Raw genomic sequence first — 54,437 nt, forward strand, 5'->3', positions numbered from 1 at the left:
TTGGCGGCCTATGCCTCGTCAAGGGGTCGGACCGGCTAGGGCGCGTATGGAGTCGTGATCATTGGGTGCCTCGGGTGGGGCATTTGATCCAGATCGACGCGTGCAGGCAGAAGGCAGAGGCCGGCGAGGTAGCTGTCCGTGCCGGTTCCGAGATCGATGCATTTGGGCAGGTCACCGTGATTGTGCCAGGATCGCTTCAGTGTCGATGTTGATATCGAAGCTGTTCCTCGCACCCGCGCTCGTAGTCGCCTCGTCCCTGGCCGGCAGACGCTGGGGGCCGGCCCTCGCCGGGACGCTCGTTGCGCTGCCGATCGTGGCCGGGCCGATCCTGTTCATCACCACCCTGGAGCACGGTGAGGTATTCGCCGCGCGGGCGGCGTCCGCCTCCCTCCTCCGGCTCGTCTCGCTCGCTCTGTTCGCGGTCGTCTTCGCGCAACTGTCGCGGAGGTCGGGGACCGGCCAATGGGCCGTCACGCTACTGCTGTCGTGGCTCCTGTGCCTGCTCGCGGATCTCGCGCTGGCGCGACTCGTGGTGCCGGCCGTCCTGGCGCTCGGCGTCTTCTTCGCCGCGACCGCGAGCGGAGCGCGGGTGCTGGGACGGACGGAGACGGAAGTCGGCCCGAGCCGGGCCGTCACGCCGCCGCCGTGGGGGGACCTGCCTGCGCGGGCCGCGGCGACCGCGCTGCTGGTCACCGCGCTCACCATGGCCGCCGCACACCTCGGCCCGGGCCTCACGGGCGTGCTCGCCCCCTTCCCCATCGGCACCAGCGTCGTTGCCGGCTTCGCCCTCGCCCAGGGCGGCGCGCCGCTCGCCGGGGCGACACTGCGCGGTGTGCTGCGCGGCCTGTGGGGCTTCGCCGCCTTCTGCTTCCTCGTCTCCGTCCTCGTCGAACCGCTCGGTGCCGTCCCCGCCTTCACGATCGCGGTCATCGGGACACTGGCCCTGCAACTGGCCCTCAGCCGTCTCGGCGCCGCGACCGCAGCCCGGGCCCTGGCCGCCGAGGCGGCGCTCGGGGCCCGTACCGGGTCGTAATCATGGACAACGCACCTCGCGATCAGCGCCGCGTTGGTCAGCTTCGAGAATTCCTCGCGCAGCGTCGGATCAACTCCGAGCAGCACAGCCTTGAGCTGGTTCTTCGCCTGCGTGCGGGCCTTGACGGCCGATTCCTTCGCCAGCCGCAGCACTCGCATGTCGGCCGCCGGGCCCTCACTGGTCTTGGGTGTGACGTCAGCGCGTCCGGACAGCACCGCACGGGCGGCGGCCTCCGCGTCCACGGCGTCGGTCTTGCCGCGCTTGCGGCGGATGGCGCGGTCCGGCTGACTGACCTCGACGACCTGCACGTCCTCCCGGCTCAGGAAGCGTGCCAGGGCCGATCCGTAGGATCCCGTGCCCTCCACGCCGGCTCGGTGCAGAGCACTGAATGAGCATGCCCAGGCCAGGAGTTGGCGGTATCCGGAGGCAGTGGCTGGAAACTCCTGGTGGGCCAGGAGCGCGCCGAGCACGGTGATCACGGCGGCGACATGCACGTCCTTGCGGGTGTCCGCCCCCAGAACCACGTCCTCTGCCGGCGGTTCTTCCGGCTGTGCGGGTGAGTCGGCTGGGGCAAGCTGATGACGGTCACACGGCTCCTCGATCGGCACGGGGCTGGGGCCGCCGTCGGGCCGGTGGGCGGTCAGAACGGGCAGGCTTGGCCGTGCCAGGACGGCGCGGGTCGTCAGCCCGCTGATCACGGCCGGCCTGGGGACCGAGGTCTGCCGCACCCGCCCCGCACTTTCGGCGACCGAGGCGGGCGTCTTCGCGGTCGTCGACGCCTCCGCCGGATTGAGCACCGCGACCCATGAGGCGGCGATCACCCGTATGAGCCGGAAGGGCGTCCAGGCAACTGAAGGAAGGATCAGTGCGCGGCCTTCGTGCGTGCGCTGGTGCGGCAACGCGATGGCCGGTGCCCGCGGCGCGGGGCGCCGGCCATTGGGACAGTCACTGGGCGGCTGCCGGGTGCAGGGACTTCCAGAGTTTGCTGGCGCCCGGCATCACGATGAAGACCAGGGGGACAATAGTCGGATTCCGACAGGTCGCGGGCTTGGAAGACGGCGTGCTCATCGCTCCGTTGCTTGGTCAGCCGGGTCACGGTGGCCGGCGAGAGCCCGGCCGAGCTGCCGAGGAACTGCTCCATGGCGGGCACGAAGTCGCCGGAGGACAGTCCGGCAGCCACCCCGCCCACAGCCCCCCGGAAGGCCTTTGACGCGCATCCCGAAGTGGAAGGTCGCCGGGGTCACCGGCGGCTTCACCGAGTGTGGCTGTCGCGGCCGCCGCGGACTCGAGCGCACATTCGCGCCCATGCCGCTGGGCGCCGGCGGGAGCGAGGACGGCGCCTCCGAAGAGAGGCCGCGTACTGCAGCATGTCCTGCGCCGCCGCCGCGCTCGGCTGGATGCACGGCAAGGTGACCGACATCGCGCGCGGCGCGCCGCGTCAATCGAACGCGTCCACGCTTCGCGCATAAGGTGACTCCCGGAGGTTGAGCATGCGAGTGGGGTTGCACGCGCTCGGTATCGGTGACGGTGCCCGTCCCGAGGTGATCCGTGCCGTGGCGACAGCCGCGGAGAGGCACGGCTTCGCGAGACTCTGGTGCGGCGAGCACGTGGTACTCGTCGACGTTCCGGCCTCCCGCTACCCCTACTCCCCGGACGGTCGGATCGCCGTGCCCGCAGACGCGGACTGGCTGGACCCGCTGCTCGCCCTGACCTTCGCGGCGGCGGTCACGACCCGGATCGAGCTCGCCACCGGCGTACTCCTGCTGCCCGAGCACAACCCGGTCCTGGTCGCCAAGCAGGCCGCCACACTCGACGTGCTCTGCACCGGGCGGTTCAGCCTCGGGGTCGGGGTCGGCTGGTCGGCCGAGGAATTCGCAGCGCTCGGAGTCCCCTTCGCCCGGCGCGGGCGGCGCACCGAAGAGTACCTCGCCGCGATGCGCACCCTCTGGGCCGAGGACCCGGCCTCCTTCACAGGGAATTTCACCCGCTTCCACTCGATCCGGGTCAACCCGAAGCCGCTGCGCGGCGGCCGGCTCCCCATCGTGGTCGGCGGCAACAGCGACGCCGCCTTGCGCCGCGCGGTCACGCACGCCGACGGCTGGTACGGCTTCAACGTCCCAGCAGCCGACGTCCCGGCACACATCGCCGTTCTCGCCGACGAGTGCGCCCGCCACGGCCGCGCTATCAACGAGCTCACGATCGCTGCCGCACTGAGCGACGGCACCCCGGAGCACCTCCCCGCACTCGGCGCAGCGGGCGTCACCGAACTCGTCGTCGTGGGCGCACCTCCACCCGCTCCCGACGCGGCGGCCACCTGGGTCGCCGAACTCGCCCACACCTGGATCCGCCCGAAGACATAACCAGGGTGCGGCCGGGGCACCAGCCGCATGTCTTCACGCCCTTGATGAGCATGATCGGGAGAGCACGGACACCGTGCTTGCGTCACAGTTGCTGTCGGCGCCGGTCACCGCGCTCTGCTCACACCGGGCCGATCAGGTCCGCCGTGCACGGATAGACGGAGGCCGTGGCGTCGGATCTCCTGCTGCCACTCGGTGGACGCCTGCGCCACCTCCTTGCCGAGCACCCGGTCACGATCGATGGGGTCGTGCCCCGCGCACGTGGCGAAGCGGGCCTTCAAGTCCTCGAACACGATGCGGAACTCCGGGGTGTCAGGGTCCGGCGCGGTGGGGGGAAGCCGCCTGAGGACAGGAAGATGCGGGCGTCGTCGGCGAACACCCTGGGGACGAACAACTGGTCGGGTTCGATCTTCCCGGAGTTCTTCTTCCACAGCACCTACGCCTGCTGCTCCTGCGGTGTCCCCCGGAGGTGTACAGCTGGTCACCGATCGCGACCGCGGCGGCCTTCACAGCGTCGTCAGCGGTGGGCGACGGTTCGCGGAACGGGGAGAACAAGTCGATCCCCGTGGCCCACGCCTGGTGCATCCACGGAAGCAGCCCGGTCTGATCGAAGGTCTTGCTCGCTCCCTGCGATTGGCCAGGGTACGAATCCAGGCCGCTGACGGCGTTTGACCACGCCCGTCCTTCGTCTTCGACGTCCTTCTGCCATTGGCCGCTGTTGTCCTCGTCGGCAGAAAAGGCCTGGTGCAGGAGGGCCTTGGTGTCGTCGCGGTCCCGGTTGAGCTTCTGATGGAGCGTTCACCAGGTGAGCGCGCCCGCCCGTTCCCGCTGCCCCCGTCATCGACAGTGTGGAGCCGCAATAGCCGCGCCCTTCGCGGACAGCGGCGGGTGCGTCGAGGGGGCGTCGGCTCTTCCAGCCTCAGCACCACCGGCGACCTGGAAACCGCCATCCGCAGGGTCGAAGTCCTCCCTGCGCGCTCGCTCCTGACACTGCCTCAGTGACAGGGATGGGCCGATGGACTCAGTGGAGGCAGAGGCAGAACGGGTGGCCGGCCGGGTCCGCGTAGACCCGCCAATTGGCCCCCGGGCGGAGCTGGTCCGTCCTCTCCAGCACGCTCGCGCCGAGGGTGAGCGCCCGCTTCTCCTCCCCGTCGAGATCGTCCACGTCGAAGTCCAGGTGGAGCTGCTGCGGGCGCTGCTGGCCGGGCCACTCGGGCGATCGGTAGCCGTCCACCCGCTGGCAGGCCAGCGGCGTCCCCTCGAACCCGTACACCTCGACCCAGTCAGGATCCTCCGGGTCCGCGACGACCCGGCCGCCGAGCAGCTCCGCGTAGAACTCCGCGAGCCGTACCGGATCGGCGCAGTCCAGCGCCACCGCCTGCAGTTTTCGAATCACTTCCGACACCCCTCGCTCTTCGGCCGCTTCCGCGACACCCCCGTATGAGAGGAGTCGTACCCGCCGTCCCGTCGGGCATGCGCGGCCGTACGCGGGACCGCCGCCCGGTCTCACCCAGGAGGGAAGCGGCATACGCTACGCCAACGCCGCCCCCTCAGTCATCCCTACGTTGTTGATCGGGATGAGCGAGCCATTCGTAGGGTTGGCTCACCAGGGGTGCCGGGTATGGCTTTCAGTCCTCTGCCGTCCGTGGCTCAGTTCGATTCGCCGCCCGGCCCCCACGACGACTCGGCTGCTGATGAGGAATTCGGCACTGATCGCTCAGTAGGGACTCGACAGCGAGGTCGTCTGTGGTGCACCACAGCAAGCGACCCGTGGAGAAACGAGTGAGCGCGATCTGGGCCGGTATCGACGCCGGGAAGACCCATCGCCACTGCATGGTGATTACGGCGAGTGGGGATGCCGGCCAATCATGGCCCGCATCACCCCGTCTACGGCCCGCGCCGCAGACGTGCACCACGTGACGGCGGGGAACGCGGCGTCGTTGGACGGTGCGACCCTCGAGCTGGGTCCTCGGGACGTCATGGCTGATCCCCCGGGACCCGCGGTGCATGGTCGGTCCGACTACCGGCTGGTGCGCGGGCCGTGTCCGATCACCGGGACGGCAGCGGTGCGTACGCCGCTCGGCTGGCCGTCGACGATGGCGGGTGACCATCTTTCACCGGTCGCCTCCACCGGGGAACCGACGAAATGCGGCTCCTGAGATGACGGAATGCGCGTTGCACGGGTTAGCGAGCCGTTGGCGGTGTCCGCAGGGTGAGGAGGGCGACGTCGTCGTGGCCGGGTGGGTGGACGCGGCGAAGGAGTTGGTCGGTGAAGGACGGCAGGGGGCGGTGGGCGAGGGCGGCGGCGTGCTGCCGAAGTCGGTTCAGGCCTTCGTCGAGGGTGTGGCCCGGTGCTTCGATGAGGCCGTCGGTGTACAGCAGGAGGGTTGATCCGGGCGGCAGGGGGGTGGTGGCGTCGGGGCGGGGAGCGTGTACTCCGGTGCCCAGGAGGAGGCCGTGGCCGTCGGTGAGGTAGTGGGCCAGTCCGTCGTGGGTGATCAGCAGGGGTGGTGGGTGTCCGGCGTTGGTCCAGGTCAGCTCCCACTGACCATCGTCCGTCTGTTCGACGCGGGCGAGGATGAGGGTGGCCATGGTGACGTCGGTGATGGGCCTGATCGCCTCGTCGAGCCGTTGGACGATACGGCTGGGGGGCTCTTGCTGGGACCAGGCGTAGGCGCGGAGCACGTTGCGCAGCTGGGCCATGCCGGCTGCGGCTTCCAGGTCGTGGCCGACGACGTCTCCGATGGCCAGGGCGGTGGCGCCGTCCGAGAGGGTGAAGGCGTCGTACCAGTCGCCGCCGACCTGTGAGGCGTCGGGGGCGGGCAGGTAGCGGACGGTCATCTGCAGTCCGGGCACGCGCGGCATCTGGGGCAGCAGGTGGTTCTGCATGGTCTCGGCGACCGCGCGCTGACGCTGGTAGAGGCGGGCGTTGTCCAGGGCGACGGCGGCGCGGCGCGCCATGTCCTCGACCAGGGGAAGGTCGGCGACGGTGAAGATCCCCGACTTCTCGGTGCGGCCCAGGGTGAGGGCTCCCAGGACTTGGCGGCTGCTGCGCAGGGGCGCGATGGCGGCGGAGTGGATGCCGGTGGCCTCGAACAAGCGGCGCTGTTCGGCAGTGATGCCGGAATCCGGGGCGGCGCGTCGGTAGGTGTCCGGGTCGGCCAGCGTGGAGGCCAGACCACGCAAAGCGCGGGACAGCGGCATCTGGGATTCCTCGGGGACCGGTGGCATCGGCCCCTCAAGGTCTTCGTGGCGCACCAAGATGTCGCCGTCGGCTTGCACCACGGCGGTGCGCCACACCTCGTCGCGTTCAGTGATCAGGTCGATGACGGCCCAGTCCGCTAGCCGGGGCAGGACCAGCGCCACCAGTCGGCGCATCGCTTCATCCACGTCCAGGGTGGAGGTCAGCTGTGTGGTGGTCTCGGCCAGCAGAGCCAGCCGTTCCAGTTCGCTCAGGGGTTCGGCGGCCTGCTCACGGGGACGTCCGGCCTTGTGCGCTCCTTGTGAGGTGTAGAAGACCACGAGCGTGCGGGTTACGTCGTCACCGTCGGTGGTGTACGGAGCGATCATCCAGGAGACGGGTAGCACGGAGCCGTCGGCCCGGGCGAAGTAGTCCTCCTCGGCCTGTGCCGGGCGCCTGGCGTGGAACGCCTGCCGCATGCTGCACTGCGTCGGGGTAAGCCGCTCACCGTGGGGCCCGCGGTGCAGCAGCTCGTGGGCGTCCTGGCCGATCAGGTCATCGGCCGCACGGCCCAGCATCCGCGCGGCGCGACTGTTTGCCGCAACGATGCGCCCCTGCTCATCCACAACATAGGCCCCCGCCCCGATGGCCTCCAGCGTGCTGGTGTGCCGGGCAGGATGAACCATCTGGGACTGCTCGTCGTCGAGCTCGGAGTCTTCCAGTCCCGCCACGTCCTGGCCTCCCGTGATCGAGCGCTGCCGCCCCCACTCACTTCCATGCGTCGTGTGATGCCTTTGGGCGCTGCATTTGCCCTATGCCCCGGCTTCGAGGGAGCACCCCCATGTCATCCCGACGGCTTGATGATCGCACGCGGGTACGCCCTCGTACGCCCTCGCACGGAAGGGACGGGCGGCCGGTTTCTCGGACGCTCCGCATCATCCCACGGTAGGCGCATGCGCTGGGTACTGGGACGAGAGGTCATCAACAGATGTCGCCGAGCTGTACGCCAGCGGAGGTGACGATGCCGTACCACGAGCTCCTCGCCCGCGTGCGGGAGCTGGGCGAATACGCCAGTCAGGAGGAAGCGGCGCAGGTCACCGAAGCCGTCCTCGGAGTGCTGGCCCAGCGGATCAGCCCGGGAGACGGCGACGACCCGGCCTCCCAGCTGCCCGGACCGCGGGGGCAGGCGCTGGCCGAAGCCAAGCCGCAGCAGGCTGAGAGCTTCCGGATCGAGGAGTTCTACCCAGGTCGCCGAGCGCACCGGTGTCCGGTCGCGTACCGCAGAGTGGGACGCCGGCGCGGTCCTGACGACCGTGGCCAAGGCGGTCAGCGGCGGCGAGCTGAACCAGATCATCAGCCAGCTCCCCGCCGGCTATGCCGTCCTGTTCGGCAAAGCCGACCTCGCCAGCTGAAACAGCACGCCCCTGCGGTGTGGGCCGGGTGAACGGGCCCATGCCGCAGGCAGGAAATACCGCTGCTCATCCCCTCATGCCGGGTGAGGTCGGCCCGGTTGATCACGTCCATGGAGAGCGCAGCTCTACAGGGCGGGTGTGCCTGCCGGGCGGAGTTCGGGTAGGGATGCCGGGCAAGGCAGGCGGGGGGCTGCTGCCTGCTGAGTCAGTCCGTCTGCCGTGTTCTGTCCGAGTGGGGGGAGAACAGGACGGTCCGATCCTTGGTGCTGTTGCCGCGATGGGGCGTGACGCGCAGATGGGCAGTGACCTGCTTCCGTTGGGCGCGGCGAGTGACGGTCACTTTCGTGCCGGCGGCGCGCACGAGGTGCAGTCCGTGGCCCCCTACGCGGTGGGGGTCGGGCCTTTTGAAGACCGGTTCCTGGGGGGAGGTGTCCCACACAGTGATCACCAGCTCCTCGCCCACCATCTGCAGGACGAGCCCGCACGGTCCGGGGGCGTGGCGGGTTGCGTTCGCAATCAGCTCCCTGACGACGAGCTGGGCATCCAGGACCATAGCTTCGGGAACGGGAGCCTGGTCGGCATGAGGGCCACGGATGAGGAAGGCGCGTAGGGCCTGGCGCGCATCAACGGCGCGGGCAGCGCCGTCGGCCCAGGCCGTGCTGTAGCGCAGCGTGGCCTGCTCACCGGTGCCCTGATCGTCTGCCGCCTGCTTCATAAGCGGACTGATCATGTATGGGCTCTTTCATTGTTGTTCGCTGTCGTGAACGGCTGCCCGCCGAGCGTGCGCCCCGGCCACCGTACGCGCACGCCGCTCCAGTCTCCCTGGGCATGCCAATCATCTCGGACGAGAAGCGATGATCTGACGCAGCAACGCCATGCTGCGCGGTGGGAGACCACGCACCCCAGCAGGTACCAGCAAGCCGGGATACCGGCCCTGAGCCCGTCAAGGAGCGAGTTCCGCTTGGCGAAGGCTGCGAAACACCTCAGGGGTCGTCCATCCGCGCAACGTGGCGTGAATCGTCGAGCGGAATGCGGCCCCGGCCGTCGCGGCGTCGAGCGCCCCGGCCAGTTCGAGAGTCACGAGCCCATGCAGAGTTCCCCAGATCGACAGGGCAATCGACGTTGCGCTGCCAGCGAGGACGGACGCCGTCAAGGCGCGGTCGATCGCCGCGAGGAGCGGACGGATCGGGTCACTGGCACCGACATCCCCCGACGGGTCGAAGGACTGCACACCGCCGAACAGCACCGTGTACAGGTGACTGTGTCCGCGCCCCCAACGACGGTAGGCGACGGCGAGCGCGTAGAGGTCGGCGAGAGGGTCTGCGGAGGTCTGCACCGCCGACAGGTCCTGGAACAGGCCGGCGACGGCTCTGTCGCGCACCGCACCGATCAGCCCGTCCTTACCGCCGAACAAGGAGTACACCGCCGTCGTCGACGCCTCGGCGGCAGCGGCCACGGCGCGGACCGTGAGTGACTCTCGCGGACGGGTGGCGAGCATCTCGGTCGCGCATTCCACGAGCCGCTCTTTGACGACCTCGTCGTTTGTTCTCGGCCTACCCACGGCCAGCAGCCTACCCTCTCTGGTAACGTCGTTTTGAAACACTGTTCTGAAACTGTCGGAGGTCCGCCGTGCCCACGTTCGCCATACGTCTCGTCCGCTTCACCGGACGCTTACTGCTGGCCCTGGCCGCCGTCACGACGCTGGTCGTCGCCTTTCTCGCACTGATCGCCCTCACGGACGGGGCGGGTTCGGGGCTCGCCGCGTGGTTGACGACCCTCGGGGCCGGGACCGTCCTCGCGCTGTGGCGGGGCCGGCACCGCACCTGGCCGGCGCGGCTCGTGCCGTTCCTGCCGGTGGTCGTCGCGGCGGTGTTGACAGCGACGGTCTGCATCTCGACCGTGCCAACAGCCCGGCAGTACCCGCCCGTCCTACCCTTCGTGGCCACGCAGCATTGGAGCCTGGCCACAGGCAGCCGGTTAGCGGTGTACCACTACCCGCCCGCGAACCCCGGAACCCGGCATCCCCTCCCGCTCGTGTACCTCAACGGCGGACCGGTCCGCGGCATCTCGGTGCTCGACCACCGGTTCCTGCAACTCCTGGCACGCCACGGCTACGACGTCTACAGCTATGAACAAGCCGGTGGCGGACGAAGCGACCTGCTCCCCATGGGCCAGTACACAATCTCCAGGTCGGTCCGCGACCTCGCCGCCTTCGTCGACCGCCTGAACAAGGGCAAGGTCGACATCCTCGGATTCTCCTCGGGCGGGACCGTGCTCACCCGAGCCCTGGCCGACCCGAACGTCGCCGCACGCCTGCACCGAGCGATCATCGCTGAGCCCGGCCCCATGGACGGCCCCACGGCCCACCTCACCGGCCACAAGGGCCGAAAATCCGCGCGGGGCCTCGCACCGGCCATGACCGGGCCGCGATCGACGCACGTCCCACGGTACGCCGTGGCATTCGGCCTGATGCGACTTGGACTCCTCACCCCCGACACCGGACTGATCGGGCAGGCCGAAGGCGACAACGCCTTCACCGCCGCCGACCTCGGCAGCGACACCGCATCCGCGTACTGCGCGCGCGACGCGCACCGCATCCCAGCCGAGAACACCGCACAGAACTTCTCCTTCAGCCCCGTCGCCAGCCTTCGCGTCGAGCAGACGGTCAAGGACTCGCCCTCTATTGCACCGCTTCTGAGGCAGTCCCGGACCCCCGCGATGCTGATGATCGCCGAGTGCTCCTCCCAGGTCCGTCAATGGGAGACCACCGTTCTTGCCAATGACCCCGCCATCCAGCGCACGCAGTACATGCCCGGAGTCGGACACCACATGTGGAACGGCCTGGACGACAACAACGACCGAGCCGCCGCCGTCATCACTGCGTTCCTTCAGGACAAGCCAGCCCCCCTGCCGAACTACCCGACCCGCGACGAGATCGCGACCTTCCTGCGTGATCACAAATGATGACGTTGTAGCCCGTTGCGATGTGTCGGCCTCATGTCAGTGAGAACGTGGACTGCTGACCCTGATGGAGCGGTCACTCGCTGCTGTGGACGGGCGGGCAGAGAAGTGACCGTGCAGGATCACGGCGAGCTCGTTGCCGAGTACGGGACGAGGTTCACCAGGACCTCCATCTATCGCCGCCATGACGACGAACCGGGTTGGCGCTGGGCCCGATCCGGCGGGCCGTCCCGCGCGGCCCCCATGCGTGTTCCGTCTGATCCGGCCGCCGAGGCCATCGCCCGCCTTCCCGAGGGTGCCCCACCTGGTCAGGCCCCATGCCGAGGAACCGAGGGGCACGGCGAACTCGGGGCATGTTGCACACTCGGGCGGCACAGCTGCTCGCTCTCCGCCCTTCGGCTGGACGGAAACAACAGGGCACAGGACACCGCAGCCTGGGGCCGTCAGTCGGTCACAGCTGGGCCAGAGGCACGTGGCAGCGTGTCCAGCCGACGCTCCAGTCGCCGTCGAGCGGGGTGTAGCCGGCCTCCCGCACCCGTTCCGTCGCCTGTTCCAGGTGGCTCCGCAGTTCTTCGAGACTGCCGCTTCCCACCTCCTTGCTGCCGGAATCCAACTCCAGCTGGAGGTACATGACGTTGTCCTCTCCCCGGTGCTCCGCAGAGAACTCGACGGTGTAACAGCCGTTGCTGCCCTGGCTGTAGATGTGCACGTAGTGCTGCGTGATCTCGTCCGGATCGAAGCCGTACTCCTCGAACACTTCAAGGGTCTCGTACGGCGGGTCCGTGACGTCGCACGAGCTGCACCACCACTGGACCTGCCACGGACCGTCCGGGGCCCACCCCTCCGTTTCCAGCCTTGCCTGGGCGAGTTCGGTGAGGGTGGTGAGCGTTTCGAACCAGTCTCCGTCGGTGTCTGCGGTGACGTCGCCGCCCAGGTGATGGGCCGACTCCTTCGCCGTTCCTTCGGCGAAGTCGTCCACGACCGTCAGAACGCAGCCCGTGTCCTCCTGGTACTCCACCTTCGCGTACCGCCGCTTGCCCTCCTCGTCTCCACGGCGGTTGCCGGGCATGCCTCCGTCCGTCCGGGCATCTGTTCCATCGGCCTCCTCGCCCTCCGCCGATACCAGGTCCGGCTCCCGAGGCCCGACGGGTGCGAGCCGGCGAGGATTGAGGCAGACCGACTCCAACCGTGCCGTTCCGATACGGCTGTTGATCAGCGAGCCGGGAACATGCCCCCTCTGGTTGACAGCACGTGCCTGAAGGGAGCCGTCCTCGCTGCGGTAGAAGGCGACGTCGAATCCGCTGTCGAGCCACTGGCCGAAGACCTCGTCAGTTCCTGGCAGGCCGGAGCTGCTCACCTCGGCCGTGCAGAACAGTGCCCGGGCGGCGTCGAGGCCGATGGTCAGCAGGCCCGCGCGGCCCGGCTCCGCGACTGCGGACCTGGCGGACTCGGGTGCCGGCTCAGGCTTCTGGGTCTGCCGCCCCATCGGCACTTCGGGGATCGCGTCGGAAACGGGCACGGGCGGTCAACCTTCCGGAGTCGATGGACCCCGGTAGTGCACGTCCACACCCCGGTGATCTGCGGTTTCCCAACGCACCGCGCGCTGGGCTGGTCGTCACCCGGGGCATCCGCGGCGAGCGGGATGTCGTCCAGCAAGCCGAGGCTTGACGCCGGAACTCGCGACCGGGCGCGAAGGTAGCACCCGTGCGGATTTTGCACAATGTGATCCACAACGCTGGCCCCTTGCCCGGTGGTGTGGCATAGTTCCGCCCGGTCACGACGCCGATCGCGCCGAGGACCGGCTCCCACGGCCCTGTGGGAGCGAGCACCGATCTCCCTGCCGGTGGGTAAGGGGGTCCTTCGTCCACAGGAGGGCCTCATACAGGTCACTGACGCTGCGACCACACCCCCGAACTGGGATCTCTACGGGCGGACGGTCCTCGATATCCGATTCCCGGACCGGACGGTACGGGTCGCACCGCGTCCGCGGGGCACGGCCGAGGGCCCTTTCCCCGACCTCCCCGGACCTGCCGGAACCGCCGCCCTCCACGTCGTCACGGCGTGCGACCCCTGCGGCCGTCCCGCCCTCGCCGCGGACAACGCCCGCGCTCAGGCCGTGCTCCTCGACGAACTTGACCGGCGAGGGCTCGCGTGGTGGCCCGCAGCGGGAGGTGATGCGCACGGCACACACATCGAGCAGAGCGTCGCCATCGCCGGCTTGAGCGACTCGGCGGCACGTGAACTGGGACGGTGCCTCCGCCAGGACGCGGTCTTCGCCCGGACCCCCGGTGCCTGGCATCTGCTGTCCTGCGACGGCGGCGTGACGGACGTCCAGGGATGGACGGCGTTCACCTCCAACAGGGGTCGGAGCTTCGTCACTTGGCCGACCGCCTGACGGACCCGCGACCGGACGCCGAAACAACAGCACCAGGAACAGGAAAACGATGGGCATGTACCCCATGCGCACCCCAGAGCGTTGCCCCCGATGCGCCAGGGTGCTCTCCGGACCACCCGCCGAGCGGGTCAAGGCCGACGGTTTCCCCGCAGAGGTGACCTACGAAACCGACCCCGTGTGCGGTGCGCGCTGGCATGTGTGGGACAAGACCTCCCCGCTGCGCCACTTGGCCCGCCCCCACGTGGACGGCACAAGCTGACGTCACGATGCTGGAGCCGTACGCCCGCACCGACGTCGACGCGGTCGCCCAGCGTGCCCCTGCCGCCCGCTGCCAGGACCAAACCTCTGCCCGGCGTTCCGGCGGGTGCTCTGTCGTATGGAAGAGCGGGCCTCAACGTCCCTGCTGGCGCCTGACACTGGCGACCTCGCGTAATCGAGAGTCGCGTATTCCTTGGCTGGTGAGGGCTCATGGCCACCGTGAGTGGCCGTGGGGAGGGTAGCGACTCCAGGTTCCTCCGGCTTCTGCGACGAGGCAGACGTTCAGGCCACTGGGCGGATCCGGCCACCGGTTGTCTGTCGCAACGCGGCTTCCAGCCGGTCCCGGGCCTCGGTCTGGGCAGCGATCCGTTCGTTGAGGACCGCCAGTCGTTCCAACGCGACCTGCAGGCCCTTGTCCGAGGGCGGTGCGGCGGCCACATCGCCGTCCAGGCACGGCAGGAACACCCGCACGTCGTCCAGAGTGAGCCCCGCGGCCAGCAGGTAGCGGATATTGCGGACCCGCACCACCACCCGCTCGTCGTAGATGCGGTAGCCGTTGGAGGCCCGCTGCGAGGAGATCAGCCCGGCCTGCTCGTAGTGCCGCAGCGCACGGGCGGTTGTCCCGGTCGCCCTGGCCAGCTCACCGATCCGCACCCATCCCACCTCCCGGGCTACTCCTATCACGCCACGACCGCTCCGCCGTCGACTGGGAGTACTACGCCGGTGACGAACGACGCGGCCGGTGCGGCAAGTTGGGTGACTGCCCAGGCCACCTCCTCGGGGCGGCCGATCCGGGCCAGTGGGGTGTGCGCCAGCTGCCACTCCCGCACCGCTGCCATCCGCTCCGGCGTCAGGCCCTGGTGCTCGCCGATGGGTGTGTCGATCGCGCCGGGGGCGACCGCCACCACCCGGATCCCGCGGGGTGCCAGCTCGACCGCCCAGCTGCGGGTCAGCAGCTCCAGAGCTGTCTTGGTAGCTGCATAGACCGAGCTGCCGGGCCAGGCCCGCTGCCCCACCGACGTACTGACATTGACGATCACCCCGCCCGACTTCTCCAGAAGCGGCAGCGCGACCTGGGCCAGCAGGATGGGGGCGACGAGGTTGGTGGCAAGCTGAGCTGTGATCATCTCCGGCGTCAGCGTGCCGATGGCGCCGCTGCGCACGATGCCTGCGTTGTTGACCAGTACGTCCAGCCGACCGTGTGTCTCCAGCACGACCCGGATGATCCGATCCGGCTCGCCCTCGGCGGTGATGTCGGCGGTCAGCGGTGTGATCCGGTCGTGCCCGGCTGCGGTCTCCTTGAGGGGCTCGGCCCGCCGCCCGATCGCGACCACCTGGGCGCCCTCAGCGGCGAAGGTGCGGGCGGTGGCCCGGCCGATCCCGGTGCCGGCTCCGGTGACGGCGACGATCCTGCTGCTCTGCTGCGCGGTGCTGTTCATGCCGGTCATCGTGCAACCCTGCCGCCAGCGGCAAGGTCAAGCAGCGCCTGACGGGTGGTTGTCACCGCCGGTGGTCACCGGGGGCATAGTGACGCCAAGTTCCTCCGGCCGCTTCGGCGATCCGGGTGGTGTGGTCGTCGTTGTAGCCGAGCATCTGGTCGATCACCGGGGCCGGTGCCTGGAGGACGAGTTGACGGATCGCCGCTGTGCGTCCTGGCCGAGTCGGGAAGCCGAGACGGCGGAGCCGAGGTCGCCAGAGCTTCCGGGGTCATGGGTTGTCCGGCCCGGCGGCCGGGGAAGAGCCATCGGGCATCGGGATTGGTCGCGGTCTTGGTGTTCGGCCGCTGGCCCAGGTAGTCCAGCAGCATTCCGTCGAACGGGGCGGGAACGGGCGACGGTGGGTCGCCGAGCCGGACGAGGACCTTTCCGTCCTTGTGCTGGACGTCGTCGGTGCTGAGTCTGGAAATCCGAGTCAGGGGCTGTGCGTAGAGAAGGACAAGCACGGCGGCCACGCGGTCCTGGAGCGGGATGTCGTCACGGTTGACGAGTTGTCGCAGTAGCGCGAGTCGCTGGTGCTGGGTGATCGGTGCGGGATTGTCAGTCGAGCGGTGCGGGAGGGTGACAGCGGCCATGTGGTTGGAGCGCATGGCCCAGCGGATGAAGGTGTGGGTCGCGAGACGTCCTCCGCCACCGGCCTGCACACCTTCGACCACGCACCCGACGGGCTGCCATCTTCCAGCTCTGAGCGCCTAGCCTTCGCAGGGTCGCTGAACACCAGGGACCAGTGCTCGAGTTGGAGCCGGGCCTTGAGGAGTACCTCGGCGCCGGCGGCCAGGTGGAGGACGGCGTACTTCAGGTCCCGGGCGCTGACCCGTTCGGTGCCAGCCTCCAGGTGCTCGACCACGCTGACCAGGTAGTCCAGGCCGTTGCGGACCGGCGGGAAGTACACCTCGCTACCGGGGTGTTCGACCTCGCGCCCCGGGTCGTACGTCCGGGCCTCCGGGACGCCCGGTCTCCGCCGGCTGCCGGGTACGGCGACGTGCACGCCGAACTGGTCGGTCCACACGTCGCTGTTGGACTCGCTCGGCTGGGCGTCGTCCCTGGGCGCCATGGTCTTCCTCCGTCCTGAGCGCCATCGCCACGTCGGACGGCCACTCCCCGCCATGCCGGACGACTTCCTCGGCGAGGCGGGGGCGCTGCAGTAACCATGGTGACGACACCTTCTGCGCCATCTTCGCAACCGCTGATTCCGGTTCCAATACTCCCCACGGGCCGTTGCGGACCGAAAGGTGCGGCCAGTCTCTCTTTTAGCGGCTGGCAGTCGGGGGCCACTCGCGGCGGAGGAGGCCAAAGACCCAGGAGTCGGAGACGTCCCCGTTGACGACGCAGTCCTCGCGGAGGGTGCCTTCGCGGACGAAGCCGAGCTTCTCCAGGACCCGAGCGGACGCCACGTTGCGGGTGTCGGTCTCGGCTTGGACGCGGTTCAGGTCCAGGGTGTCGAACGCCCACCGCAGGACGGCGTGCGCGGTCTCCGTGGCGTAGCCGTGGCCCCACGCTGTCGCGTCGAAGACGTAGCCCAGGGACGCGCTACGGAAGTCCGGGTTCCAGCTGGTCAGGCCGCACCAGCCGATGAACGCGCCGTCGGAGACGCGGTCGACGGCCAACCGCGCTCCCGTGCCTTCCTCCTCGATCGTCCGGCAGGTCGCGATGAAGCGCTGCGCGCGGGCCGGTTCGGTCCAAGGCGGGGAGTCCCAGTAGCGCAGCACGTTGGCGCTGCTGTGCAGCGCGTAGAGCGGTCCCGCGTCGGCGTCGGTGAACGGCCTCAGTCGCAGACGGGCGGTGTGCAGCTCGGGGGTGGGCAAGGTCATGCGGAGCATCCTGCCCCGTCGCGCTCGCCCTGACCATCTGTTTGTCCGGACGGCCGGGGCGCGTACGCCCCCCGCTGACGCCGGACGCGCCGCATGGGCAGTGAGCTCGCAGTACCTTGCCGGCATGGCGAGCAAACGGCGGCCGTACTGGCGCACCCTCGAAACGCCGACCACCGTTGCCGCCCCGCCCGCCCGACAGGGCGAGGACAGGGGTCATGGCAGCCTGGTCAGCCGCAGGCCGCCCGTCGAGCGGTCGGCACGGTAGGCGGCACCGTACTGGCGGGCGAACCGGTTAACCTCGGCGCGAACCGGCCATCGAACGCAGGTAGGAGACGTAGGCCACCGAGGCGATCTGCTCCTCAGTCAGATGCGGAACCCACAGGCTGCCGAGCTGGCGCACGGCGCGCACCCTGTCGGCCAGGCCCGCGGCTGGTGGTACACAAAGGGGGCGAAGGCGCACACGGCGGGGGCGGCTTCACGCTGGTGTGTCGGACAGTTCGGATCTCGGACGATACCCGGCGCCGTCGTGGTGGCCGCTACGCCTGCTCTACCGTGCGATGACCGTTTGCGGCTGTCGGTGGATCGTCTGGTGTCAGGTGGTTGCGCCGTGCTCGGCTCTCCGATCGGCCAGGCCCTGTCCCCGGTGCTGCACCGCGCCGCCTACACCGCGCTCGGCCTGGACTGGCGCTACCGCGCCATCGACTGCACCCCCGGCCGGCTCGCGGCTTTCCTCGCCAGCCTGGACGACGGCTGGGCCGGGGCCGTTCACGCGCGCCGCCGTCCCCGTGCTCCACGAGGTCTCACAGACGGTGAAGGCCACCAGCACCGCCGGCACCGTCACTATCCGCGACGGCCGGCTCCTCGGGGAGAACGCCGACGTCGACGGCACGCTCCAGGCCCTCCGCGACGCCGGGATCACCCGGGTGGAATCGGCGTGCGTGCTCGGGGCGGGCGCGACCGCCGCCACCGCCCTCGCCGTCCTGCACACTCTCGGCTGCCATGACGATCTCCAGCCCGTGCTGCCCCACCCGGATCGGGTCGGCGGCATGGGTCACCGGCGGCTGAGGTCTCGGTGTCCCACGCGGTTACCGGGACGACGCCCTCACCGGCCTCACCCGCGGTCGCGGCCTTGCCTCCGCGGCAGCGGGAAGTCGTGACGCCGCCAAAAGACGGCGGGGTCGCAGCGTCGTTGGGCGTGCGACCCCGAGCCGGGCCCCCGGGATACAACGCGTCGCCGTCGATGCGGCCCAGCAACCGCCGTACTGTCGCTTGCGCAGGCAGGCGCCGCTTCGAGAACAGCGGATTGGGTTCTACTCCAAGGTGTTCCAGGACGGTGGACGGCGCGTCAGCGATCCACTCGCCGACCGCCAGCAGGGAGGTTGCTCCGGCCAGCACCGCGCAGGCGGTCAGCGCGAGCACGACGACCAGAGCGTGCCGCATGCCGCGCGGATCTCGCGGGTCGGGCACCTCGCCCAGGCGCTCCAGCAGGCCCGGGAGCTCCTCGGGCGCGGCCTCGGGATGCTGGCGGAGTTGCTCAAAGACAGGCGGGATCGGCGATGATGCTTCGGCAGGCACGGTCTTCCACTCGGATCACGGAGCGTCCAGAACTCCATGATCTTGGAAGCCCGCCTCTGTGTCGCCCCGGGAACCTCGCCCAGCTGTCAGATTTCCAGGAACCCGGCGTCAAGCGACCACGCGGAGGCCCTGGTCGTCAAACATGCCAAGCCCAGGCCGCGTTCGTCACTGGACGGTGAGCGGCGAGCTCAGCGGGCGCTGCCGATGTTGCGGTCCGCTTCGGAGCCCTGGAGCATCAGTGTGGTCTCTTCTATGCGGCTGAAGCGGCCGTCGGGTGCCAGGTCGGCGAACACGTAGACCTCGGTGAGCACGGTCGAGCCGTCCTTCTTCGTGATGTTGACCGTGTGGCGGTCGGCGTACTTGGTGCCGTCGTAGAGCTCGTCGTGGACCTCGACAGAGCCCTCGGCGACGAGCGTGCGCACGTGGGCGATGTGCTCGATGAAGCCGGCGCGGTCGGCCCACTGCCCGTCCGTGCGCTGCCGGTAGCCGGGGGCGAAGTGGCGGTCGGCGGCTTCTTCGACGGTGATGTCGGTGTTGAAGATCAGGTCGGTGAGGGCAGCGGCGACGCCAGTGGGGTTCATGGGGGATTCCTTTCACGGTGAATATCCAGAAAGTGCGTGTGCTGCGCACGCTTCACGACTGTAGCACCGACTGCGTGCGCAGCGCACGCTACTGTGGGGGTATGGAGAACGAGGTAGGACACGAGATCGCCGATGCGCTGGGCATCCTGCTCAAACGCACCACCCGCGCCCAGTTGCACAAGAACCTGACCGAGGGCATGGGCGAAGCGGTGGACGAGCTGACCTACCCGATCCTCAGCGCACTGGCCAGGACCGGTCCCCGCAGTGCCGCCGACCTGGCTCCGGACGCCGGACTCGACCGCTCCGGCGTCACCCGCCGTGCCTCCCGCCTGGAGGCCGCCGGACTCATCCGCCGCGAACCGGACCCCACCGACCGTCGTGCATCCCTGCTGGTCCTCACCGACGAGGGAGAGCACACCGTGGCCGAACTACGCGAGCGCCTGGCCGCCCGCATCGCCGCGAGCCTCAAATCCTGGCCCCCCGGAGACGCCCAGACCTTCGCCCGCCACCTCCGCCGCTTCATCATCGAAGGCCCCTTCGCGTAGCCGCCTCACAATAGCGACGAAAGCGGGTGTACACCGTCTTCCACGGGCCGTAACGGGCCGGCAGATCGCGCCAGGAGATCCCGGTGCGCATCTTGTAGACCATGCCGTTGATGATCTTCCGGTCGTCAACGCAGGTCGGCCCGTCATGGCCCGCGGTATCACCGACCGCGAGTAACTCCCACTCGCGGTCGGTGAGTTCATGGCGGCGTATCACACCCACCGTGATCCATCACGAGATGATCTTGAAGGCGGACCCTAGTTCCAGTACTGCCAGACGTCAGCAGTGGCCTTCGCCCCGTCACTGCTGTAGATGGCGGCGGCGACGGGGAAGCCCTTGACGTGGACCCACGGGGAGCACGTCTTGTTCTTCGGCCCGTAGTACGTCCGCGACCAGATCTGCTGGTCAGGGTTCGGTGCCCCGACGTACGCCCACATGGCGATGGTGTAGCCCTTGCGGAGGTTCGTGCCCCAGATGTTGTAGCAGATCTGGGCGCTGTGTTTGACGAGCACGTACTTGGTCTGCTCGCCGTTGTGGCCGTTGGTGTGGATGCGGGTCGGGCCGCGACCGGCGAGAACGTCGGCCGGGCTCTGTGCCGCATCCCGCGACGAAGAGTCCGCCGTGGCTGTCCCGGTGGCTCCGGCTGACCAGCCGGCCACCGCGAGAGTCGTACTCACCGCGAGTGCTGCGACGCGCCTGTGTGTCTTCTTCATGATGTCCCGTTCCCTGGTGGTCAAGCAGTGGGATGGGCATGCTCTCCACTGCCCCGCCAGCGTGCGCCAGATCGGCGAAGTCCTTCCGCCGTCTGCCGGCAGTTGGGCACTTCCCGGGACGTCCCGTGCGCTGATCTGCCACGAAGCCGAGGAGCCTGATGCTGTTCCGGGACGGAGGCAGAGGCGACCGACCGGGGGCTCCTCCCGGATCCGCACACTCCAGCCTGTTCCCGTCCGCAGGCAGACGGACCGGTGTACATCGTTCCGAGATGATCCGGGCCTCGGACACCGTCGGCCTCTTCCAGCTCGAAAGCGCCGGTCAGCAGGATCTGGTGGGCCCCGCCTGCAGCCCGGGCACATGCAGGACGTCGTCGCCGACATCAGCCTCTTCCGCCCCGGCCCGGTCTTGTTTCCGCAGTCGGTGTGTGCACGCTCAGCCGGTGGTCGGACATCCGGGGCCCTACGACCTGCCCATCGCCGGGTAGGTCCCTACCTGAGCAAGCACACGGAACGCCACCCGCCTCACCACCCGCCCCCGCACGACAGAGCACAACCTGGGCCGACTTCCTACGCAGCCAAGCCGATGCGCTGCTCGCCTGCGATCTGTTCGAGGTCCGCACCCTGACCGGGGCACGCCTGTACGTTTTCGCGGCCATCGAGCACTCCACGAGGCGGATCCGGATCCTCGGTGCCACCGCGCACCCGACCGACCTTCTACAACGGACACCGCCCGCACCGAGCCCTGGGCCAAGCCGCTCCCCTCCGCCCACTCCCCCACCCGATCAGCGAACCGGGGAACACCAGACACCCGGAGATCCGCCGACGAACCCGACTCGGCGGAACCCTCCACGAGTACCACCATGCCGCGTGACCAGGCCGGAGGATTTATCGGCGCCCGCAGTGCTCCAGGGTCATACCGCCGCCGGGACGCCAAGTTCGGCAAGCAGGCCGCGCACGCGCTGCTCGATCTGGTCCCGGATGGGGCGCACGGCGTCCAGGCCCTGGCCCGCCGGGTCGTCCAGTTGCCAGTCCAGGTACCGCTTGCCGGGGAAGACCGGGCAGGTGTCCCCACAGCCCATGGTGATCACCACGTCCGAGGACTGCACGGCTTCTGGGGTGAGGATCTTCGGCTTCTGGGCGGAGATGTCGATGCCGACCTCTTTCATGGCTTCGACCACGGCCGGGTTGACGGTGTCAGCGGGCGCGGAGCCTGCCGAGCGGACCTCAACGTGGTCGGCGGCGAGGTGGGTGAGGAAGGCGGCACCCATCTGGGAGCGGCCGGCGTTGTGGACGCAGACGAACAGCACCGAGGTACGCGGGGCGGGAACGCTCATGGCAGGAGTCCTTCTCGAGGGAGGGCGGGTCAGGAGGAGGCGAATTCCGGTTCGCCATGCGGGACGACGACCTCGTCCCCGGCGGGAGCGGGACGGCCGTAGACCACCGCGACGGCGCCCAGTCCGAGCGCGGCTCCGAGCAGTTGGGCCGCGATGAACGGGATGACGGATGCGGGGGCGATGCCGGCGAAGGTGTCGGTGAAGGCACGTCCGATGGTCACTGCCGGGTTCGCGAACGAGGTGGAGGAGGTGAACCAGTACGCGGCCCCGATGTAGGAGGCCACCGCCGCCGGAGCGAGCGCGGCGCGGCCGATCCGGTTGAGGCCGAAGATCAGCAGGATCAGCCCGGCCGTGGCTACGACCTCGCCCAGCCACAGATGGCCGGCGGACCGGTCGTGGGTGGAGAGCTTCACCAGCGGCCTCGCGAACATTGCGTCGGCCAGGATCGCCCCGCCGATCGCCCCCGCGATCTGGGCGGGTACGTACGCGGCGACGTCCCGCAGGGTGAGCCCGTCCACGGTGCGGCGGCCGGTGAACCAGGCCGCGAGAGTCACGGCGGGGTTGAAGTGCGCCCCGGAGACCGGGCCAAGCAGGAGGATGAGCACGCCCAGGCCGAAGACGGTGGCGAGGGAGTTGGCGAGCAGCTGCACGCCCACGTCCCGGGACAGTTCGGTGGCCTGGATGCCGGAGCCGACGACGACCGCGACCAGCAGCCCGGTCCCCAAGGCTTCGGCGGCCATGCGGCGGCCGAGGGATGTGCTCACGCGGTGGCTCCTGCGGTCTGCGGCGTGGTCAGGAACGCGGCGAGCTGGTCGAGGACGCCGGGCAGCGCCCAGTAGTACACCCACGTGCCGCGGCGTTCGCAGTCGATGAGCCGGGCCTGGCGCAGGAGCTTGAGGTGGTGGGAGATGGTCGGCTGGGACAGGTCGAAGGCGGGTGTCATCTCGCACACGCAGACCTCGCCGCCCTCCCGCGAGGCGATCATCGAAAGCAGCCGCAGCCGGACCGGGTCCCCGAGGGCCTTGAACACCTTCGCCAGCCGAGCGGCGCGCTCATCGTCCAGTGGTGCGGACGCGAGACCGTCGCAGCAGCCGGCGGTGCCCTGGTCGATCACCTCAAGCTCTTGTTTCGACATAGCTCTATGTTGACGTTTTTCGATTCAAGGCGCAAGGTTGCATCAACGAACGTCAATACAAGCTGTCCCGGGGCACCGCCATGTCCCGTCACCTGGGAGTGAGTCATGCACGAGCAGTCCACCGACCTGCGTGAAACCGTCCGCGAACGCTACGCCGCAGCGGCCCTGAGGGTCACCGAGGGCGGCACCGCCTGTTGCGGGCCGCAGCCCGTCGAGGTCGACGAGAACTTCGGCCGCACCCTCTACGCCGCCGACGACCGCGACGCCCTGCCGGCGGAGGCCGTCGCCGCCTCCCTCGGCTGCGGCAACCCCACCGCCGTCGCCGAACTCCGCGAAGGCGAGCGGGTCCTGGACCTCGGCTCCGGCGGCGGCATCGACGTCCTGCTCTCCGCCCGCCGGGTCGGCCCGACGGGGAAGGCGTACGGACTGGACATGACCGAGGAGATGCTCGCCCTCGCCCTGGCCAACGCGGAGAAGGCGGATGCGACGAACGTCGAGTTCCTCAAGGGCACCATCGAAGCGATCCCGCTGCCCGCGAACACCATCGACGTCGTGATCTCCAACTGCGTGATCAACCTGTCCACCGACAAGACGGCCGTGTTCGCCGAGACCTTCCGCGTCCTCAAGCCCGGCGGCCGGATCGGCGTCTCCGACGTCGTCGCCGACGACACCCTCACGCCCGAGCAGCGCGCCGAGCGCGGCGACTACGTCGGCTGCATCGCAGGCGCCCTGTCCTTCACCGAATACCGCCAGGGCCTGGAAGCCGCCGGTTTCACCGACATCGAGATCACCCCGACCCACCTGGTCGCCGACGGCATGCACTCCGCCATCGTCCGAGCCACCAAGCCGGTGGCCGCAGACGCCTCCTCCGAGGCGACGCAGTCGGCCGACGCATGCTGCGGTGTCAACGCGTGCTGCACCTCCAGCGAGACCTCCGTCGACCCCGCCCCGACCGTCACCGAGGCCAAGACGGCATCCGGGTGCGGCTGCCGGCACTGAGGCCACGCGGAGCAGGGCCCGCACGCCACGAGCCCTGCCCGTCGCCGCCCGGCACCCCGCCGACCAGCGCGCCAGTCACCCGAGCCGACCTCACCGGACCCCGGGCCCCTCGAGGCCCCGGGTCTCGCTGCCGGCGGCTACCGGCGACGCGGCGCGGTTGCCCGGATCTCCGCCAGGACGACACCCGTCCCGGAGTCACAATGCACGGGGACGTACAGGCCCCAGTCGGCGTCGCCAGCGGTGAGCCAGTCTCCGGCCCACGGGCCCGGGGTGGTCAACAGCTCACGGCCACCGAGCGGGCCGCCCGCGAGACGAACGATCACAGCAGTACCTCCCTCAATCACTGGCAGGGCTCTCCGGCCCTCACCCCTTAGCGGTCCTCAGCAGCAGAACGACAGCACCGGAGGCTCGGTGGTAGGGATCCGGTGTGACCTGGACGCCGCGGGAACCCATGCTGAGCGCTCCCGTGCCCGGGCCTGAGCTACGGTCGGGCTGGGCTGCCGAGCCGAAGTGGGATGGGTTCCGGGCCCTGGTCTCCGTCGACGCGGGCCGGGTGGTGCCGCGCTCCAGGCGCGGCACCGAGATGCTTCCGGCGTTGCCGGAGATTGGGGCTGGAGCCGCACAGCTGCCGGACGCGCCCGCGCTGGACGGCGAGCTGGTCGTATGGGACACCGCGGGACGGCTCGCCTTCGAGCAGCTGCAGAACCGGCTTCAGCGGCGCGGCGCCAGGGCGGCCCGGACGGCTGCCGAGTGGCCGGCCCACTTCGTCGCGTTCGATCTGCTGCGGCTGTCCGGGACCGACACGACCGGGTGGCCGTATCGGCGGCGCAGGGCCTCGCTGGAGTCCGTGTTCGCCGCGCGCCGGCTGTCGGCCCCGTGGGTGCTGTGCCCGTCGACTACCGACCCTGACACTGTGCGTGAGTGGCTGACGTGCGCGTCGATCGGAATGGAGGGTGGGCTGTTCAAGCGGTTGGACAGCGTGTACGAGCCTGCGGTGCGCGGGTGGCGGAAGTAAAGGTGCGCGAGACCACCGAAGCGATCGTCGGCGCGGTCACCGGCACACTCGCCTCTTCGCGCGCCCTGCTGCTCGGCAGGTTCGACGACTGCGGCCGCCTTCAGTACGTCGGCCGCACCACCACTCTCGCCCAGACGGCGAGCAGCACGGTCTAGGGGCCAGCGACATACCTGACAGCCACACTCGCGAACTACGCTCCTAAAAATCCCGATTCCAGACCGGGCGAAGTGGGCCGCGCGCAGCTGAAAACAGACTCCTCGTCGTTCAGTTCCGGCTGATGCGCATGGCACCACCTGAGCCGCCTCCGGGAGCGCCAGTCCGGGGGCTCCCCTCAATGAATTACGGCACTGGCCGAACGGCCCAGGCAAGGGCAGGCGATCTGGCAAGCGCTTTGGTCACGTCGGCGGACGTGGATCTGGTAAGGGAACATAGGCCAACGCTCACCTTCCTTCTTGAATGAAACATCAGCCGCAGCCGTACCCACAGATGCAACGCAGGAAGAAGTCAGCGTCGATCAGCGTCGGTTGACGACCTGCCAGGAAGGGATATCGCCATGTCCTTTGCCAAGATCATGCTGGCCAAGAAGGCCAAGAAGAAGGAATGCGGCGCCGCCGGCAAGGCCAAGCACCACAAGAAGAAGCACCACCACCGCAAGCACAAGAAGGCCGCCGCCAAGTAGTACGGCTTCGCGGAAAACGATCACACAAGCAAGACCGCGCCGGGGTCCGTTCGTGCAGTACAGGTGCGCGACGGATCCCGGCACGTCGTCGGATCGGGCAGTGCCCAGGAAGCGCCGGCCATGCACAGTGCAGCACCTGTCACCATGCCCGTGGCCGGATCCGGGGCGGGCCCCTCGGCCAGTGTCCCGGCCCGGACGCGGCACGCCCGTATCTCTTCATTGGCCGCGTTCCGGACGTTCTGGCCGCTGGTCAGCGTCAACCGCCTGACCGTACTGGTGTCCGCCGCGCTGCTGGTGGTCTCCGCGGGATGCGACGCGGGCGCGATCGGGATCGTCGGCGTTCTCACCGACGACGTGCTCACGCCCGGCGACCTCGCCGCCTTCTGGGGACCCGCCGCCCTCTGGCTGGGACTCGCAGTGGCCGGCGCTGTCGCCTCCGCAGCGGGCGGCTATCTCGCCGGCTGGACCAGCGAGCACTTCCTGCTCGGCCTGCGTGACCGGGTCTTCCAGCACCTGCAACGGGTGCCACCGGACGCCCTGGACCGCTTCGGCACCGGCGACCTGGTCTCCCGGCTGACCGGCGACATCGAGACCGTCGAGTCGCTGGTCGCCTCCGCGCCCGTAGAACTGATCACCTCCGCCGTCGGTGCGGTGGTGTTCGCCACGGCGGCCTTCTGGACCAGCTGGCAGCTGGCCCTGATCACCCTGGCCGCCGCCCCGTTGATCTGGTTCGGTGCCCGGGCGTTCGGCACCCTGATGCGCTCCGCCACCCGTGCCGAACGCGACAGCAACGGCCGTCTGGCCTCACTGCTGGAGGAGAGCCTGGCCAACATGCCCCTGGTGCAGGCATACGGCCGGCAGCAGGCCGAGCACAGCAAGGTGCACCGCGAGGGACGCAGCTGGATGCGCGCCGGACTGCGGCAGATCCGGCTGTCGTCGGTGTACGGGCCGATGGGCGAACTGCTCGAGACACTCAGCGTCCTGGCCGTGATCGGCGCCGGAGCCTGGCAGATCTCCCAGCACCACCTGAGCGTCGGCGGCCTGCTCTCCTTCGCCGCCTTCCTCGGCTACCTCCATCCCAGACTCCAGGAACTCGGCGAGCTCGTCGTCAGCGCCTCCTCCGCCACCGCCGCCTGCGAACGCCTCATCGAGGTCCTGTGCACCGGCCCCCTGCCCGCAACCACCCCTCACGAGGACGTCCCGCCCCTCGCCGGCCCGGTCCGCGGGGCCGTGACCTTCCAGGACGTCAGCTTCTCGTATGCCGGCAGCGGACACCCCGTGCTGGAAGGAGTGCGCCTGGACATCGCACCCGGCCTGCTCGTCGCGGTCACCGGACCCAGCGGCACCGGCAAGTCCACCCTCGGCAAGCTGATGCTGCGGTTCCACGAGCCGTCGCAGGGCCGCATCCTGCTCGACGGCCGGGACATCGCCGAACTCCCTGTCGAGGAGGTGCGCCACCACATCACCCTGCTCCCGCAGGACAGCATGCTCTTCGACGGCACGGTCCGCGACAACATCACCTACGGCCGCCCGGACGCCACCGAGGCCGAGGTACTCGCAGCCGCCGCCGCGGCCGACGCCCATGACTTCGTCAGCGCCCTGCCCGAGGGCTACGACACCCCGGTCGGCAAACGGGGCAACAACCTTTCCGGCGGCCAGCGCCGCAGGATCGCACTCGCCCGCGCCATGCTCCGCACCGCGCCTGTGCTGATCCTCGACGAGCCCACCGCCGGACTCGACGATGCCTCCACCGCGCGCATCATGGCACCGCTGCGCCGACTCACCGCCGGGCGGACGACATTTCTCATCACCCACGATCTGCGCCTGACAACCCAGGCCGACCTCGTCCTCCACCTCACCGACGGCACCGCAGTCATCACGACCCCGGACCAGTCACCGACAACAGGCGTGCAGCCGGGGCACGAAGCGGCTTGAGAACCGACAGAATCGGGTCCATGCCGGCGTCGCCCCCACGGACCTCGCCGCCGGCGATCGCTTAGTGATGTTCTTGATCTTGCGGCGCTCAAGCAGGGTGAACGAACTGGGTCGGCCGCCCCTGTACTTCGGGGGGAGCGAGTGCAAACCTGCGGCGCTGAAATTGTGGTTCACGTCCCGGATCCGGTCCGTGCTGGTGAACGTCACCTCAGCGATCTTCGCCACGCTCATGCCCTGCGGGGACAGCAGCACCATCTGCGCCCGCTGCCAGGTCACCACCGAGCCGGTGCCTTTGCGGATGATCCGCAGCAGGTGCTGCCCGTCGTCGTCACCGATCTCGCGGACGCGTACTCGTTCGTCCACCCGGGCAGCCTGGCGGGATGGCGCTTGCCGGACCAGGAGGTGACTTCGGTTGGTCAGCCTGCTTTCGGGTTCTGCGGGACCTGCGCTCGCGTGAACTCGTGGCTCCGCTCCACTTTCGCCACGTGCAGCGTGTGGCTCTGGTACCACTCGGCTTGCCCGCGTCTTTGCGCCGCGCGGTGCTCGGCGTTGCTCCGCCACTGCGCGAGGGCGTCGGCGTCGCGGAAGTACCCGACAGTGATTCCCAGCCCGCCAGGAGTCTGCGCGTGGTCCGTCCCCAGGAACCCAGGGACGTCCTTGACCAGCTCTTCCATAGGTGCGTCGGCCGTCGCATGACGCGGTCGGAGCGCATCCGTCCCAGCACCTCGACCGGGAGGCCGTCGAGGGGGTGGGTCATGCGCAGGGCGTCGTGGTCGGCGTCGAAGACGATGAGCATGTCGCGGTCGCCCGCGTGCCGGCGGCCCATCTCGATCAGGTCTGTGACCACGCGGCGGACCTGGGCGGCGGTGACCTCGGTGACGTCGTCGTCCGGGCCGAGACGGACGGCGTCCAGAAGCTGGCACCAGGACGTCCGGCCCGATTCCAGGCTGGCGACGAAGGAGTACGGCCAGCCCGGCACGAACTGGTCCGAGGACCGTCCGCTGCGGCCGTGGACGTGACTGAAACAGACGGTCCGCGCTGGTCGGGGCGTCGAGGCGGAGCCAGTTGCTGATGTCGACGGCGAGGACCGGACGGCCGTCGGCGGCCTGCTGCATGGGCAGGCCGGCCAGCACCTGTCGCAGCCGGGGCACGTCCACGTTTCCGCTGTTCAGTGCGTCGTACATGGCACCGTTCCCGCGCCGGTGCTCGGCCAACAGCGTCAGGTCCACCGGCGAGGTCACGTGAAGTCGAACAGTTCGCCCCGCGAGCGGTCAGACAGCCGAATAGGTCCTCCCGGAAGCGTGACGCTTTCGCGAACGCTTCCCCCGGAACCTGAGCTGTGGTCGCGTGCGTCCTTGGTCGGAGCACATGATCAGACGAAGGACGCCTCAGCGTACGGCGAACGCCCAGGTGAACGATCTAGTTCGAGGAGCAATTCGACTCATCGATAGCCTGCATCACCATGATGCGTGCTTGGATCCTGCCGATGCTGCTTGTGCTCAGCGGCGCAGCCGTCGCGACTGGGCAGATCTTCAAGGGGAGCCCCGGCACAGCCGCAGCACTCCTGCTGGCTTTCCTGGCGCTCGCCGGCGTGAACTCACCCCTGATCTTCCCGAGGTCGATCGGTGCGCAGGAGGCACAACGCCGCAGTGCGGTCGACGGCCGACCGGTCGTCTTCTGGCGGCCGGGCTGCAAGTACTGCATACGACTGCGCATCCGGCTGGGCCGCAGCGCCCGCCAGCTGCACTGGGTCGACATCTGGCGCGACCCGGCAGCAGCCGCAGCGGTGAGAGCAGCCAACGACGGCAACGAGACCGTGCCGACCGTCGTCGTGGCGGGCCAGCCACACACCAACCCCGATCCCGAATGGGTGCGCGAACAGCTCTCCCCTTCAGAGTGAGCAGAAACCCCGACCCACCGGAGAGGCGCCCGCAGACCCAAGCGCAGGGAGGTTAAAAGAGAAACTAGACTGAGTGCCTACATCCTCGTACGGCATGCGTACACATAAGGCATGTATGCCGTACGAGAAGCGCACATGCCGTGTCGGATCGCCGGTGTCGCGTCGCACGTCTACACCCACCCCACCCCGAGTTTTCGTCGTGCGGCCAGTTGGTCAGGGGTGAGCTTGCCACGCCTGGCGCGGGTGTCGGAGATCCATACGCCCAGCTGAGGGGGACCGGTTCTGTCTCGCCTCGCTGGCGATCTGGACGACGGTGCCGCGGGGTACGGGCCGACTGCCTTCCCGTTCGACCCACCGTGTGAGTGCGGCGAGTCCGCGTTGGAAGGTTTGCTGCGCCTTGCCTTCGCCACACGCCCGGCGGCCGGGGCCGGAGACGGCACCTCGAGCGGCTTGGCGCCCAGCCGGCGGGACGGACCACTGCTCTCCAGCGTCCTCGCGGCCGGCGATCCACAGCTGGCCGAGGCCTACCGGCTGTCCGCGAACCTCCTCGGCGGCCACCTGCCCGCAGACGATCGCGAGCTCCTGCGCGATGTGATCGACGCTGACGTACGTCAGACACACGCGTACTGGCGCCCGCGGTGACCTCGCCACCGAAGGTGGGCATGGGTGTCCTGCCCGGTCCGGTTGTCAGCTGCCGTCGCGGGCGACGTGCCGACCGACGGTGGTCCAGACCGGCTCGGCCGCTTCCTCGGGTACGGCGCCGGTGAGGCCGTCGAGGTGCTGGACGGCCTCGCAGGTGATGTAGCGGTCGGGGTCCGGGGACTGCAGGCAGCGGCGCAGCAGGTCGGCGTAGAGGTCCTGACGCTGGAGGTGGGCGGCGTGGGTGCCGACCAGGAGGTGGTTGTGGGCGAGGGCGTCGGTCAGGGCGTACAGGACCAGGCGCTGCCACTGCTTCATGCTGTCGCCGTGCAGGGTCCGCAGGTGCTGGGCGCGGGCGAGGTAGGCGTTGATGCGGCGGCAGTGGTGGGTCACCAGCGCCAGGAGTTCCGGTGGCACCTCGTCGCCCACCGGGCGCGGGGCCGGCTCGACCGTGCAGGAGGCGGGCGCGGGCGGCAGGCCGTCGCGGATCTGCTGCAGGCTCGTGCCCTGCTGCGGGCCGTGAGGGATCTCGCTGCGCCGCTGGCTTGCGCGGGTGGGTGGAGGTCATGGCCGTGCCGTTCTTACGGCCGGTCCCACGATCCGGCGCCTGCTGGGTGGCGTGGCCACACGCGGGGCGCTGTGAGTGACGCGGCGCGTCTGGGGCCTACCTGTCCGCGTCAGTCGTGGGCTGACGCGGCACTCGGCCAGGCACCGTCGCAGCCCGGCGAGGGGGGCGGCACCAGCCAGGACAACGACGGTCGTCCTGCCGGGGTCACGGCGCGACGGCCGGCCTGCCGGGTCCCGTTTGCGGAGCGGCGTGCGAAAGCAGGCCGGGCTGCCCAGCGGCAGCCGCCGCCGCGTTCCCGGGCTGCGGCGCGAGGAGGCCGCCGTGCTGGCCGGGGTCAGCACCGAGTGGTACACGCGGCTGGAGAAGGGCCACATCAGCGGTGTGTGCGAGGACGTCCCATCCCTGCAGCGTGAGCTCCTGCCAGAACATGTGCCCGACCAGCCCTCGCACGCACAAGCCGTTTTCACGAACCGGGGTTCAGGCCCTCGGAGCGCCGCTGCGCATGCCCGGGCGTCGGGTCCAGATACACCCGGCGCACCGCCGGGAACGCCTCGTGCAGTCGCTGCTCGGCCCGCTCGCAGGCCCACTCGACCTCGGCGGCGGTCGACAGGTCACGGAAGTCGACCTTGGCCGCCACCAGGGCCTCCCCCGGCGCCTGCACCAGCGTCGTCAGCTCCAGTACCGCCTCGATGTGCTCCACCTGTAGGAGTTCCGCGCGGATCCGCTCCCGCACCGGCCGGGGCAGCGGCCGCCCGATGAGAAGCTCCACGTTCGACCGGCCGAGTACCCAGGCGACGTACAGCAGCAGTACGCCGATGGACAGGGAGGCGATGCCGTCCCAGACCCCGGATCCCGTGAGCTGTCCGCCCAGCAGGCCGCCCGCCGCCAGCACCAGGCCGATCAGCGCAGCCGAGTCCTCCAGAACCACCGCCTTCACGGCGGTGTCGGGCGTGTGCCGCAGATAGAGCCGGAAGGGCATCCCGCGGCGGTCCGCGTCACCGCGCGCCTGGCGCACCCCGGTCCGCAGCGAGAAGCCCTCCAGCACGAAGGCGACCGCGAGGACGATGTACGACACCCGCGGGTCGCCGAGCGTCTCGCCCCTCGTCAGGGTGTGGATGCCGTCGTAGAGGGAGAAGACCGCGCCGCCGACGAAGGTGGCGACTGCGGCGAGTAGCGCCCAGACGTAGCGTTCGGGGCCGTAGCCGAGGGGATGGTCCTCGTCGGGGGGTCTCCGGCTGCGCTTGAGCGCCGTCAGCAGCAACACCTCGGTGACCGTGTCGGCGACCGAGTGCGCGGCCTCGGAGAGCATGGCGCTGGAGCCGCTGATGAGGCCGGCCGCCACCTTGGCCATCGCGATGCCGAGGTTGGCGAGGGCGGCGACGACGACCGTGGGGGTACTTCCGACGCCGATGGCCCGCCGGTCCGGGTGCAGAGCTTTCGCCATGCCCCTCAGTGTTCCCACGGAACCTGTACCACACCCTCCTGGATGACCGAGATGGCCAGGCGCCAGTCCTGCGTGTAGATGCGGGCCTGACCGAGGCCGCGGCCGCCGTATGCCGACGGGGACTGCTGGTCTGTACAGCAGCCACTCGTCGGCCCGGAACGGCCGGTGGAACCACATCGCGTCTCGCCGAGCGCGGCAACCCCCGGCCGGGTGGTGAGGGGCGGCATCGACAAGCGGGTCTCCCTGGTGCCGCTCGCTGTCCAGGCCCTCGAGGCCTATCTCGCCGAGCACGGCAACCCCGGCCGGAGGAGATCTGTCGCCTGCTGCTTCATCGGGTCGGACAGATGACCCGGAGGTGCAGCTATCCTGCCCGGTCGAGCGTGACTTCGATGTCGGTCGGAACTGACTGCCACATCACGCTGAGGAGCGGGTCCTGGACGATGTAACGGCGTATGGCCGCGAGCGCGTCCGCTCTGGGCTTGCCGGCAGCGTGATCGAAGGCGCGGTTTCCGCCGCCGCTGATGTGCAGGTCCGCCCAGGCGGGGTTGTCGGTGAAGCATGCCTGGAGCCCCACCTTCCAGTACTGGGGCTGCCAGTACGGATCCTGCCGATCGTCGTCCTCGTTGACGGCGAGCAGTCGTCCAAAAGACAGCGCGGGCCGGTTCCCGGTCCGGTCCCAGACGCCCCATTCAACGATGAAGCCGTCCCCGTCGTCCTCGGGCCCCTCGATGCCCTCGATGCCCTCGACCGGTACCTGCACGAACTCCACGAAGGCAGCCCACGCCGCCTCCATGGTGCAGGCACCAGCAGCGACGCAATACCGAACCAGTATCTGCTCGAACGCTGAGGCGCTGGACTGCCAGCCTCACCGACCCCGGCGACCCCAGCACCGCGGGCCTGGACACAGTCCAGGCCCGCCACACACAGATCTTGTTCCATGAAGGGCCGCAAGAAGCCCTGTCGAGTCAACCGCAGCGCGGTGCCCGCCCGCCCGGGGCCGCACCCACGCGGCAGCCCACCAGCCGGACGCTTCCGGCGGCCGCGGGCCTCTGCTCGGCACAACACACCACCCGGTACCGCACCTACCCCGAGTGAGACCCGACCCGCGAACGAGCGGCACAAGGCCCACGTCGGAACAGCCGGCCGCACGGAGCGAGCACGCCACCCCGGCATGCCAGCCTCGTACAGGCACCGGGTGGACATCACGTCATCACGTGATGACTCTCAGACGGACGGCGGGGCCTCGCTGCTGTCAGCGGGGCCCCGCCGGGGTGCGGCGTCATCGGTTTCGATCAGACGGGTGCCGGCCGGGATCGGTCGCCCGTGGGTTCGAGGCGGACGACGATGCCCTTCGACGTGGGCTGGTTGCTTACGTCGGCGACGCTGTCGAGCGGCACCAGGACGTTCGTCTCCGGGTAGTAGGCGGCGGCCGAACCCTTGGCCGCCGGGTAGGACACGACCTCGAAGTTCTCGGCCCGGCGCTCGGTGCCGTCCTCCCAGACGCTCACCAGGTCCACGCGATCGCCCTGGGCGAGGCCGAGTTCGGACAGGTCGGCCGGATTGACGAGGATCACGTGGCGGCTGCCGTGGATGCCGCGGTAGCGGTCGTTGTTAGTGTACGGGACGGTGTTCCACTGGTCGTGCGAGCGCAAGGTCTGCAGCAGCAGGTGACCCTCGGGGGCCCGGGGGACCACCCGCTCGTTGCAGGTGAACCGGGCCTTGCCGGTCTCGGTCCTGAACACTCCCTCGTTGACCGGGTTGGGTAGCTGGAAGCCTCCCGGACGGGTCACCCGGGCGTTGAAGTCGTGGAAGCCCGGCACGATCCGGGAGATGCTGTCGCGGATGGTGTTGTAGTCGCCCTCGAACTTGGCCCAGGGGATGTCCCCCTCGCCGCCGAGGCTCAGCCGGGCGAGTCGGCACAGGATGGCGACCTCGCTCAGCAGCGTGTGTGAGGCCGGTTCGAGTCGTCCTTGGGAGGTGTGCACCTCGCTCATGGAGTTCTCGACGGTGACGCACTGCTCGCCGTCGGCCTGGACATCACGCTCGGTGCGCCCCAGCGTCGGCAGGATCAGAGCGGTGTCGCCGCAGACGGTGTGCGAGCGGTTGAGCTTGGTGGAGATGTGGGCGGTCAGCCGGCACGAACGCATCGCCTTCTCGGTGACCTCGCTGTCGGGCGCTGCGCGCACGAAGTTCCCGGCCAGGGCGAGGAAGACCTTGACGCGGCCCTCCAGCATCGCCTTGATCGAGTTCACCGAGTCCAAGCCGTGCGGGCGCGGCGGATCGAAGCCGAACTCCTTCTGAAGGGCGTCCAGGAAGGTGTCCGGCATCTGCTCCCAGATGCCCATGGTGCGGTCGCCCTGGACGTTGCTGTGGCCGCGCACCGGGCAGGCGCCCGTGCCGGCGCGCCCCAGATTGCCGCGCAGCATCAGGAAGTTGACGATCTCCCGGATGGTGGGCACGCCATGCTTGTGCTGGGTGATGCCCATCGCCCAGCACACGATGACGCGTTCGCTCCGCAGAACCTCGTCGCGGACCTTCTCGATCTCCTCGCGGGTTAGTCCCGTCGCCATGCGCACGTCGTCCCAGTCGACGGTGCGGGCGTGCCGGGCGAACTCCTCGAAACCGGAGGTGTGGGCGTTGATAAAGTCGTGGTCCAGGACGGTGCCGGGACGCGCGTCCTCCGCCTCCAGCAAGAGCCGGTTCAGTGCCTGGAACAGGGCGAGGTCCCCGCCCGGCTTGATGTGCAGGAAGCGGTCGGCGATCTGGGTGCCCCGCCCCACGACCCCACGCGGCTTCTGCGGGTTCTTGAAGCGTCGCAGCCCCGCCTCCGGCAACGGGTTCACCGCCACGATGCGGCCGCCGTTGCGCTTGGCCTCCTCCAGGGCCGAAAGCTGCCGCGGGTGATTGCTGCCCGGGTTCTGCCCCACCAGGAAGATCAGGTCCGCGTGGTGGAGGTCGTCGAGACTCACGGTGCCCTTGCCGACGCCCAGCGTCTCGTTCAGGGCGAAGCCGCTGGACTCGTGGCACATGTTGCTGCAGTCGGGCAGGTTATTGGTGCCGTAGGCGCGGGCGAAGAGCTGGAAGACGAAGGCGGCCTCGTTGCTGGCCCGGCCGGAGGTGTAGAAGACCGCCTCGTCGGGCGAGTCCAGCCCCCGGAGTTCCTGCGCCAGGACGCCCAGGGCGTCGTTCCAGCCGATGGGCTCGTAGCGGTCCGATCCGGGCCGTTTGATCATCGGCTCGGTGAGCCGGCCCTGCTGGTTGAGCCACATGTCGGAGCGGGCGGCCAGATCGGAGACGCTGTGCTCGCGGAAGAAGTCGGCGGTGATCCGGCGCGTCGTGGCGTCGTCGTTGATGTGCTTAGCGCCGTTCTCGCAGTACTCATTGCGATGGCGCCGGCCCGGAGCGGGGTCCGCCCACGCGCAGCCGGGGCAGTCGACCCCGCCCACCTGGTTCATGGTGAGCAGGTCGACCCCGGTCTTGCGCGGGGAGGTCTGCTCCAGGGAGTACTCCAGCGCGTGCACGACGGCGGGAACCCCGGCCGCCCACTTCTTCGGCGGTGTCACGGAGAGGGAGGTCTCCGGCTCCTCACCGGGCGGGTTCTGCATCGCTTGGCCTTTCTCTTGCCGTGTGCGGTACGCGGGTCAGCCGACGGGCCACTGGGCGACACGGCTCCTGGGCGGTTCCGGGGTGTCGTGCTGAACCCGGCCGTTGCGGGTGGTGCCACGCCAGGCACCGCCCTCCTGACCGAGCCCTTCGATGAAGTGCTTGAAGCTCACCAGTTCCCCGCGCACCAGTCGCACGGTCAGCCCCACCACCCTGGAGGAGCGGGTGAGGACCTTCGCGGCCCCGTGCGGTTGGAGGAGCATCCGCACCGTGATCGCGGTGCCACCGGACTCCGTCGGCCTGAACTCGACCTCGCCCTGGTGGGTGGGGTGCTGCTCCAGGCCACGCCAGGCCAGGTAGGCGTCGGGGTCCTGTTCCACGATCTCGACCGCGAAGCGGTGACGCAGGGGGCCGTAGCCGATGGTCCACGCGGTGACGGTAGGCCTGATCTGCTCGACGTCGCGCACCACGGTCGAGAAGCGCGGGAACGTCTTGAACTGCGTCCACTGGTTGTAGGCCGTGCGGACCGGCACCGCGACCTCGACCGTCTCCTCGACGTGCCGCTCGCGCAGGGGACGGCGGCGTGTGACGCCGTCGCCGTCGGAGCGCATGCCCGGGGTGTTCGGCACGGCCTGCCCACCGTCGTCTTCGTGCGCCATCATGGTCCTTCTTCCGGTGAGGGAGCCGGGCGTCGGGAGACCCGGCCCTGCCCTTATGGGGCAGGGCATCTCTTCCGGTTCCCCGATCCCGGGTTTTGAGTCACCCGACCGCGTAGGCGTCCCGGGCGGCCCCGAGCGCGAGAAGGCGGGGCCCGGCTCGCAGGAGGGGCGCCGAGCCCGCGGCTGCCTGGTGCCCGAGCGTTTCGGCACGGCCACCAGGGCGTGGCTGCTCTCCGAGCTGGCGTCGCTGCGGGCTGTTGGGCGATGCCGCGGCCCGGGGGGCCGTGGGAGGTGACCGAGCCGGTGACCGTTCAGGAACAGCCGCACGGCGTGGGGCAAGGTGTGTGCTGGGTCCTGCGGCGGTGTGGTGACGCGGGGTGGCGGCCGGCCGGGGCGGCTGGCTGGGGCCCGGCACAGTCGTAGAGAACCTGCTGGTCGTGTCCCGGGGGCCGGGCCCTGAGCCTGCTCTGGTCGGGGCAGTTGCCTGGGGCGCTGCCCTCACTCTCGTGGGCACGTGACGAGCTTTCACAACGCGGCCGGCGCCGACCTCGTCGTCTACAACAGCCAGTGGATCCGCCGGAACGGGGAAACCTCTACGCCCGCTACCCGCCCGAGTTCCTGCCCCGGCGCAGCATCGTGGTGAGACCGCCGGTGATCGCGGACGAGTACCGCACCCATCCGGGCATTCCCCTTGCGGACTTGGCAGGGGCGGCCGACACCCGATTCGGAGAGCGGCGCGCGCAGGCCGTGCTCCGTCCGCGTGCGGGCCGGTGCCGGGCATAGCCCGTGGCCCGGGCTTGGCTGATACCCCCGTAGCCCAGGCGGGGCCATGGAGGTCGGGTCACCCGGCGCGCTGGCTTGTCTCCCCGGCCTGAGCGGGTACGGCGGGCAGGGGGACGGTGCAGGAGGCGCAGCGTCGGGCCTGGGCGGGTACGGGGCTGAGGCATTCGGGGCAGTCCCGTTTGGGGGCCTGGACGTCCTGGTGCGGGGCGAGGCGTTCGTGAAGCTTGTTGATCGGGAGCACGACCAGGAAGTACAGGGCGCTGGCGAGGAGGAGGAAGCTGATCGCCGCGTTGACGAAGGCGCCGTAGGGGAACTTGGTGGCGCCTACGGTGAAGGTCTTGCGGCTCATGTCGCCCGTGGCGCCGGTGGCCAGCCCGACGAGTGGTGTCAGGAAGGCGCTGACGAAGCCGTTCACCACGGCGGTGAACGCTGCCCCGATGACGATGCCGACGGCCAGGTCGACCACGTTGCCGCGCAGGATGAAGCTGCGGAAGCCCTTCACCTTCTCACCCCTAAGAGGCTCTTGACGTCGAGGGGCGGCACCGAAAGCGCGGTCAGCCCGCTCCCTTCACCACCTCGGATGCCCTGCCACCCCTCACCCATGCCGGCTCCGCCACGCTGCGCGGTGATGTACTAGCGTCCGTCTTCAAACGGATCTTGCCCAGAGTAGGAATGACGCGAGCGAGACCGCTGCTTCGTAGGAGGTGGCGGTCTTGTCATGTCGGGTAGCGATGCCGCGGAAGCTCTTGAGCCGGTTGAAGCGCGTTCGACAGTGTTGCGCCGGCGGTAGATCTCCCGGTCGAACCGCGGCGGGCGACCGCCGTCACGGGCCCCGGTTGCGGCGGTGGCGGTGCTGGTCCCGCTTCTCGGGAATGGTGTGGCTGATACCGCGCTTGCGGAGGTGGGCGCGGAAGCCGCGGGAGGCGTAGGCCTTGTCCGCCACCAGGTGGTCCGGTCGGCAGCGCGGTCGGCCCGGACCGATGCGGGGCACTCGGATCCGCCGCATCCGCCCGGGCCTGCATCTGCTGCAGAGCCCGGGTGAAGATGCCGTCGAGGGCGTAGCGGCGAAAGCGGGTGTAGACCGTCTTCCACGGCCCGTAGCGTTCGGGCAGGTCACGCCAGGAGATCCCGGTCCGGATCTTGTAGACCATGCCTTGATCACCCGGCGGTCCTCCACCCGCGGTCGTCCCGTTTTGGCCCGCGGTATGAGTAGAGCGAGTAACTCCCGCTCCTGGCCGGTGAGTTCACGACGGCGTACCACACCACCATGATCCACCATCAAGCGATCTTTGAAGACGGAACCCTAGTTCACCAAGGGGCGCGACGACGGGACCCGCCGGCAGGTGCGCTGTGACCGCTGAGCGTTGAGGTCAGCCGCTGGCGAGTATCGGGTCGGCCGGGGCAGAGAGTGTCTGGTGAGCGTGAGGGCAGGGCGTGGCAGAAGTGGTTGTGGGAATGCGCATCCGGCGCAGGAGATCACGGGTGGTGCGCTTGCTCAGCGTGCTGCGCCAGGTCAGTCCCGGGTGGCGAGACCGTAGGTGTGACAGCGCACGGGTGCCCAGGCCGGTGCTGCGGAAGCGCTCGTCGATGACGACGGCGGTGATGACACCCTGGTCGCAGTCAGTGCAGATCCGGTACCGGACCTGGCCGACGACCTGGCGGGTGTGCACGAGGAGCAGGCATTCGTCGCCCGGGCCGGGGTCGTCCGGGATGTGCGTGGACAGGAAATCGATTGCCCGGTAGGCGAGGACGCGGCGGCGCAGGCGGCCGGTGCGCCGGCCTCGGTGTGCGTGTTTGGCGCCGTCGTGACCGGGCGGCGATGTCTCGGCTGTGGAAGCCTGGCCGATGAGACTGCTGCTGGTGGGACGTGCATGTAGTCCGTGCATGACGTCTCGTGTGCCCGAACAGCCGACGGATACCCGTTCCAGCCGGCGGGGCACCCCGCCCGGGCGCACCTCCGCTTCCGGATTGCGGCGACGCTCCTGGAGGCAGCGTCCCGGCTGCACGACCGAAAAGACCCCGAGGGCGCGCTCGAACTGTCGACCCGGCTCGAACAGGAGCAGATGGTCAGCGCCTTGCTCAAGCAGATGGACCAGGCCCGTGCCGCGGTCGAGGTCAGCGACCGCGTGGAACGGGCGGCCGCACGGGTCCTGCCTCAGCTCTTGGTACGGGAACGCAGGCATGGCAGGACGTTGTACGACAGTGGGCATCAGGATCACGACTCCAGCGTCAGCGAGCCGCAACTGCCTTCCAGCACTCCTGGCAGACCCGGCTGTGGGCGGAGATCGTCTCAACTTTGCTGTCAGCGGAAGTAGACACCGCCAGCAGGGACGCACTGCTTGCCGCACGCGCAGCTCCTGGCAAACACGGGTGATCTTGGTCGAGAACCCGTCTACCAGGAGCTTCGTCGTGGCGCATGCGTGTCCAGCACACGGTCAGCACCGCCAGCTTGGAAAAGGCTCGATCATCACCGTCCGTACTCTCATCCGACAGTCCTGGACCACCCACCGCTGGGACAACAGCCCGAGGCGACGCCCATGAGCCTTTCTGTCGGCACGGAGGCCCAGTTCGGAAAGGGAACGGGGGGAATCTGTATCGATGTGCGGCTCGCTGCGGGGGCCGTCCCCGCCTCCACTCGCGTCCAGGAATAGCCGCGGGGCCGCCCCGCGTTGCCGCAAGTATGACGACGAATGCGCCGCGGCCCGAGGTACTGCGATACACCGCCTTCTCCAGCGCCCCTGACGGCGGAAACCCCGCCGGCGTCGTTCTGGATGCCACCGGCCTGGACGACAGCGCCATGCTGGCTATCGCCGCCGACCTCGGATACTCGGAGTCCGCGTTCCTGACCGCACCCCCGGAGGACCTCGGCGGCCAGGAGGGACGGGCGTACAGCATCCGTTACTTCAGCCCCAAGGCCGAGGTGCCATTCTGCGGGCACGCCACCGTGGCGACCGCCGTCGCACTCGCCGAGCGGATAGGCCCCGGGGAGCTGGTATTCGCGACGCGCGCCGGGGCCGTGCCGGTGGAGGTGGCCGTGGAGGGCGGGACGGTCAGGGCCACACTCACCAGTGTCGAGCCGCACATCGAGGAGATCGCCGACGCCGACCTCACGGAGGCGCTCGCCGCGCTCGACTGGCCAGCCGCCGATCTCGACCCGGCTTTCCCGCCCCATATCGCGTTCGCCGGTGCCCGCCATCTCGTGCTCACCGCGGCGACACGCGCGCGCCTCGCAGATCTCGCGTACGACTTCGCGCGCCTCGAAGCGCTGATGCACCGCTTGGACCTGACCACGCTCCAGTTGGTGTGGCGAGAGTCGGCCACCGTCTTCCACGTCCGTGACCCGTTCCCCGTCGGCGGCGTCGTCGAGGATCCGGCAACCGGCGCCGCGGCCGCCGCGTTCGGTGCATACGCCCGTGAGCTCGGCCTGGTCCCCGAGGACGCCGTCCTCACCCTGCATCAGGGCGAGGACCTGGGCCGCCCTGGCGAACTCACGGTGACGCTGCGCGCGGGTGACCCGCGCGTCCGTGTCAGCGGCACGGGAACTCGCATCAGCTGAGCGCCGGCCATGACCGCAGGACAGACCAGTGGATCAGCGCCCGGGATCGCTGCGGTAGTAGGGCATCTCTCCGCGCAGACCAGCATCGTCCGCGAAGGCCCAAACCCGGACTTCTGCCTCAAGAAGCACGGCTGGCAGGTCATTTCACTTGGGGAGTTTCCGGTAGCAGATGAGGACGGCTGCGAGCGCGGTGAAGGCCAGAAAGTGGTCGGGCTTGCGCTGTTCTGACCGAGCGCGAGGAGAAGAACAGCGTCGCCATCGCCTCGAACGAGTTCTTCGGCGGGTGGACCAAGACCTTCACCGACCCCAGGCTCTGCGCGGCGACCGTCGACCGGCTCACGTTCAACGGCACCGTCATCGAGACCGGAACCGACTCCTACCGGCTCGCCCAGACCAGGGCCCGCGCCGGGCAGGGCACCGCTGGATGAGACTGTCAGTGCCTGGATCTATGGTCAGGGCATGACTCCGGTAAATCCTCCGGCATTGGTCCGGACCAGGACGGGCAGCCCATGACCCGCCACGGCCGGGGCTTCGTCCGCCATGTTCAGCTCGATCCCCCCGTGGGCGCCGACCGCTACCCCTTCAACCTGCCCGTCGTCACCCGTCTCGCCGGCATGGACAGCCTCGATCTGGACCCCGCGGTGACGTTCCTGGTCGGCGACAACGGATCGGGCAAGTCCACCTTGATCGAGGCGCTGGCCACAGCCGCCGGGTTCAACGCCGAGGGCGGTTCCCGGTCCTTCCGGTTCGCCAGCCGGTCCACCGAGTCCGACCTGGGCGATCACCTGACTGTCTGCTGGAACCGCAGACCTCGTACGGGTTTCTTCCTGCGCGCCGAAAGCTTTTACAACGTGGCCACCGAGATCGAGCGGCTGGACGAAGACTCAGGGGAACTGCTGCGCGCCTACGGCGGCCGGTCACTGCACGAACGCTCCCACGGCCAGTCGTTCCTGGACCTGGCCCGCCACCGTTTCGGCCCGAACGGTCTTTACGTGCTGGATGAACCGGAGGCAGCCCTGTCGGTGCAGGGATGCCTGGCGATGATGGTGAGGATCCGGGAACTCCTCGAGCAAGGGTGCCAGTTCGTGGTGGCCACCCACTCGCCGATCCTGCTGGCCATGCCCGGCGCACGGATCCTGCAGATCGAAAGCGACGGCACCATCGAGCAGGTGGAATACGACCAGGCTGAGCCTGTCGCTTTGACCCGCGCGTTCGTCAACCGCCCTCACCGCTTCCTGGACCGCATGTTCGCCAAGGAGGAATAGACCAGCGGGTCCGACGGCGCTCTCCGCCCGGACACCCCGGGTGAGGCACACCCGCCGCTCCTCTTCGCCAGGGAGGGGCATCCGCGAAGACCGACTCCGCACAGACGTGCGACTTCATTTGTCGACAACACATCCCGGCCCCCAGGCCGATGAGCACCTCCCGAAGTGAGCAACAAACGCCTCCGGTCGAGACCTACACAGCCACCGCCGACGCCCTCATGGCGAGGCTTCCCGAATCCGAGCGGTCGGACACGTGGCTGACGCACGGCGAACAGAAGCACCACGTCCACCTCAGTCACGCCCACACCACGCTCGCAGACACCCGCCGCGCCCGCGGAAGCCAGCAGCGCGCCCTGGAGCTGCCGGCGCCGACCAGCACCATGACGCGCACCTGCCGCACATCGACGCAGCCGCCTGCGCCCATCACAACGGCGACAGCGGACAAGCCTGCCATTGCACGATCGCCGCCCTGACCGCTCTCCCGGGCAGCTACCGCACCGGCCTGGTCCGCCGCCGCGCCCAGGACCTGTACGAGGCGATCCCCGCCCAGCAACACCACGAGCACGCTGTCCAAGAGTTGCGGGACGTTCTCGCTGCCTGAGTCGGGGTCGCCCGTGCCGCGTCAGGTCCGCCGGCGGAACAGGCCGCGAAGCTTGCCCAGTGCCTGGGCTTCCTGCGGCTCCGGCCGCGCGGCGGCCTGACGGCTCAATCTGTTGTGGCTGTCCGGGACCGACACGGCTGGATGGCCGTATCGGCGGCGCACGGCCGGGCTCGAGTCCGCGTTCACCGCCCGCAGCTGTCGGCCCCACGGGTGCTGTGCCCGTCGACCACCGTGAGCGAGTGGCCGACCTGGGCGCCGGTCGGCATAGAGGGCGTGTTGTGGACATAGTCGCCGGGGCGGAACTGCGCCCCCTGGCCACCCTGGCCGAACCAGATGCAAGCCCGATACGCACCGGCCCCGCAGACAGGAGGAGCAGGTTCCACTGCTGAGTCTGCGGGGCCGGTGCATGACTCACGTACCCTGCGGTGCGTCCGATAAGCCCGATCCCTCCCAACCGCCGCAAGAGAGCGTCTCTTTCACGCCAGTGGGCCCGGCCGGCACGGACACTGTTGGTAATGGTGGCTCCCACTGCGTCCCGCTGCCGTCAGGCAGCGGGACGCAGTCGTTCGAGGCGGGAGATACGGGTTGCGGCTCGGGGTGTCCCGGTGATCCAGGCATCGAGCCGGGCGAGGTTCATCGCAGTGGCGGTGAAGAGGTGCTGCAGTCGGGTTTTGGGGTGGCCTCGATAGCGGGACCGCCGAAGGCCGAAGGCCCGGACGCCTTGGGAGATGGTGGCCTCGATGCCCTGTCGGTGCTGGTAGATCTCCCACCACTCAGGGCTCCGTTGGGCGGCACGGTTCGTCCTCATGGCCTCGTGTGCGGCCTTCTCCCGCAGCATGATCTCCCGGCCCCTGCCGGCCTTGGACGGCGTGCAGTCATGCACGTCCGGGCAGGACCGGCAGTCAGCTGCGCGAAACCGGACCTGGACCACCGGGATTCCGTGCGAGGAGACACGCGGATACCAGTGGTCGGCGACCTTCCCGTTGGGGCAGGTGAGTCGCCTGTTCTCCCAGTCCACGGTGAAGGCGTCGGTGGCGAAGGTGCCGGATGACTGGGCGGTGGTGTTTCGCTGGATCGGTCCCACCAACTCGATGCCCGCTTCTTCAGCGTCGACCGGGCCCTGGGCATCGACATAGTTCGCGTCCGCCAGATGCACGGCGGGGAGCCTGCCGTGAGCGCGCAGGTCAGCGTGGATGGCATCGATCATCTTCACGTCGCTCACGGACGCGTCGGTGGTGGCGACATGAGTGATCAAGTTGGGCGCGTCCGGCTCACACGTCTCGGTCAGCTGCACCAGGTAGCCGGTCCAGCCGGTGCCTCGCTTGGCACCGGCGCGAGCGTCGGTGTCATAGGGCGAGAAGGGCCGTAACCGGCCCGGAGGTACGTTCTTCGCGTCCCGTCGACAGACGCCCCGTCGACGATCCGGACGTTCTGCACCCAGATCTGCCGCAGCAGTTCGACCGCCTTCAACGACCGTGCCCAGCGAGGAGCCTGTGGCGAGAAGACCGCTTCCAACAGGTGCATCCCGTCGGCCCCGGCCTGCTCGATCCACGCCTGGCGCTTCTCCTTGCCCCGGGGCAGCCTCGCTTCCTCCACTCGGTGCCCGTAACGGTCGAACCACTCGGCATCCACCTGCGCGGCCGGCCACCGCGGGCACGCTGCGGCAAGCGCGTTCAAGGCTGCCCGTAGTGTCTCCCCGATCATCTCTGCATGGTTGACCGCCCGGATCGCCACCAGGACCCGGGCGGAATCGGTTCGGGCCCGGCCCGATGTCTTCAGCAGCCCTCGTTCCTTGGCCGCCCGAAGCACCTCCTCGAAGAGCTCATCGGCCATCTGGCCCTCCAGCAGGCGGGCTCGGAACTCGCTGAGCACCGAGTAGTCGAAGCCGGTATCGGTCAGCTCCAGCCCAAGCGCGTACTTCCAGTCGATCCTCACCCGCACCGCGGTAGCGGCCTGCCGATCCGACAGTCCTTCAGCGAACTGCAACACCGTGACCAGCGCCAAAGCCCCCGGCGGGACCGCTGGACGACCACGGTGCGGGAACAGGGAAGCGAACTCCTCACCAGACAAGACGTGCCCGAACTCATCACGCAGCCGCATCGCCAGCGTTCCGTCCGGACACACCGCTCGAGCCACCCGCTCTGTCTCCGCCGGGATCTCACCCAGCCCCGGCTCCCTCAGCGACACCGACACCCTCCCCACGACGCACCGTCGGCCTTCACCACCCACAACCAGGTGATGAAGGCCGACGTCACGCACAGGGACCGGACCATTTACCAACGGATTCCATGTCGGCCGGGCCCACTCATTGCTCGCGCGTGGCGTGCTCCTCGCGCCGTCCGCCATTGCCTACCAGCGGTACCAGCGGCCCCTCCGGCCCCCGCTGTCCGCGGACCGGACGACGAAGCCCAGCAGCCACACGATGAGCACGATCACTGCGATCCACCACAGCGCCTTCAGCGCGAAGCCCGCGCCGAAGAGGATCAGAGCCAGCAGAAGAACCAGAAGCAGGGGAACCATCGTTATCAACCTCCTGACCACCGGATGCCCTTACTTCAGCCCTACAAGCACCCAAAATATGAGTTTCTTCCAAGGCGTGAGGGGCATAAGCGCGCCGCACGTCGTGGACGGTTCCCGCTTCCTCGCACCTCACGCACCGGTGACACGCAGCGTTTATCACCCAAAGCGATGCCGTGGCCTTGAATTCGCCGGGACCGTCACGGGGTGGCGCGTACAGCCGACGCCCGAGACCGGCAACCGAGGGAACTCAGCCGCACGACCGCGCCGCAGTTCCAGGTGGTCCTGGGCCGTCTCCGAGTGCCCCGGCTCGGGCCGGGCCGCCCACGCACCCGGCCGGCTCAATCGCCCTGGCACGGCTGCGGCTGGGCTCTGAGACGCCTTCGTAACGCCGTGCGGCCTGCCGGACTTCTGGGATCCGTGTGCACAGCGACGCTCTGAAGGAACGCGGACACGGTTGCCGACCATTCGATGGTGCGGTTCCCCTGGTCGGCAGGCAACTCGAACGGCTGAGTCGCCGACTCGCGCCCGCGACGCGCTCCTCGCCGGGGCCGGCGCCGAGCCGCGGCCGTGTACGACGACGCCGGCACAAGCCTGAACCGGGGCGGCGGGCTGACACCGCGGTTGTGACCTGTGCGGACGGGAGCCATCGTGGAAACACCCGGTCCGCGGAGAAAGGCACCCGATGACCGATCTCAAGGACGTGGCCCGGATCGCCGCCGATCACAACCTGGCGGACGTGGCCACCACCCGTGCCGACGGCTCGATCCAGGCGTCGGTGGTCAATGCCGGGATCATCGACCATCCCGTGACCGACGAACCGGTGGTCGCCTTCGTCACCTATGGCCCCACCGAACCCGCCCACCTGCGGGCACGACCGCGTACCGCCCTCACCTTCCGCGCCCGGTGGAACTGGGCCACCGTCGAGGGCCGGGCCGAGATCGCGGGCCCCGACGACCCGTACGACGGCATCAACGGCGAACGCCTGCGGCTGCTGCTGCGTGAGATCTTCACCGCCGCGGGCGGCACCCACGACGACTGCGGACCTATGACCGCGCGACGGCCGAAGAGCGCCGTGCCGCCGTCTTCGTCCACCCCGAGCCTGTGTACGGCAACTGGCACCGGGGGCCCACCGACAACAAAGATCGAGCACAGCGAGGAGAGCCGGCATGGCTGAACGCCCCGCACCCGCGCCCGTGGACCGGCCCACCCTCAAACGGCGTCTAGGCCGCACGGGAGTATGGCTCGCCTCGCTGTCCACGGCGGCGGCAGACGAGGAGCGGCGCGCCGCCGCCGCGATCGAGGACCTCGGCTACGGGACCTTGTGGTTCGTGGAGTTCCCCAACGGAAAGGAGTCGCTGACCCATGCGGCGCTCCTGCTCTCCGCAAGCCGGCAGATGATGATCGCAACCGGCATCGCCAACATCTATGGCCGTGACGCCACCGCCGCGGCCAACGGCGCCAACACACTCGCCGAGGCGTGGCAGAGCCGTTTCGTGTTGGGCCTCGGCGTCAGCCACAGCCCGTTGGTGACGAGCCGCGGACACGACTACAGCAAGCCGGTGTCCACCATGCGGGCCTACCTCGACGCCATGGACGCCACGCCCTACGACGCCCCGTTGCCCGAGCAGGTGCCGCGTGTGCTCGCGGCGCTGCGCACCAACATGCTGAAGCTCGCCGCCACGCGGGCCCAGGGCGCCCACACCTACTTCGTCACGCCCGAACACACCCGCAGGGCCCGGGAGATCCTGGGCCCCGATCCCCTCCTCGCCCCCGAGCAGGCCGTGGTGGTCGACACCGACCCCGAGCGGGCCCGGGCCACCGCCCGCGCGTACGCGTCCTTGTATCTCACCCTGCCCAACTATCTGAACAGCCTGCGCGAGCTTGGCTTCTCGGACTCCGACTTCAAGAACGGAGGCAGCGACGAGCTCATCGACGCGGTCGTCCCCTGGGGCGACCCGGAGAAGCTGGGTGAGCACATCCGGGCGCACTACGAGGCTGGCGCCGACCACGTCTGCGTACAACCCCTCGCGCGGACACTCGACCAGCAGCTGGAGGACCTGCGCCGGCTGGCCCCGGTCCTCCTGGTCTGACGAGCCTGAGCCGCCGTCAGCGCCCACCTGCTTCACCGGCGAGGAGTAGCGGCCGGGCCTCCTTCCGGCGGCTCACGGGGGCCCCTTGTCGCCCACGGCCGGCGGCGGAGGATCGCCGAAGCGGACGAAGATCTTCTCGAAGCCCTTGAAGGACTCCGTGGCCGCGTAGGAGCGGTAGGCGCGCAGGTCGCCCGTAGCGAGGCGGACGTGGTCGGTGAAGGGGGCGGCCAGGCTGCGCGGCCACAGCCGAAGGCAGCGCACGGCGATGATCTCGGCGGTGGTGAGATACACGGTGGCGGCGAGGTAGATCCAGGCGAGCAGGCCGAGCACGATGCCGAACATGCCGTAGGTCGCCGTGGCGCCCCGCAGCACGTGGCCGACGTAGTACGAGCCGCCCCACTGCAGTGCCTGCCAGGCACACGCGGCTCCCAAGGCCGGCCCGTACATGATGCGCGCAGGCAGTTCGCGCCGGGTCATGAGCCGGAAACTCAGCAGCAGGAGCGCGGCGTTGAAGCCGACACCCGCCACGCCCACGGCGATCCGGACTCCGACTGCCAGGCGGGTTCCGAAGAAGGTAGCGGCACCTTCCGCGGTGGACAGTGCCGTCGTCAGGCACAGGCCGGCGGCGAGCAGGAGGAGGAAGTACAGGCTCTTGGCCCGAGAGCGCAGCGGGTCGGGGCGGGTGTGCCGCGGTACGGCGAAGATCTTGTTCAGCGCGTGCTGAACCGCCTGGGCGATGCCGAGGGCGCCGTAGAGGCTGCCGATGATGCCGACCGCGATGGCCACGCCGCTGCCGTGGAAGGAGTGGATGTTCTGGCCGAGCTGGTCGCCGATCACAGGGAATTCGCCGAGTGCGGAATGCAGCACCGACTGCTGGAGCTGCGGATTGCCGTGCAGGGCGCCGCTGAGGATCGCCACCAGGAACAGCAGCAGCGGGAAGAGGGAGACGAAGCCGTAGTACGCCAGCAGTGCGGCGAGGTATGTGGCCTGGTCGTCGAAGAACTTGTACACGACCGCGATCGGCATACCCGCCCACCGGTGCCGCCGCTGGTATCGGTCCAGCCGGGCCAGCACGTCCATGTGCCCTCCCACACCCTTCGGTGCGAGTCCGCACCTCGGCCCACGCCTGAGCATTCCGGTGCCCCCTGCCGCGTGCTCGCACACTCACCCTGGTTGCGCCTGCCACAGATCCCTGGCCGTGAACCTTTTCCTGCGGGTGTCATGCGGGCACAGCATGTTATCCACCCAGGCGGCAGGGGCACCCACGACTCGGCTCGGGCTGGCTTTCAGCCCGTATCTCATCAGCGAGGAGTCAGAAGACTGCCCTATGGCGACGGCCCGCGAGATCATGACGGAAGGCGCCGAGTGCATCGGCGCCCAGGAGACCGTGCTCGATGCCGCGAAGAAGATGACCGAGCTGGGCGTCGGAGCGCTACCTGTTTGCGGCACGGACGACAAACTCAAGGGCATGCTGACCGACCGGGACATCGCGGTGAAGGTCCTCGGCGTCGGCAAAGACCCCGCGCAGGTCAAGGCGGGCGATCTGGCCCAGGGGAGGCAGTGACGATCGGTGCCGACGACGACGCCGAGGAGATCCTGCGCCCGTCGGTCTTGACCGCGAGCGCCTCCTCCGTCTGGCTGGGCTCTTCGCGGGTCTGCTCGACCTGTTCGCGCAGTTCCTCGGAACCGGCGACGATGGGCTCGTCGTGAGGCGGCTGGGTCATCGGAGCGCACCCTCCTTGATCTCGGCCACGTCGGCCTTCACGTTCTCCACCGTCTGCTCAGGTGCGGGCGGCGCGTCCTGATCGACCTGCTTCTTTCCACCCATGGCCATCACGGCGGCGATCACACCCAGCACCGCGGTGACGATGAACCCGGCCCACCCGCACCGGCAGCGCGACGGCCAGTGCGGCGATCACGGTGACGACCAGCGCCTGCAGCATCAGGAAGCCCACGACGCCGGCACCGCCGAACGACTCGCCGCCCTCGCCGTAGCGCTTGCTCTTCTCCTTCATCTCCGCCTGGGTCAGCTTCATCTCACCGCGCACCAGCTCGGTCAGCTGCCGCGAGGCCCGCTGCACCAGCTCGCTTACCGGCTCCTGGCCCAAGCGGTCCGTGCTCGGCCCGGATCCGACGGGGTGCGCCTGTGCGCCTGACACGACGGCCACTTCCCATCCTTGTCAGTTCCTCTTGGCCGGGCTGCGGGTGCTGGCGGTGGACCAACTCCTACCCCGGCCGGCAGCAGGCGCAGCAGGATGTGGAGTCGGGCGTGGGCCAGGCCGAGAACACGACGGTGACCGCGGTGTGCACGGTGCCGGGTACCAGGCGTCGGGAAGCCATCAATGCAGGCAGTGAGGGTAGGCGGTAGTGACCCCAACCGTACGCAACGAAAGTGGTGCCCCGCCATGGCCGAGACACAGGACGTCGTCGAGCTCATCCTTCAGGACCACCGGCGCATGGAGGAGCTGTTCCGCCTGATGCGCAGCGTCGAGGCCGACCGGGCCGCCGCGCTGAAGGAGTTCGCGGACCTGCTGATCGCCCACGCGCTGGCCGAGGAGGCCAAGGTCTATCCCGCCCTGAAGAGGTACAAGAACATCGAGGACGAAGAGGTCGAGCACGGGGAGCACGAGCACGACGAGGGCAACAAGGCCCTCCTGGACCTTCTGGAAGTGGAGCAGGTCGGCTCGGAGGAGTGGGACTCCAAGCTGGAGGAACTGGTGGAGGCCGCCACCCACCACGCCGACGAGGAGGAGCGCACCATCCTCAACGGCGCTCGCGAGAACGTGGCGATGGAACGGCGTGAGGAACTGGGCGTGGCGTTCCGGGAGGAGCGCGAGCGTCAGCTGAAGGCCGGCTGCGGCTCCGTCGACAACGTGCGCCGCATCGTCAACTCCTGACCTTCCCCTTTGCGGGCGTCCCGCGGCCGGGCCGGCGCCCCGGCCGCGGCTCCGGCTGCACGGGCCGGGCCGGGGTACTTCGCCCCCGGTTGCGCGGCGAGCGCACATAGGTCTCGGCGTCACGGGCAATCGGTGATCAGTCCCGGCGTCGGGAGTCGCGAAAGGAGATTTTCGTGCACAAGAGGAAGTGGATCACCGGTGGCGCACGTGAGGAGCTCGCCGAAGCTCTGGCCCGGGAGTACGGGGAAGGGCGGTCGATCCGTGCCATAGCCGAGGCCCACGGCCGGTCATACGGCTTCGTGCATCGTGTGCTCACCGAAGCGGGCGTAACGCTGCGGTCCCGGCGAGGCTCTGTGCGCCCCGACACCACCCGCCCAGTGCGGTGACCACCCCCTGACATCCAGGGCAGCCGCCTTACGTCCGGTGCCGTCTGCCGGGCGCGGCGGAAACAGTACATGCGGTGATCTTGCGGGGGTACACAACGTGCTCAAGGTGTCTCCCGCATTTCGAGTGCGGCGCCGCCTGGTGAGTGCGCGCTTTCCGCGGGTGCTCGGGTCCGGCGTGACGGCCCGCCGTCGCTTCACCGATGCCCGATTCCGTCACGACCTGCAGCCCACCGGCCGTTCGAGCCAGGAGCTGGAAGACACGTCGTACACCCTGTGTGTGATGACCGGCACCCGGTCGGTGAACGAGGCCCTCGCTGCCGCCGGCGCCCCGCTGAAACAGCTCCGGGCGGACGACTGTGCGACCGCCAAGGTGAGCCAGACCCTGGCCGCCTGAGCTGCCCGTCCGGGCGGATTACGGCATTCGGGGCCGGCCTCCGCTGTCAGGGCCTCGCACGCCGCCTGGACGTCGCCCGCGGCGAGGGGAACGCGCCGTCGCCCGGCCGGATCGTGGCCGGGGCCGCCGTCATGTCGGTCTCCGTGGCCTGCGCGCGACAGGCGTCCGGGCGATGGCCGAGCACGCGGGCCCACTCGGCTCGACGTACGACTGCTTCCTCGGGCGAGGGCAGACAGCAGCCGGCCGGGAAAGCAGCCCTCAACGCCGTGGACCGGCTCTGGGCTGAAGGGCTTCCGGCATGCCGAGCCGGAGGCGACTGCACACTCCCCCAGCCGATACCGGCCGCCCCCGCCCGGCCGAGTCGTCCGAAGGCCGTTGGAGAGACTCGCGTCCGCGGCTGTCTGCGAAGGCGGCCGTATGTGCTCGTCCGGGTGACCGTACTGACCCAGGCCTCTTCCCTGTGCGATGCTCGGCGCATGACGTCACGGCAGCAGCCGCCCCCGCAGAGAGCGGCGTCAGACGATTCGGCCTTGGCGAAGGTGGTCGCACGCCAGCGGGCCGAGATCGTCGACCTGCAACGGATCGCGGCGCTGCTGCCTGTGCTGGAGCGGGCCAAGGGCGCGGTCATGGTCCAGGAAGGATGCTCGGCGCAGGACGCTTACGAGATCCTCCTCGACCGCTGTGCTGCCGGCGACCGCACGCTCGTGGAGGAGTGCTGGCTGACGCTCGGGGCCATCCGCCCCCTGACGGGCCGGCGCGGTCGCAGAGGCCGCGGTGCGGATCCTGGGTCTGCCGATGGCTCGGTGTTCGCGTCCGCCCAATACCTGGCTCCCGTGAGGCCGACAAGCCGCGCCTCCGCTGCTGGTACGGGCGGCGATGCCGCCATGCTGCTGGGCAGGCTGGGCCTGAGTCTTGCAACGGTGCGGGACCTGCATGACCTCGCCCATTGTCTGCTGGATGAGCTGAGGACCGGCACGGAGGCCGATGCGGTGCTGATCTACAGCAGCTCCGGAGCCCGTCTTCGGCTGGTCGGGCACGCGGGCATCGACGATCTGGACGCCTCACGGTGGCAGAGTCTGACCGTCGCCGGTACGGAAGCGGTGCGGGACCCGGTGGACAGTCATGAGCCGGTCTGGTCGGAGGGGCCGGAGGGCAGTGAGCCCTACCTCGTGCCCGACGCCACTGCGCGTCGGTGGCCTTCGCGGGCCTGGCTGCCGGTGAACGCGGGCGGACAGGTCGACGAGGTCGTGGCCGTACTACGCACCACCGATCGGGCGTTCACCTCCGACGAGCGGGGGGTGCTGGTGGGCGCGGTGCAGTTGTGTGCCGGGCGCATGACGACGCTCGACTCTCCGGCCCCCCACAAGCGCCCGCGCGTGGACGCCGTGCAGCAGATCTTTGACGCGTTGCCGGGATCAGTGATCCTCCTGGCGCCGCTGCGCGGGCCGGACGGAACCGTGGAGGACTTCCGCATCGAGGCTGCGGCGCCCGGGTCGGTGGACGTCGCCGACCGCAAGGGACGCGAGCTCATCGGCCAGCGCGTCCTGGAGTGCTATCCGACCGTCGCCGGCACCGAGGTGTGGAAGGGCTACCAGGAAGTCCTTGCCACCGGCAAGCCCTTCGCGAGCGAGCCGTTCGTCTACGAGGAAGTCGTGGCCGGCATCCCCCGGCACTCCAGCTTCTCCCTGCACGTCAGCCGGCTCGGCGAGCACCTCGTCGTCTCCTGGACCCGGCATGACATCGCCGCCCGCCAGGAACAGCGCCTGACCGCCCTGCAACGGCTGGGCAATCTGGGTTGGGCCGACTGGAACCTGGTCACCGACACCATCACCTGGTCCCCGTACGCCTTCGCCATCTTCGACCGCGACCAGAGTCTCGGCCCCATGCGGCTCGAGGAACTTCCCGAGCACGTCCTTCCCGAGGACCTGCCGGAGCTGACCCGGGCAGCTCAGAGACTGCTGGGCGACGGCGCGGCCATCGACCAGCCGTTCCGCATCACCACCCGGACCGGGGTGCGCCACCTGCGCATCGTCGCCGAGGCCGTCACCGACGCCGATGGCACCACGCTGGAGGTGCACGGCTTCTTCCAGGACCTCTCGCGTCAGCGGGACGCGGAACTCGCCCTGCTCAGCAGCGAGCGCGCCGTCTCGGCCCAGCGCGGCCTCCTCCAGGCCGAACGCAAGATGGCCGCCCGCCTGCAGCAGGCCCTGCTTCCCCTGCCCAACGGCCCGGTCATGCTCGCCGGTCTGTGGACCAACGCTCTCTACCACCCAGCGGAACGGGGCATCAGCGTCGGCGGTGACTGGTACAGCGCCATAGAACTGCCCGACGGCGACGCGTTGTTCGTCGTCGGCGACGTCATGGGCCACGGTATCAACGCGGTTGCGTCCATGGCCCAGCTACGCTTCACCGCCAAAGGTATGATCATCACCGGTTCCAGCCTGACGGACGCCCTCACCCGGCTCAACGCCCTTCTGATGCACCTGAAGGCGCCAACCGGCGGACACACCACCGCCACGATGATCGTGGCACGCTACCGCCCCGCCAACCGCACTCTGACCTGGGCCCAGGCCGGCCACCTGCCACCCGTCCTCGTGCGCGCCGGCCAGGCCGTGATCGTCGACCGCCCGGCCGGATTGCTTCTCGGCGCCACACCTGCGCCGCGGTTCGCACAGGCAAGCCTTCAACTGCAGGAGGGGGACCAGCTCCTCCTGTTCACCGACGGGCTGATCGAGAGGCCGGGGCAGGACCTCCAAAGGGGACTGGAAAACCTGGCCACCGCCGCCGCAGCCGTGCTGCGCACCGGACGGCCGGAGAGTCTGGCAGCACTTCATGCATCCCTTGCCCATGCCGAACGCCCGGACGACGTCTGCGCCCTCCACGTCAGCCTTCCGTCGGGTGCGTCAGCGGAAGAAGCCGCAGACATGTGACCGGCCTACCAGCACCGCAGCCCGGCCAGGCTGCGCCGACGGCGGTGCCATGGCGCATCGACGCCCGCGGATTCGCACGGTAGTCGCGCCGGAACCAGCAAGAGTCCACCATGCCTGCCAGCCGCATACGTGACCGACGCCGCCCTCCTTTCAGACGGCTGCCTGCTCCCCCGGCAGGCCCGGTCCCTTCCACCCGCAGCGCCTCTACGCGGCGCTGGAGGACCTCACTGACCGCTCGCGAGGATGAACTGTTCGACCTCACGGATGCGTTGCTGTGTGCGGACGGGCCGGTGAGGGCGCCGGTGGCCCTGACGGTGGTGGCTGAGCACCGTCGCGGGCACGGCGCCATGTACGACGCCCTGAACAGCGGGAACGTGGAGGTGCCCCGGCTGCGGCAGGTGCTGGACGGCCCGCCCATGCCGCTGGCCGGCGACGGCCGCTTGGTCCTCGCGGTCGACGTCAGTAACTGGCTCCGCCCCGACGCCCCGATCAGCGCCGATGCCTGTTCCGCCATGTCTACGGCCGCAGCGGCCGGTCCTCGGACCAGTTCGTGCCCGGCTGGCGGTACTCGTTGTCGCGGGCCTGGAATCGGGCCGGACGTCCTGGTGCCGGCTGCTGGACGCCGTGCGTCTCGGCCCGGCTGACGACGTCGCCGAGGTCACCGCCGACCGGGTCCGCCGGGTGGTCGTCGATCTGATCGAGATGGGCCGCTGGCACCTCGGCGACCGGGACGAGAACTCCCGGCCGTTGCCACGAGGTTCGACAAGCGTGTCTACGTCTTCCAGGGCA

54 protein-coding genes, 16 pseudogenes and 1 riboswitch (1 of these 71 only partly in view) are annotated in these 54,437 nt (G+C 69.5%); of the genes and pseudogenes, 33 read left to right on the top strand and 37 right to left on the bottom strand.

The annotated features are described in order from the left end of the window. Together ACIP94_RS31090 and ACIP94_RS31095 are read left to right on the top strand one after the other, a co-directional pair. Positions 1-30 (top strand): annotated as a pseudogene (locus ACIP94_RS31090) (transposase) (its annotated part extends 369 nt beyond the left edge of the window); the annotation flags it as partial. A 169-nt stretch (positions 31-199) separates the two neighbouring features. Beyond that, a complete protein-coding gene (locus ACIP94_RS31095) occupies positions 200-1,033 on the top strand; it encodes a hypothetical protein (RefSeq protein ID WP_402433249.1) in 834 nt (277 codons plus the stop codon). A 131-nt stretch (positions 1,034-1,164) separates the two neighbouring features. Here ACIP94_RS31095 and ACIP94_RS31100 read toward each other — a convergent pair. After that, positions 1,165-1,512, bottom strand: a pseudogene (locus ACIP94_RS31100) (transposase); the annotation flags it as partial. Between ACIP94_RS31100 and ACIP94_RS31105 the strand changes: the two are divergent. Beyond that, on the top strand, positions 1,444-1,593 hold the full coding sequence (locus tag ACIP94_RS31105; RefSeq protein ID WP_402433250.1) for a hypothetical protein: 150 nt from the start codon (positions 1,444-1,446) through the stop codon (positions 1,591-1,593). The pseudogene ACIP94_RS31100 and the gene ACIP94_RS31105 sit on opposite strands and share 69 nt — an antisense overlap. 461 nt (positions 1,594-2,054) lie before the next feature. On the opposite strand, the pseudogene ACIP94_RS31110 reads toward ACIP94_RS31105, so the two are convergent. Next, positions 2,055-2,204, bottom strand: a pseudogene (locus ACIP94_RS31110) (IS256 family transposase); the annotation flags it as partial. Positions 2,205-2,523: 319 nt separating this feature from the next. Between ACIP94_RS31110 and ACIP94_RS31115 the strand changes: the two are divergent. Further along, positions 2,524-3,393 carry an LLM class F420-dependent oxidoreductase gene (locus ACIP94_RS31115; protein ID WP_402433226.1) on the top strand — a complete coding sequence of 290 codons (870 nt, stop codon included), beginning with the start codon at positions 2,524-2,526 and terminating at the stop codon, positions 3,391-3,393. A 1,018-nt stretch (positions 3,394-4,411) separates the two neighbouring features. Here the strand turns inward: ACIP94_RS31115 and ACIP94_RS31120 are convergent. After that, positions 4,412-4,786 (bottom strand): VOC family protein, encoded by a 375-nt coding sequence (locus ACIP94_RS31120; protein WP_402433016.1) that lies wholly within the window; start codon positions 4,784-4,786, stop codon positions 4,412-4,414. 788 nt (positions 4,787-5,574) lie between these two features. Then, positions 5,575-7,257, bottom strand: coding sequence for a SpoIIE family protein phosphatase (locus ACIP94_RS31125; protein ID WP_402433228.1), 1,683 nt, complete (start codon positions 7,255-7,257; stop codon positions 5,575-5,577). A gap of 335 nt (positions 7,258-7,592) precedes the next feature. Between ACIP94_RS31125 and ACIP94_RS31130 the strand changes: the two are divergent. Beyond that, positions 7,593-7,983: pseudogene (locus ACIP94_RS31130) on the top strand (DUF2267 domain-containing protein). Positions 7,984-8,188: 205 nt separating this feature from the next. Here ACIP94_RS31130 and ACIP94_RS31135 read toward each other — a convergent pair. Together ACIP94_RS31135 and ACIP94_RS31140 are read right to left on the bottom strand one after the other, a co-directional pair. After that, complete coding sequence (locus tag ACIP94_RS31135) at positions 8,189-8,713, bottom strand: ATP-binding protein (RefSeq protein WP_402433019.1); 525 nt, start codon at positions 8,711-8,713, stop codon at positions 8,189-8,191. Between the two features lie 213 nt (positions 8,714-8,926). Next, positions 8,927-9,544 (bottom strand): TetR/AcrR family transcriptional regulator, encoded by a 618-nt coding sequence (locus ACIP94_RS31140; protein ID WP_402433021.1) that lies wholly within the window; start codon positions 9,542-9,544, stop codon positions 8,927-8,929. A 68-nt stretch (positions 9,545-9,612) separates the two neighbouring features. Between ACIP94_RS31140 and ACIP94_RS31145 the strand changes: the two genes are divergently transcribed. After that, positions 9,613-10,947 (top strand): alpha/beta fold hydrolase, encoded by a 1,335-nt coding sequence (locus ACIP94_RS31145; RefSeq protein ID WP_402433024.1) that lies wholly within the window; start codon positions 9,613-9,615, stop codon positions 10,945-10,947. Between the two features lie 448 nt (positions 10,948-11,395). Here ACIP94_RS31145 and ACIP94_RS31150 read toward each other — a convergent pair whose 3' ends face one another. After that, on the bottom strand, positions 11,396-12,463 hold the full coding sequence (locus ACIP94_RS31150) for a hypothetical protein (protein ID WP_402433026.1): 1,068 nt from the start codon (positions 12,461-12,463) through the stop codon (positions 11,396-11,398). Between the two features lie 56 nt (positions 12,464-12,519). Next, positions 12,520-12,629, bottom strand: a riboswitch (SAM riboswitch). Positions 12,630-12,787: 158 nt separating this feature from the next. Between ACIP94_RS31150 and ACIP94_RS31155 the strand changes: the two genes are divergently transcribed. Continuing rightward, on the top strand, positions 12,788-13,339 hold the full coding sequence (locus ACIP94_RS31155) for a DUF3293 domain-containing protein (RefSeq protein ID WP_402433029.1): 552 nt from the start codon (positions 12,788-12,790) through the stop codon (positions 13,337-13,339). Between the two features lie 100 nt (positions 13,340-13,439). Then, positions 13,440-13,598 (top strand): hypothetical protein, encoded by a 159-nt coding sequence (locus ACIP94_RS31160; protein ID WP_402433031.1) that lies wholly within the window; start codon positions 13,440-13,442, stop codon positions 13,596-13,598. A 281-nt stretch (positions 13,599-13,879) separates the two neighbouring features. On the opposite strand, the gene ACIP94_RS31165 is transcribed toward ACIP94_RS31160, so the two are convergent. The 4 genes from ACIP94_RS31165 to ACIP94_RS31180 form a co-directional block, all read right to left on the bottom strand. Then, complete coding sequence (locus ACIP94_RS31165; protein WP_402433231.1) at positions 13,880-14,251, bottom strand: MerR family transcriptional regulator; 372 nt, start codon at positions 14,249-14,251, stop codon at positions 13,880-13,882. A 26-nt stretch (positions 14,252-14,277) separates the two neighbouring features. Beyond that, positions 14,278-15,045: an SDR family NAD(P)-dependent oxidoreductase gene (locus ACIP94_RS31170; RefSeq protein ID WP_402433034.1), complete on the bottom strand. Its 768-nt coding sequence runs from the start codon at positions 15,043-15,045 to the stop codon at positions 14,278-14,280. A gap of 463 nt (positions 15,046-15,508) precedes the next feature. Further along, positions 15,509-16,147, bottom strand: a complete 639-nt coding sequence (locus ACIP94_RS31175) for a hypothetical protein (protein ID WP_402433036.1) — start codon at positions 16,145-16,147, stop codon at positions 15,509-15,511. 196 nt (positions 16,148-16,343) lie between these two features. Then, positions 16,344-16,904: a GNAT family N-acetyltransferase gene (locus ACIP94_RS31180; protein WP_402433039.1), complete on the bottom strand. Its 561-nt coding sequence runs from the start codon at positions 16,902-16,904 to the stop codon at positions 16,344-16,346. A 124-nt stretch (positions 16,905-17,028) separates the two neighbouring features. Between ACIP94_RS31180 and ACIP94_RS31185 the strand changes: the two genes are divergently transcribed. Both ACIP94_RS31185 and ACIP94_RS31190 read left to right on the top strand, forming a co-directional pair. After that, complete coding sequence (locus ACIP94_RS31185; RefSeq protein WP_402433041.1) at positions 17,029-17,169, top strand: hypothetical protein; 141 nt, start codon at positions 17,029-17,031, stop codon at positions 17,167-17,169. A gap of 102 nt (positions 17,170-17,271) precedes the next feature. Then, positions 17,272-17,655: pseudogene (locus tag ACIP94_RS31190) on the top strand (hypothetical protein); the annotation flags it as partial. A 49-nt stretch (positions 17,656-17,704) separates the two neighbouring features. Here the strand turns inward: ACIP94_RS31190 and ACIP94_RS31195 are convergent. The 3 genes from ACIP94_RS31195 to ACIP94_RS31205 all read right to left on the bottom strand — a co-directional run bounded on the left by ACIP94_RS31195 (position 17,705) and on the right by ACIP94_RS31205 (position 19,060). Further along, entirely contained in the window at positions 17,705-17,905 is a 201-nt protein-coding gene (locus tag ACIP94_RS31195) for a hypothetical protein (protein ID WP_402433253.1), read from the bottom strand. After that, the gene (locus tag ACIP94_RS31200) at positions 17,820-18,344 is read right to left on the bottom strand and encodes a transposase family protein (protein ID WP_402433234.1); all 525 of its coding nucleotides are present in this window, start codon (positions 18,342-18,344) and stop codon (positions 17,820-17,822) included. Before ACIP94_RS31200 ends, ACIP94_RS31195 begins: the two co-directional genes overlap by 86 nt. A gap of 323 nt (positions 18,345-18,667) precedes the next feature. Next, positions 18,668-19,060, bottom strand: a complete 393-nt coding sequence (locus ACIP94_RS31205; RefSeq protein WP_402433044.1) for a nuclear transport factor 2 family protein — start codon at positions 19,058-19,060, stop codon at positions 18,668-18,670. A gap of 101 nt (positions 19,061-19,161) precedes the next feature. Here ACIP94_RS31205 and ACIP94_RS31210 point away from each other — a divergent pair, with 101 nt between their 5' ends. Continuing rightward, positions 19,162-19,605, top strand: coding sequence for a MarR family winged helix-turn-helix transcriptional regulator (locus ACIP94_RS31210; protein ID WP_402433047.1), 444 nt, complete (start codon positions 19,162-19,164; stop codon positions 19,603-19,605). Here the strand turns inward: ACIP94_RS31210 and ACIP94_RS31215 are convergent. Continuing rightward, entirely contained in the window at positions 19,583-19,825 is a 243-nt protein-coding gene (locus tag ACIP94_RS31215) for a transposase (RefSeq protein ID WP_402433049.1), read from the bottom strand. The two genes, ACIP94_RS31210 and ACIP94_RS31215, sit on opposite strands and share 23 nt — an antisense overlap. Before the next feature lie 35 nt (positions 19,826-19,860). Beyond that, positions 19,861-20,316: a hypothetical protein gene (locus tag ACIP94_RS31220; protein WP_402433052.1), complete on the bottom strand. Its 456-nt coding sequence runs from the start codon at positions 20,314-20,316 to the stop codon at positions 19,861-19,863. Positions 20,317-20,841: 525 nt separating this feature from the next. On the opposite strand from ACIP94_RS31220, the pseudogene ACIP94_RS31225 reads away from it, so the two are divergent. Continuing rightward, positions 20,842-21,187 (top strand): annotated as a pseudogene (locus tag ACIP94_RS31225) (hypothetical protein); the annotation flags it as partial. A gap of 40 nt (positions 21,188-21,227) precedes the next feature. On the opposite strand, the gene ACIP94_RS31230 reads toward ACIP94_RS31225, so the two are convergent. Genes ACIP94_RS31230 through ACIP94_RS31240 form a run of 3 tightly spaced genes read right to left on the bottom strand, consistent with a single transcriptional unit; the run spans position 21,228 to position 22,785 of the window. Further along, complete coding sequence (locus tag ACIP94_RS31230; RefSeq protein ID WP_402433055.1) at positions 21,228-21,650, bottom strand: arsenate reductase ArsC; 423 nt, start codon at positions 21,648-21,650, stop codon at positions 21,228-21,230. Positions 21,651-21,679: 29 nt separating this feature from the next. After that, positions 21,680-22,414: an aquaporin gene (locus ACIP94_RS31235; protein ID WP_402433058.1), complete on the bottom strand. Its 735-nt coding sequence runs from the start codon at positions 22,412-22,414 to the stop codon at positions 21,680-21,682. After that, the gene (locus ACIP94_RS31240; RefSeq protein WP_402433061.1) at positions 22,411-22,785 is read right to left on the bottom strand and encodes an ArsR/SmtB family transcription factor; all 375 of its coding nucleotides are present in this window, start codon (positions 22,783-22,785) and stop codon (positions 22,411-22,413) included. Before ACIP94_RS31240 ends, ACIP94_RS31235 begins: the two co-directional genes overlap by 4 nt. A 105-nt stretch (positions 22,786-22,890) precedes the next feature. Here ACIP94_RS31240 and arsM point away from each other — a divergent pair, with 105 nt between their 5' ends. Then, positions 22,891-23,784 (top strand): arsenite methyltransferase, encoded by an 894-nt coding sequence (gene arsM, locus ACIP94_RS31245; RefSeq protein ID WP_402433064.1) that lies wholly within the window; start codon positions 22,891-22,893, stop codon positions 23,782-23,784. Positions 23,785-23,921: 137 nt separating this feature from the next. On the opposite strand, the gene ACIP94_RS31250 is transcribed toward arsM, so the two are convergent. Further along, complete coding sequence (locus ACIP94_RS31250) at positions 23,922-24,107, bottom strand: hypothetical protein (protein WP_402433066.1); 186 nt, start codon at positions 24,105-24,107, stop codon at positions 23,922-23,924. 104 nt (positions 24,108-24,211) lie between these two features. Here ACIP94_RS31250 and ACIP94_RS31255 point away from each other — a divergent pair, with 104 nt between their 5' ends. From ACIP94_RS31255 to ACIP94_RS31270, 4 genes are all read left to right on the top strand, one after another. Further along, complete coding sequence (locus ACIP94_RS31255) at positions 24,212-24,799, top strand: hypothetical protein (RefSeq protein WP_402433069.1); 588 nt, start codon at positions 24,212-24,214, stop codon at positions 24,797-24,799. Continuing rightward, the gene (locus ACIP94_RS31260; RefSeq protein ID WP_402433072.1) at positions 24,787-24,954 is read left to right on the top strand and encodes a hypothetical protein; all 168 of its coding nucleotides are present in this window, start codon (positions 24,787-24,789) and stop codon (positions 24,952-24,954) included. The genes ACIP94_RS31255 and ACIP94_RS31260 overlap by 13 nt, the downstream gene beginning before the upstream one ends. A 398-nt stretch (positions 24,955-25,352) precedes the next feature. Next, complete coding sequence (locus ACIP94_RS31265; RefSeq protein WP_402433075.1) at positions 25,353-25,478, top strand: hypothetical protein; 126 nt, start codon at positions 25,353-25,355, stop codon at positions 25,476-25,478. 120 nt (positions 25,479-25,598) lie between these two features. Continuing rightward, on the top strand, positions 25,599-27,413 hold the full coding sequence (locus ACIP94_RS31270) for an ABC transporter ATP-binding protein (protein ID WP_402433078.1): 1,815 nt from the start codon (positions 25,599-25,601) through the stop codon (positions 27,411-27,413). A gap of 48 nt (positions 27,414-27,461) precedes the next feature. Here ACIP94_RS31270 and ACIP94_RS31275 read toward each other — a convergent pair. The 3 genes and pseudogenes from ACIP94_RS31275 to ACIP94_RS31285 form a co-directional block, all read right to left on the bottom strand. Next, a pseudogene (locus tag ACIP94_RS31275) lies at positions 27,462-27,776 on the bottom strand (IS630 family transposase); the annotation flags it as partial. 53 nt (positions 27,777-27,829) lie between these two features. Next, the gene (locus ACIP94_RS31280) at positions 27,830-28,054 is read right to left on the bottom strand and encodes a hypothetical protein (RefSeq protein ID WP_402433237.1); all 225 of its coding nucleotides are present in this window, start codon (positions 28,052-28,054) and stop codon (positions 27,830-27,832) included. Next, a pseudogene (locus ACIP94_RS31285) lies at positions 27,952-28,781 on the bottom strand (transposase); the annotation flags it as partial. The pseudogene ACIP94_RS31285 and the gene ACIP94_RS31280, both read right to left, overlap by 103 nt. Before the next feature lie 94 nt (positions 28,782-28,875). Here ACIP94_RS31285 and ACIP94_RS31290 point away from each other — a divergent pair. Together ACIP94_RS31290 and ACIP94_RS31295 are read left to right on the top strand one after the other, a co-directional pair. Further along, positions 28,876-29,313 (top strand): glutaredoxin domain-containing protein, encoded by a 438-nt coding sequence (locus tag ACIP94_RS31290; protein ID WP_402433081.1) that lies wholly within the window; start codon positions 28,876-28,878, stop codon positions 29,311-29,313. 450 nt (positions 29,314-29,763) lie between these two features. Then, on the top strand, positions 29,764-29,955 hold the full coding sequence (locus ACIP94_RS31295) for a hypothetical protein (RefSeq protein ID WP_402433084.1): 192 nt from the start codon (positions 29,764-29,766) through the stop codon (positions 29,953-29,955). 45 nt (positions 29,956-30,000) lie between these two features. Here ACIP94_RS31295 and ACIP94_RS31300 read toward each other — a convergent pair whose 3' ends face one another. Next, positions 30,001-30,369: a hypothetical protein gene (locus tag ACIP94_RS31300; protein WP_402433086.1), complete on the bottom strand. Its 369-nt coding sequence runs from the start codon at positions 30,367-30,369 to the stop codon at positions 30,001-30,003. Between the two features lie 388 nt (positions 30,370-30,757). Here ACIP94_RS31300 and ACIP94_RS31305 point away from each other — a divergent pair. Then, positions 30,758-30,916 (top strand): annotated as a pseudogene (locus ACIP94_RS31305) (transcriptional regulator); the annotation flags it as partial. A 67-nt stretch (positions 30,917-30,983) separates the two neighbouring features. Here ACIP94_RS31305 and ACIP94_RS31310 read toward each other — a convergent pair. Further along, positions 30,984-31,964 (bottom strand): cation diffusion facilitator family transporter, encoded by a 981-nt coding sequence (locus ACIP94_RS31310; protein ID WP_402433089.1) that lies wholly within the window; start codon positions 31,962-31,964, stop codon positions 30,984-30,986. Positions 31,965-31,969: 5 nt separating this feature from the next. Next, a pseudogene (locus tag ACIP94_RS31315) lies at positions 31,970-32,144 on the bottom strand (acyl-CoA thioesterase II); the annotation flags it as partial. On the opposite strand from ACIP94_RS31315, the gene ACIP94_RS31320 reads away from it, so the two are divergent. Further along, positions 32,130-32,312, top strand: coding sequence for a hypothetical protein (locus tag ACIP94_RS31320; RefSeq protein WP_402433256.1), 183 nt, complete (start codon positions 32,130-32,132; stop codon positions 32,310-32,312). The pseudogene ACIP94_RS31315 and the gene ACIP94_RS31320 sit on opposite strands and share 15 nt — an antisense overlap. Positions 32,313-32,325: 13 nt before the next feature. Here ACIP94_RS31320 and ACIP94_RS31325 read toward each other — a convergent pair whose 3' ends face one another. The 6 genes and pseudogenes from ACIP94_RS31325 to ACIP94_RS31350 form a co-directional block, all read right to left on the bottom strand. Continuing rightward, positions 32,326-32,757, bottom strand: a complete 432-nt coding sequence (locus ACIP94_RS31325) for a hypothetical protein (RefSeq protein WP_402433092.1) — start codon at positions 32,755-32,757, stop codon at positions 32,326-32,328. A 499-nt stretch (positions 32,758-33,256) separates the two neighbouring features. Next, a complete protein-coding gene (locus ACIP94_RS31330) occupies positions 33,257-35,569 on the bottom strand; it encodes an FdhF/YdeP family oxidoreductase (protein WP_402433095.1) in 2,313 nt (770 codons plus the stop codon). A 36-nt stretch (positions 35,570-35,605) separates the two neighbouring features. Further along, positions 35,606-36,226 (bottom strand): SRPBCC family protein, encoded by a 621-nt coding sequence (locus ACIP94_RS31335; protein ID WP_402433240.1) that lies wholly within the window; start codon positions 36,224-36,226, stop codon positions 35,606-35,608. An 841-nt stretch (positions 36,227-37,067) separates the two neighbouring features. Further along, positions 37,068-37,511: a large conductance mechanosensitive channel protein MscL gene (mscL, locus tag ACIP94_RS31340; protein WP_402433098.1), complete on the bottom strand. Its 444-nt coding sequence runs from the start codon at positions 37,509-37,511 to the stop codon at positions 37,068-37,070. A 144-nt stretch (positions 37,512-37,655) separates the two neighbouring features. After that, positions 37,656-38,288 (bottom strand): annotated as a pseudogene (locus ACIP94_RS31345) (transposase). Between the two features lie 91 nt (positions 38,289-38,379). Beyond that, a complete protein-coding gene (locus ACIP94_RS31350; protein WP_402433101.1) occupies positions 38,380-39,192 on the bottom strand; it encodes a GNAT family N-acetyltransferase in 813 nt (270 codons plus the stop codon). A gap of 497 nt (positions 39,193-39,689) precedes the next feature. Between ACIP94_RS31350 and ACIP94_RS31355 the strand changes: the two genes are divergently transcribed. From ACIP94_RS31355 to ACIP94_RS31370, 4 genes and pseudogenes are all read left to right on the top strand, one after another. Next, complete coding sequence (locus tag ACIP94_RS31355) at positions 39,690-40,565, top strand: PhzF family phenazine biosynthesis protein (RefSeq protein WP_402433104.1); 876 nt, start codon at positions 39,690-39,692, stop codon at positions 40,563-40,565. 9 nt (positions 40,566-40,574) lie between these two features. Next, positions 40,575-40,793: a hypothetical protein gene (locus ACIP94_RS31360; protein WP_402433107.1), complete on the top strand. Its 219-nt coding sequence runs from the start codon at positions 40,575-40,577 to the stop codon at positions 40,791-40,793. Further along, a pseudogene (locus ACIP94_RS31365) lies at positions 40,787-40,993 on the top strand (ATP-binding protein); the annotation flags it as partial. The gene ACIP94_RS31360 and the pseudogene ACIP94_RS31365, both read left to right, overlap by 7 nt. Before the next feature lie 132 nt (positions 40,994-41,125). Beyond that, positions 41,126-41,830 carry an AAA family ATPase gene (locus ACIP94_RS31370; RefSeq protein ID WP_402433110.1) on the top strand — a complete coding sequence of 235 codons (705 nt, stop codon included), beginning with the start codon at positions 41,126-41,128 and terminating at the stop codon, positions 41,828-41,830. Between the two features lie 295 nt (positions 41,831-42,125). Here ACIP94_RS31370 and ACIP94_RS31375 read toward each other — a convergent pair whose 3' ends face one another. The 3 genes and pseudogenes from ACIP94_RS31375 to ACIP94_RS31385 form a co-directional block, all read right to left on the bottom strand. Next, positions 42,126-42,275 (bottom strand): hypothetical protein, encoded by a 150-nt coding sequence (locus tag ACIP94_RS31375; RefSeq protein WP_402433113.1) that lies wholly within the window; start codon positions 42,273-42,275, stop codon positions 42,126-42,128. A gap of 700 nt (positions 42,276-42,975) precedes the next feature. Beyond that, positions 42,976-44,618, bottom strand: a pseudogene (locus ACIP94_RS31380) (IS1182 family transposase). A gap of 162 nt (positions 44,619-44,780) precedes the next feature. Continuing rightward, complete coding sequence (locus ACIP94_RS31385; protein WP_055705189.1) at positions 44,781-44,951, bottom strand: hypothetical protein; 171 nt, start codon at positions 44,949-44,951, stop codon at positions 44,781-44,783. Positions 44,952-45,633: 682 nt separating this feature from the next. Between ACIP94_RS31385 and ACIP94_RS31390 the strand changes: the two genes are divergently transcribed. Then, a complete protein-coding gene (locus ACIP94_RS31390; protein ID WP_402433116.1) occupies positions 45,634-46,125 on the top strand; it encodes a pyridoxamine 5'-phosphate oxidase family protein in 492 nt (163 codons plus the stop codon). Then, complete coding sequence (locus ACIP94_RS31395; protein WP_402433119.1) at positions 46,118-47,041, top strand: TIGR03620 family F420-dependent LLM class oxidoreductase; 924 nt, start codon at positions 46,118-46,120, stop codon at positions 47,039-47,041. The genes ACIP94_RS31390 and ACIP94_RS31395 overlap by 8 nt, the downstream gene beginning before the upstream one ends. A gap of 72 nt (positions 47,042-47,113) precedes the next feature. Here the strand turns inward: ACIP94_RS31395 and ACIP94_RS31400 are convergent, their stop codons facing one another. Then, on the bottom strand, positions 47,114-48,121 hold the full coding sequence (locus ACIP94_RS31400; protein ID WP_402433122.1) for a YihY/virulence factor BrkB family protein: 1,008 nt from the start codon (positions 48,119-48,121) through the stop codon (positions 47,114-47,116). 247 nt (positions 48,122-48,368) lie between these two features. On the opposite strand from ACIP94_RS31400, the pseudogene ACIP94_RS31405 reads away from it, so the two are divergent. Further along, positions 48,369-48,643: pseudogene (locus ACIP94_RS31405) on the top strand (CBS domain-containing protein); the annotation flags it as partial. A gap of 118 nt (positions 48,644-48,761) precedes the next feature. Here ACIP94_RS31405 and ACIP94_RS31410 read toward each other — a convergent pair. Beyond that, a pseudogene (locus ACIP94_RS31410) lies at positions 48,762-49,077 on the bottom strand (phage holin family protein). A gap of 369 nt (positions 49,078-49,446) precedes the next feature. Here ACIP94_RS31410 and ACIP94_RS31415 point away from each other — a divergent pair. The 5 genes and pseudogenes from ACIP94_RS31415 to ACIP94_RS31435 form a co-directional block, all read left to right on the top strand. Further along, the gene (locus ACIP94_RS31415) at positions 49,447-49,938 is read left to right on the top strand and encodes a hemerythrin domain-containing protein (protein ID WP_402433124.1); all 492 of its coding nucleotides are present in this window, start codon (positions 49,447-49,449) and stop codon (positions 49,936-49,938) included. A 173-nt stretch (positions 49,939-50,111) separates the two neighbouring features. After that, positions 50,112-50,324 carry a helix-turn-helix domain-containing protein gene (locus ACIP94_RS31420; protein ID WP_402433126.1) on the top strand — a complete coding sequence of 71 codons (213 nt, stop codon included), beginning with the start codon at positions 50,112-50,114 and terminating at the stop codon, positions 50,322-50,324. A 175-nt stretch (positions 50,325-50,499) separates the two neighbouring features. After that, on the top strand, positions 50,500-50,718 hold the full coding sequence (locus ACIP94_RS31425) for a DUF5133 domain-containing protein (RefSeq protein WP_402433129.1): 219 nt from the start codon (positions 50,500-50,502) through the stop codon (positions 50,716-50,718). Positions 50,719-51,257: 539 nt separating this feature from the next. Beyond that, positions 51,258-53,648: a SpoIIE family protein phosphatase gene (locus ACIP94_RS31430; protein ID WP_402433243.1), complete on the top strand. Its 2,391-nt coding sequence runs from the start codon at positions 51,258-51,260 to the stop codon at positions 53,646-53,648. 110 nt (positions 53,649-53,758) lie between these two features. Continuing rightward, a pseudogene (locus tag ACIP94_RS31435) lies at positions 53,759-54,380 on the top strand (transposase); the annotation flags it as partial. Positions 54,381-54,437: the final 57 nt, after the last annotated feature.

It is taken from the genome of Streptomyces sp. NPDC093261 (assembly GCF_044753645.1).
GTDB lineage: Bacteria > Actinomycetota > Actinomycetes > Streptomycetales > Streptomycetaceae > Streptomyces.

Coding starts and splice junctions, on each gene's coding strand:
- ACIP94_RS31115 (WP_402433226.1), top strand. CDS start 2,524: ATGCGAGTGGGGTTGCACGCGCTCGGTATCGGTGACGGTGCCCGTCCC.
- ACIP94_RS31125 (WP_402433228.1), bottom strand. CDS start 7,257: ATGGTTCATCCTGCCCGGCACACCAGCACGCTGGAGGCCATCGGGGCG.
- ACIP94_RS31135 (WP_402433019.1), bottom strand. CDS start 8,713: ATGATCAGTCCGCTTATGAAGCAGGCGGCAGACGATCAGGGCACCGGT.
- ACIP94_RS31170 (WP_402433034.1), bottom strand. CDS start 15,045: ATGACCGGCATGAACAGCACCGCGCAGCAGAGCAGCAGGATCGTCGCC.
- ACIP94_RS31175 (WP_402433036.1), bottom strand. CDS start 16,147: ATGGCGCCCAGGGACGACGCCCAGCCGAGCGAGTCCAACAGCGACGTG.
- ACIP94_RS31180 (WP_402433039.1), bottom strand. CDS start 16,904: ATGACCTTGCCCACCCCCGAGCTGCACACCGCCCGTCTGCGACTGAGG.
- ACIP94_RS31185 (WP_402433041.1), top strand. CDS start 17,029: ATGGCGAGCAAACGGCGGCCGTACTGGCGCACCCTCGAAACGCCGACC.
- ACIP94_RS31195 (WP_402433253.1), bottom strand. CDS start 17,905: ATGGCAGCCGAGAGTGTGCAGGACGGCGAGGGCGGTGGCGGCGGTCGC.
- ACIP94_RS31200 (WP_402433234.1), bottom strand. CDS start 18,344: ATGCGGCACGCTCTGGTCGTCGTGCTCGCGCTGACCGCCTGCGCGGTG.
- ACIP94_RS31205 (WP_402433044.1), bottom strand. CDS start 19,060: ATGAACCCCACTGGCGTCGCCGCTGCCCTCACCGACCTGATCTTCAAC.
- ACIP94_RS31210 (WP_402433047.1), top strand. CDS start 19,162: ATGGAGAACGAGGTAGGACACGAGATCGCCGATGCGCTGGGCATCCTG.
- ACIP94_RS31220 (WP_402433052.1), bottom strand. CDS start 20,316: ATGAAGAAGACACACAGGCGCGTCGCAGCACTCGCGGTGAGTACGACT.
- ACIP94_RS31230 (WP_402433055.1), bottom strand. CDS start 21,650: ATGAGCGTTCCCGCCCCGCGTACCTCGGTGCTGTTCGTCTGCGTCCAC.
- ACIP94_RS31240 (WP_402433061.1), bottom strand. CDS start 22,785: ATGTCGAAACAAGAGCTTGAGGTGATCGACCAGGGCACCGCCGGCTGC.
- arsM (WP_402433064.1), top strand. CDS start 22,891: ATGCACGAGCAGTCCACCGACCTGCGTGAAACCGTCCGCGAACGCTAC.
- ACIP94_RS31265 (WP_402433075.1), top strand. CDS start 25,353: ATGTCCTTTGCCAAGATCATGCTGGCCAAGAAGGCCAAGAAGAAGGAA.
- ACIP94_RS31270 (WP_402433078.1), top strand. CDS start 25,599: ATGCACAGTGCAGCACCTGTCACCATGCCCGTGGCCGGATCCGGGGCG.
- ACIP94_RS31290 (WP_402433081.1), top strand. CDS start 28,876: ATGATGCGTGCTTGGATCCTGCCGATGCTGCTTGTGCTCAGCGGCGCA.
- ACIP94_RS31310 (WP_402433089.1), bottom strand. CDS start 31,964: ATGGCGAAAGCTCTGCACCCGGACCGGCGGGCCATCGGCGTCGGAAGT.
- ACIP94_RS31325 (WP_402433092.1), bottom strand. CDS start 32,757: ATGGAGGCGGCGTGGGCTGCCTTCGTGGAGTTCGTGCAGGTACCGGTC.
- ACIP94_RS31330 (WP_402433095.1), bottom strand. CDS start 35,569: ATGCAGAACCCGCCCGGTGAGGAGCCGGAGACCTCCCTCTCCGTGACA.
- ACIP94_RS31335 (WP_402433240.1), bottom strand. CDS start 36,226: ATGGCGCACGAAGACGACGGTGGGCAGGCCGTGCCGAACACCCCGGGC.
- ACIP94_RS31350 (WP_402433101.1), bottom strand. CDS start 39,192: ATGCCTGCGTTCCCGTACCAAGAGCTGAGGCAGGACCCGTGCGGCCGC.
- ACIP94_RS31355 (WP_402433104.1), top strand. CDS start 39,690: ATGACGACGAATGCGCCGCGGCCCGAGGTACTGCGATACACCGCCTTC.
- ACIP94_RS31360 (WP_402433107.1), top strand. CDS start 40,575: ATGACCGCAGGACAGACCAGTGGATCAGCGCCCGGGATCGCTGCGGTA.
- ACIP94_RS31385 (WP_055705189.1), bottom strand. CDS start 44,951: ATGGTTCCCCTGCTTCTGGTTCTTCTGCTGGCTCTGATCCTCTTCGGC.
- ACIP94_RS31390 (WP_402433116.1), top strand. CDS start 45,634: ATGACCGATCTCAAGGACGTGGCCCGGATCGCCGCCGATCACAACCTG.
- ACIP94_RS31395 (WP_402433119.1), top strand. CDS start 46,118: ATGGCTGAACGCCCCGCACCCGCGCCCGTGGACCGGCCCACCCTCAAA.
- ACIP94_RS31400 (WP_402433122.1), bottom strand. CDS start 48,121: ATGGACGTGCTGGCCCGGCTGGACCGATACCAGCGGCGGCACCGGTGG.
- ACIP94_RS31415 (WP_402433124.1), top strand. CDS start 49,447: ATGGCCGAGACACAGGACGTCGTCGAGCTCATCCTTCAGGACCACCGG.